Source organism: Cupriavidus gilardii, assembly GCF_017598945.1.
Lineage (GTDB): Bacteria > Pseudomonadota > Gammaproteobacteria > Burkholderiales > Burkholderiaceae > Cupriavidus > Cupriavidus gilardii_E.
In genome coordinates this window covers 57333-113856 of record NZ_JAGFTW010000045.1, presented here as the reverse complement: position 1 = coordinate 113856, position 56524 = coordinate 57333, and the positions used below count along the sequence as shown (strand labels likewise).

The window sequence follows — 56524 nt, the reverse complement described above, 5'->3', positions numbered from 1 at the left end:
CAGCTCGACTGATCCGCATCGACGACAACGCCGACGATGGCAACCAGCAAGGGAATCCGATGACGCAAGCAAGCAACGGCGCGCTCGCCGGCATCCGGGTGGTCGACCTGTCGCGCATCCTGGGCGGCCCCTACTGCGGGCAGATCCTTGGCGACCACGGCGCCGATGTGCTGAAGATCGAACCGCCGCAGGGCGACGACACCCGGACCTGGGGCCCGCCGTTCAAGGACGGCGTGGCGTCCTACTACTTTGGCCTGAACCGCAACAAGCGCGTGATGCGGCTCGATCTGACGGAGCCGGCCCAGCGCGACGTACTGCTCGCGCTGCTGGCCGATGCCGACGTGCTCGTCGAGAACTTCAAGACGGGCACCATGGAGAAATGGGGCCTGGGCTACGACGCGCTGTCGGAACGCTTTCCTCGCCTGGTGCATTGCCGCGTATCGGGCTTCGGCGCCGACGGTCCGCTGGGCGGCCTGCCCGGCTACGATGCCGCGATCCAGGCGATGGCGGGCATCATGAGCATCAACGGCGAAGCGGACGGCGAAGCGCTGCGCGTCGGCTTGCCGGTGGTGGACATGGTGACCGGCCTGAACGCCGCGCTCGGCGTGCTGCTCGCCTTGCAGGAGCGCGAGCGCAGCGGTCGCGGCCAGTTCGTCGAGGCGGCGCTGTACGACTCCGGCCTGTCGCTGCTGCATCCGCACGCCGCCAACTGGTTCCTAAGCGGAAAGGCGCCGCAGCGCACCGGCAACGCGCATCCGAACATCTATCCGTACGACACCGTGGCCACCGCCACCGATCCGATCTTTCTCGCGGTCGGCAACGACCGGCAGTTCCGCATCCTGTGCGAGCACCTTGGCGTGGCGGCATTGGCTGACGACGAGCGCTATGCGAGGGCCGGGGCACGCTCGGTCAATCGGTCCGCGCTGAAGGCCGAGCTGGAGGCGCAGATGAGCACGCGCGACGGCAAGGCGCTGGCCGACGCGCTGGTCCAGGCAGGCGTGCCGTGCGCTCCGGTGCTGTCCGTCCCCGATGCGTTGCAGCATCCGCACACCGCCCATCGCGAGATGGTCGTCGAAATGGAAGGCGGCTATCGCGGACTGGGCGCACCGGTGAAGCTGTCGCGCACGCCGGCGAGCTACCGCTTCGCACCATTGGCCGAGGGCGACGCCTTCCTACCCCGGGAGGGGGAGGGCTAGGCGCTGTCCACTTTGGACATCGAGGTTCTTGCACTATCGTATCGAGACGCATTCCGAGCGCGAGGCTGCCCGACCAGGCGCAGACATGACCGCCGGTGCCAATCGCGGCTGCCAATCGCCGCGGCCAATCGATTCCCAAGGAGACCACCATGTCCTATGTCGACGGATTCGTCATTGCCGTGCCCACCGCCAACCGCGAGGCCTACCGCGAAATGGCGCAGAAGGCCGCGCAGGTGTTCAAGGAATACGGCGCCCTGAGGGTGTTCGAATGCTGGGGCGACGATGTGCCCGAAGGCAAGGTCACGTCGTTCACGATGGCGGTTCAGCGCAAGGACGACGAGTCCGTGGTGTTCTCCTGGATCGAGTGGCCGTCGCGCGAGAAGCGGGACGAGGGCATGAAGGCGTCGATGGCCGATCCGCGGCTGGCGGAGGACATGAAGAACATGCCATTCGACGCGCAACGGATGATCTACGGCGGCTTCGAGACGATTGTCCAGGCCTGAAGCAGTTGGGGCGCGCGCTGGCACAGCATCTGAAGCACGGGCCATTCGCCATCATGCGAATGGCCCGTTCCCGATGCGCTCATCTGCCGAGCAGGCGGTTGAGCTTCGCGTCCATTTGGTCCAAACGCCTGTCCATCGCCCCAAGCCGGCCGTCGATCGCATCGAGTCTGGATTCGATGCGATCGAGCGACCGGTCAATGGCGTCGAGCCGATTGGTCAGGCGCTTGTCCATTTCAACCAATTCGGCACGCAGCGGCGCCATACCTTTGTCCACCTGGACCCGCATGGTTGAACTTTGGTAGCTGATCAGCGAAATGACCAGGGCGATCCCGCTGGCCACGGACGCGAACATGCCCCACGGTCGAACGCCTTCCATTGTCTGGCGGCGGATCAGCGGGATTGCCTCCTCCCGCGACAGCGGCTTTCCGCGACGAGGGAATGTTTTCGGGCGTTGAGAGGGGATAAGCATGATTCGGGTTCTGCGCCGTTCGGTTTGCGATGCGGCACTATCCCACCGCACGATTTGCCCGGCTTTCGCTTTTTCCCGATGTCCATCGAAGAGCGTGCACATGGCAACCGCCACGCGCACTTTGTTTCGTCGGTCTCTAACCTGCGATCACCCCGGAATCATCCCCGTCAACCAATACGCCTGCACCATCGTGATGATCCCGACGATCACCGCGAACAGCAAGCTGTGCTTGACGGTGAAGCGGAACAGCTCGGATTCGCGGCCGACCAGTCCGGTCGCCGCGCATGCCACCGCGATGGACTGCGGCGAGATCATCTTGCCGGTCACGCCGCCGGTGGTATTGGCGGCGACCAGCAGCGTGTCCGAGACGCCGATCTGATGCGCGGTCGTGCTCTGCAGCGAGCAGAACAGCGCGTTCGACGAAGTATCGGAGCCGGTCAGGAACACGCCCAGCCAGCCGAGGAACGGCGAGAAGAACGGGAAGGCCGCGCCGGTGCCGGCGAGCAGCAGGGCCAGCGTCGACGACATGCCCGAGTAGTTCGCGACGAAGGCGAAGGCCAGCACCAGTCCGATCGACAGGATCGGGCGGCGCAGTTCCAGCAGCGTCTCGCCGAAGGTGGCCAGCAGCGCGCGCGGGGACAGGCGCAGCAGCATCGCCGAGATCAGCGCGGTCAGCAGGATCGCGGTGCCGACCGCGGACAGCAGGTCGATCTTCAGCACGGCCTCGTAGGCCTTCGGCGCGGCGACGATCGGGGCGGTCTTGACGACCAGCTGGTCCAGCCACGGCACCGGGAACTTCAGGACCGTGCCGGCCAGTGCGCCGCCGGAGGCGAACATTGCCTTGAACGGTTGCAGGCTCCACACCGTGACGATCGCGGTCAGGATGCCGAACGGCGCCCACGCGCGCACGGTCTGCGCAAGCGTATACGGCGAGGGCTTGCGCGCGTTGCGCTGGCTGGCCGTGCCGATCGCAGGAAAACCGCCCATATCGCCGAAGCCGCCAAGCGCCGCGGCGCCGCCGTGGCCGGCGCGCAGCGATGCGCCGGCTGAGTGTGCGGCGCTGCGCGGTTCCCATACCTTCAGGAACGCCGACAGCGAGACCAGGCTGACCAGCGCCGACGTGATATCCGGCAGCTCCGGGCCGATATGGTTGGCGGTGAAGTACTGCGTCACGGCAAAGCTGCCGCCGGTGATCAGCGCGGCCGGCCAGGTTTCGCGTACGCCCTTGACGCCGTCCATCATGAACACCAGCCAGAACGGCACCGCCAGCGACAGCAGCGGCAATTGCCGGCCGGCCATCGCGCCGATATGGAACGGATCGATGCCGGTGACCTGCCCGGCCACGATGATCGGGATACCCATCGCGCCGAACGCGACCGGCGCGGTATTGGCGATCAGGCACAGGCCGGCCGCATAGAGCGGATTGAAGCCCAGTCCCACCAGCAGCGCCGCGGTGATCGCCACCGGCGCGCCGAAACCGGCCGCGCCCTCGAGGAAGGCGCCGAAGGCGAAGCCGATCAGCAGCACCTGCAGCCGCTGGTCGTCGGTGATCGCCAGCACCGAGGCGCGGATCACGTCGAACTGGCCGGTCTTGACGACGATCTTGTACAGGAACACCGCGGTGACGATGATCCAGGCGATCGGCCACAGGCCGTACAGAAAGCCGTAGCCCGCCGAGGCGAGCGCCTGCGGCACCGGCATGCCATAGCCGGCGATCGCCACGGCCAGCGCGAGCGCCAGCGTGATGGCCGCGGCCACATGGCCCTTCATGCGCAGCACTGCCAGCGCGACGAAAAAGAACAGGATAGGAATGGCGGCGGCCAGCGAGGACAGCCACAGGCTGCCCAGCGGCGTATAGACCTGTTGCCAGGTTTGCATATCGGTCTCCTCCGAGGGATGCGAGTCGAGAAAGGGAAAAGGGGGAAAAAGTCGTGGCCGGCGAAGCGGTGCGAGACCGCTTCGTCGACGGCAACCGGCACGGCAAGCGCCTGGCTTACTCGGGCTGTCCGCGCTCGCGCAGCAGGTCGGCCAGGCTGCGCGGGGCAGGCCGCAGCGGTTCGCGGTGGTCGGTCCACCCCATCTGCCGCGCCGGCGTGAAGGCGCGCAGCCGCGTCGCGGCCCAGCGGAACAGCCGGTAGAGGCGCGGATGCGCGAACGCGCCGCGCCAGAAGCGCCAGATCAGCTGTTCGCCGCGGCTGTAGCGCGCGCCCTGGCCGCGCAGCGGATGCGGTACCGCCTCGTCGGGATCGCGATTGGCCTCGGTGCGCAGCCGGATCAGCAACTGCGGAATCGGAATCCGCACGGGGCAGACCTCGCCGCAGGCCCCGCACAGGCTCGAGGCAGTCGGCAGATCGGCGGTAGCGTCCAGCCCCAGCAGATGCGGCGAGATGATCTTGCCGATCGGGCCCGGATAGGTGGTGCCGTAGGCGTGCCCGCCGATGCGGGTATAGACCGGGCAGTGATTCATGCAGGCGCCGCAGCGGATGCACTGCAGCGTCGCGCGCAGTTGCGTGTCGGCGTAGGCCTGGGTGCGGCCGTTGTCGAGCAGTACCACGTGCATCTCGCGCGGACCGTCGAGTTCGCCGGCGCGGCGGGGCCCGGTGATCAGGTTGAAGTAGGTCGTGATCGCCTGCCCGGTGGCCGAGCGGGTCAGCAGCGTGGCCAGCGGCACGATATGGTCCAGGCTCGCCACCACCTTCTCGATGCCCATGATGGCGATATGCACCCGCGGCACCGTGGTCGACAGCCGGCCATTGCCCTCGTTCTCCACCAGCCACAGCGTGCCGGTGTCCGCGGCGGCGAAGTTGACGCCGGACAGGCCGATATCGGCATCGACAAAGGCCTGCCGCAGCGCGCGGCGGCCCGCCTGGATCAGCGTGTCGACGTCCTCGGTGTAGGGCGTGTCGGGGATATGCTGCTCGAACAGCGCGCCGATATCGCCGCGCGTCTTGTGGATCGCGGGCATCACGATATGCGAAGGCCCCTCGCCGGCCAGCTGGACGATGTACTCGCCCATATCGGATTCGAGGCTGCGGATGCCGCGATCGGCCAGGTAATGGTTCAGCGCGATTTCCTCGCTGGCCATCGACTTGCCCTTGATCACGCTGCGCGCGCCGTGGCGCTCGGCAATGGCCGCGATGATCGCGTTGGCCTCGTCGGGCGTCTGCGCCCAATGGACCTGCACGCCGGCTTCGGTCAGCTTCGCTTCCAGCTGCTCCAGCAGCTCGGGCAGATGCGCCAGCGCGTGCTGGCGCACCGCCTCGCCCAGATCGCGCAGCGCCTGCAGTTCGTCGCCGTCGGGAAACTGGATCGCGCGCTTGTTCTGCAGGAAGTCCATCGCGCCGCGGAAGCTGCTGCGCAGCTTGGCGTCGTCGAGCGCGGCGCGTGCCCGCGCCTTGAAATCGGCCGCCGGCACGAAATGCATCGGGGTCGCGCTCATGCGGATTCTCCTGCTGCGCGAGGCGACGAGGCATTCGCATCGCCGCCTCGCTCGACGATCAACACCCACAGCCGGCGCGGTCCATGCGCGCCGTAGGCCAGCGTCTGCTGGATGTCGGAGGTCTTGGACGGACCGGAGACCAGCACCAGATTGGTGGGCATGCCGGCCTGCCAGCGCTCGGTGCGCATGGCGGCGTGCAGGTCGGCGTGCAGGGTGTCGGCGTAGACCAGCGCCACATGCAGCGGCGGGACCAGCGAGACGGTGCGCGGGGCGCGTGCATCGGGGACGATCACCAGCGTGCCGGTGCCGGCGATGCCGGAGCGCGCCACCGTGAAGCCGGCGTCGACGGTGTCGAACAGCTCTTGCTTCCAGTCCTCGATCGGACGCTGGTAGCCGAGGGCTTCGACGCTCGAAGGCAGGCAGCGGGCCAGCGCGGCGCCCTCGGCGCCTTCCGGATCGAACAGCAGACGGCGCACACCCTCGGCGGCCAGACGTTCGGCGAGCAGCGCGGGCCAGGCCGCCTCGTCGGTGCGCCGGACTTCGGCATGCGCGCCCTGCAAGGCGTTGTGCATCTGCTCGGCGAGGGCGATGGCGTTGGCTGCGGGCTGCATCGCCCGGCGACCGTCGAAATGCGCATCGATGCGACGGCTCAGTGTTGCCGCGGTAGCGCCGCCGCCGTCGGCGGGTACGGCGGCGCGCAGCCGTTCGAGAATGCGCGTGCGGGCGTTGTCGGCAATCATCGCTGCTTCTCCGTGGCGGCGAGACGGCGCCACAGGAATGTGGCCATGTGCTCGACCTTGAGCCCGAGCGCCTGCCGGCGCGCCGCGTGGCCGATATTGAGCAGGCAGCCGCAATCGGCCGATACCAGCGTGTCGCATCCGGTGGCACAGGCGGAGGCGACCTTGTCCTGCACCATCGCGCCGGAGATGTCCGGATGCTTCAGCGAGAAGGTGCCGCCGAACCCGCAGCACTCGGATTCGCGCTCGTGTTCCAGCCGTGTGACACCGGGCAACGCGTCGATCAGTTCGACGCCGTGAACGCGCGTGCCCATCTCGCGGCGGGCCGCGCACGAGGTATGCAGCACGACGGTTTCTGGCTTCGCCGACGTCGGCGTCGGGGCGTCGGGAAAACGAACCTTCAAGACGCGCAGCAGGAATTCGCTCAGTTCGAACACGCGCTCGGACAGGGCCTGCGCCTTGGCGGCAGCCTCGGCATCGTCCTCGAACAGCCTGGGCCAGTGATGGCGCATCATGCCGGCGCAGGAGCCGGAGGGCACCACGATCGGCCAGGGCTGCGCGAACAGATCGAGCTGCGCACGCGCGACGGCGCGGGCCTGCTCGGGGTTGCCGCTGCTGTAGGCCGGCTGGCCGCAGCAGCTCTGCCCGCGCGGGAAATGCACGGTGAGCCCTTCGCGTTCGAGCAGGCGGACGGCGTCCAGGCCGGCTTCCGGCACGAACAGGTCGACCAGGCAGGTGGCGAACAGGTACACCTCGGCGGGTGCCGTGGGGTATTGCCTCGGATTCATGTCTCGCTCCGGAGATGGCCCGCCTGCAATGGCGGACTCGGTGGCATGCGCGTGCTGTCGGCACTTGATTGGCGCTCGACGGGCCTCGACGGGCGCGCGGTTGGCGGCATAATTCCCGCTGCGGCGGCAAGGTTCAAATTGGTTGGACCAGTTGGCGGACGGCATGGCGAAGGGAGACGACGATGGCGGCAGGCATGCGCGAGCGCGGCCGGGTGGAAGAGGTGATGCGCAAAGTCGAGACCGCACTGCTCGACGGCACCTGGCCGGCCGGCACGCGCCTGCCGGCCGAACGTGTATTGGCCCAGACCTACGGCGTGGCACGCAACACGGTGCGCGAGGCGACCCAGCGGCTGGCGGCGCGGGGCCTACTGCAGAGCCGGCGCGGCGCGGGCGTGTTCGTCACCGAGCAGCTGCGCAGCGGCATCGCGTCGCCGTGGCGCCAGCTGGTGGCCGATCATCCGGCCTTGCGCGAGGACATTCTCGAATTCCGCCGTGTACTGGAGGGCGCCACCGCCTATTTCGCCGCCCTGCGTGCGGACACGCAGGACCTGCAGCGGATCCGCGCCTTGTTGGACCAGTTGGAGCGCGCCCGCAGCCGCGACGACAAGCTCGCGGAAGCCGACGCCGACGCTCAACTGCACGAGGCGATCGCGCTGGCCTCGCACAACACGATGTTCCTGCACCTGCATACCAGCGTGATCGGCATGCTGCGCGAACACATCACGACCAATGGCACCGGCCTGCGCGAACAGGACGTCGAGGCCTCCGAGCAATTGCTGCTGCAGCATCGGACGCTGTGCGCGGCGATCCTGGCGCGGCGTCCGGAAGAGGCCCGTACGGCGATGCAGGCGCATATCGACTACGTGCGCAGTCGGGCGGAGTAGGGGCTGCCCGGCCCGGATGATGAGCGGCTACGCTCCGGTGCCGGCTCGCAGAAACGGGTACGCCCCGCGATCTCGCTGCCGGGACGCGCGGCGAAAAGCGAGGACAAAAGCCCGTTCAGCCGGGCTATTCGCCGCCAACCCAGCCCCTCGTCGTCGTGCCAGCGGTGGTACGCAGAAACGGGTACGCCCCAACGTCCGGGCTGTCCTACAACGACCGCCTTCCCGCTTGTGCCACGTTTGCGCGCTATATTCCGCACCAGAGGTCTCGCTGCCGTGCCGTGCCGAGCCGCGCGGTAGCCAGGCCACCGCTCCATGCCGGAGGACCAGATGGCGTTCAACGAGACGATCGGCGCGCGGCGCTACACGTTCGCGGACCTGAAGACCCTGCTGGCCAAGGCCAGTCCGGCGCGCTCCGGCGACCAGCTGGCCGGTCTGGCCGCCGACACCGAGGAAGAACGGATGGCCGCGCGGATGGCGCTGGCCGACCTGCCGCTGTCGCGCTTCCTGAACGAGGCGCTGGTTCCGTACGAAGACGACGAAGTCACGCGCCTGATCGTCGATCGCCACGACGCCCGGGCCTTCGCCGAGATCGCCGCGCTGACGGTCGGCGAATTCCGCAACTGGCTGCTGCTGCATGAAACCGACGGCGCGGTGCTGGCGCGCGTGGCGCCGGGCATCACGCCCGAGATGGCAGCCGCGGTCAGCAAGCTGATGCGCAATCAGGACCTGATCGCGGTGGCGCGCAAATGCCGTGTGGTCACACGCTTTCGCGACACGATCGGGCTGCCGGGCCGGCTGTCGGTGCGGCTGCAGCCCAACCATCCCACCGACGACCCCAAGGGCATCGCCGCCTCGATCATCGATGGCCTGTTCTACGGCTGCGGCGACGCCACCATCGGCATCAATCCGGCCGGGGACAACCTTGCGTCGATCGTGGCGCTGCTGCGGCTGATCGACGAATTGCGCGAGCGCCACGACGTGCCGACGCAGTCGTGCGTGCTGACCCATGTCACCAACACGCTGCGCGCGATAGAGCAGGGCGCGCCGGTCGACCTGGTGTTCCAGTCGATCGCCGGCAGCGAGCGGGCCAATGCGAGCTTCGGCATCGATCTGGCGCTGCTGGCCGAAGCCCGCGCCGCGGCGCTGTCGCTGGGTCGCGGCACGGTCGGCGACAACCTGATGTATTTCGAGACCGGGCAGGGCAGCGCGCTGTCGGCCAACGCGCATCATGGCGTCGACCAGCAGACGATGGAGGCGCGGGCGTATGCGGTGGCCCGCGCGTTCTCGCCGCTGCTGGTCAATACCGTGGTCGGCTTTATCGGGCCGGAGTACCTGTACGACGGCAAGCAGATCGTGCGCGCCGGACTGGAAGACCATTTCTGCGGCAAGCTGCTCGGCGTGCCGATGGGCTGCGACATCTGCTACACCAACCATGCCGAGGCCGACCAGGACGATATGGACACGCTGCTGACGCTGTTCGGCGTGGCCGGCGTCAACTTCATCATGGGCGTGCCGGGCGCGGACGACATCATGCTGAACTACCAGAGCACCGCGTTCCACGATGCGCTGTACCTGCGCGAGACGCTGGGTCTGAAGCCGGCGCCCGAGTTCGAGGCGTGGCTGCGGCGCACCGGCATCTTCGGCGACGACGGCAGGCTGGTCGAGCCGGCCGAGCGCCAGCCGTTGCTGCAGCTGGCGCACGATCTGTAACCGACCAAGGAGCGTCCCCGATGCCTTCGACCCTCGCCCCACCGAATCCCTGGCAACGGCTGCGCCAGTTCACCTCCGCCCGCATCGCGCTCGGACGTGCCGGGCACAGCCAGCCCACCGATGCGGTGCTTGCCTTCGGCCTCGCCCATGCGCAGGCGCGCGACGCCGTGCACCAGCCGCTGTCGTGCGAGGCCGTCAAGGCGGCGCTGGACGAGGCCGGGTTTGCCAACCTGCTGGTCCATAGTGCCGCCGCGGATCGTGCGCAGTATCTGCGTCGTCCCGATCTCGGCCGTCGTCTCGACGAGGGCAGCCGCGAGCGACTGCGCCAGGCCGCGGCCGATCCATGCGACGTGGCCTTCGTGATCGCCGATGGGCTGTCGGCACAGGCGGCGCAGCGCCACGCGGTGCCGGTGCTGCGTGCGGTGCGGGAGCGTCTGCCGGACTGGCGGATCGGCCCGGTTGCAATCGCCGAGCAGTCCCGCGTGGCCCTCGGCGACGAGATCGGCGAGCTGCTGCGCGCCCGCCAGGTCGTGATGCTGATCGGCGAGCGCCCCGGCCTCAGCTCGCCCGACAGCCTCGGCATCTATCTGACCTACGACCCCCACCCGGGGCGCACCGACGCGCAGCGCAACTGCATTTCCAACGTGCGGCCCGAGGGGCTGTCGTACCAGCAGGCCGCCGACCGGCTCGCCTGGCTGCTGCGCGGCGCGGTCGCGCTGGGGTGCAGCGGCGTGCGGCTCAAGGAGGACAGCGGCGCACTGGGCCAGGACGCGGCCGCCGCGCTCAGGTCACCGGCGCCGGATTGAATAGCACCAGCGAATTCTGCAGCTTCCACTGCTCGGCATACGACTTCCGGCCGCTGGCGACGTCGAGCATCGTGTGGAACAGCTGCCAGCCCACCTCTTCGATGGTGGCCTCGCCAGTCGCGATCTTGCCGGCGTCGATGTCCATCAGGTCGTGCCAGCGGCGCGCCAGGTCGCTGCGCGTGGCGACCTTGATCACCGGGACTTCGGCCAGTCCGTACGGCGTGCCGCGGCCCGTGGTGAACACATGCAGGTTGATGCCGGCCGCCAGTTGCAGCGTGCCGCAGATAAAGTCGCTTGCCGGCGTCGCCGCGTAGAGCAGGCCCTTTTGCGTCGCCTTCTCGCCGGGGGCGACCACGCCGTGGATCGGGCCGGTGCCCGACTTGACGATCGAGCCCATCGCCTTCTCGACGATGTTCGACAGGCCGCCCATCTTGTTGCCGGGCGCGGTGTTGGCGCTGCGATCGACGCTGCCCTTGCGCAGGTAATTGTCGTACCACGCCATCTGCTCGATCATCGCCTGCGCGACCTCGGGCGTTGCCGCGCGCGCGGTCAGCTGGTCAATGCCGTCACGCACCTCGGTGACCTCGGAAAACATCACGGTGGCGCCGGCGCGGACCAGCAGATCGGTGGCAAAGCCCACGGCGGGGTTTGCCGTGACGCCAGAGAACGCATCGCTGCCGCCGCACTGCACGCCGACGACCAGTTCCGACGCCGGGCACGTCTCGCGCCGGCGCGCGTTCAGGCGTTGCAGATGACGCTCGGCCGTCTCCAGGATCGAATCGATCATCGAGCCGAAGCCGACATGGCGCTCGTCCTGCAGGCACACCACGTCGGGCGCGCCGCCCTCGACCTGAAGCGGGATCGTGCCCGACTCGATCAGCCGCGTCGGCTGCAGCTTCTCGCAGCCCAGGCTGACGATCATCACTTCGCCGCCGAAGTTCGGATTGAGCGCAAGGTTGCGAATCGTGCGGATCGGAATGACGGCATCGGGCGCGTCGATGGCGACGCCGCAGCCATAGCCGTGTTCGAGCGCCACCACATCGTCGACGTTCGGATAGCGCGGCAGCAGCTCGGCCTTGATCCGGCGCACGGCAAAGTCCACCACGCCGGCCACGCACTGCACGGTGGTCGTGATCGCCAGGATGTTGCGCGTGCCGACCGAGCCATCGGCGTTGCGATAGCCCTGAAAGGTGTAGCCCTCCAGCGGCGGCAGCGCGGGCGGCACGCGGTTGGCGATCGGCAACGCGTCGAGCTCCGGCGCCGAAGGCATCCGCAGCACGCGCTCGTGGATCCAGCTGCCGCGCGGCAGGGCCTTCAGCGTGTAGCCGATGACGACGTTGTAGCGCCGCACCGGCGCGCCCTCGTCGAGATCGACCAGCGCGACCTTGTGCCCCTGCGGCACCTTCTCGACCAGCTGCAGCCCGCACGGGAACACCGTGCCGGCCGGCAGGCCGCCGTCGTTGGCGACGATGGCGACGTTGTCCGCCTCGTGCATGCGGATATAGAGCGGTTGGCCGGCGCTGCGGCTCGCCGTTTGCATCATGAGCGTTTCTCCTGTGCCGCCGTCAGTCGGCGGTGATCTTTCCGGTTTCGATGACGCGCTTCCAGCGGGCCGACTCGGCCGCCTGGAAGCGGGTGAACTGTTCGGGCGTGTTGCCGACGATCTCGAAGCCCACCTCGAGCAGCTTGTTCTTGACCGCGGGGTCGTTCAGGCCGGCGACGATGCCCTTGTGCAGCCGCTCGCGAATGTCCGCAGGCAGGCCCTTGGGCGCCGCCACGGCCTGCCAGGAATAGACGACCAGGTTCTTGATACCGGCCTCCTCCATGGTCGGCACCGCCGGCAGCACCGGCGAGCGCTGCGTGCTGGTGATCGCCAGCGCGCGGATCTTGCCGGCCTTGACGTGCGGCATCGCGGTGTTGATGTTCATGAAGGTGGCATCGACCTGGCCGCCGATCAGGTCGTTCAGCGCCGGCGCGCCGCCCTTGTACGGGACATGCGTGCCGCTGGTGCCGGTCTGCTGCCAGAACAGCTCGGCGGTCAGATGATCGCTGGTGCCGTTGCCGGCCGAGGCGAACGTCAGCTTGCCGGGATTGGCCTTGAGGTAGCCCACGACTTCCTGCAGCGTCTGGAAGCGCGAGTTCGCCGGCACGGCCAGGATGTTCGGGGCTTGCACCGCCACCGAGATGTAGTCGAAGTCCCGGCCAGGGTCGTACGGCGTGTTCTTGATCAGATGCGGCGCGATCACCAGCGGGCCCAGCGACGAGACCAGCAGCGTATAGCCGTCCGCCGCCGCGCGCTTGACGAAGCTGGCGCCGATCGCGCCGGCCGCGCCGGGCTTGTTCTCGACGACGAAGCTGGCGCCGGTCTGCTCCTGCAGCTTGGCGCCGACGATCCGGGCGATCACGTCGGTCGAGCCGCCGGCGGGGAAGGGCACCACCATCGTGACCGGCTTGTCGGGCCAGGCGGCGTGGGCGGACAAGGTGGTGGCAAGGCCGAGGGCCAGCGTGGCGATCAGGCGTTTCATAAGGTCTCCTTGAGATTTGGTCTTGGCTTGTCGTGCATCGGCCGGTCTTCGCGCCGGCCTGTCTTGTCGTCGACGGCCGCCTACGGGCGCTCGCCGAATTGCGCTTGCGCGCGGGTCCAGGCCCGCGCCTGCTCGCTGATCGATACGCCCAGGCCCGGCCGCGTCGGCACGACGATGCGCCCATCGCGGATGTCCAGCCGCTCGTTGAACAGCGGCTCGAGCCAGTCGAAATGCTCGACCCAGGGCTCGCGCGGGTACGCCGCGGCCAGGTGGATATGCAACTCCATCGCGAAATGCGGGGCCAGCATCAGCCCGGCATGCTCGGCCAGCGCGGCGACCTTCAGGAAGGGCGTGATGCCGCCCACGCGCGGCGCATCGGGCATCAGGTAATCGGCGGCGCGATGGCGGATCAGGTCCCAGTGCTCGGCAGCGCTGGTCAGCATCTCGCCGGTGGCGATCGGCGTATCGAACTGCGCGGCCAGCGCGGCGTGGCCCTCGTGGTCGTAGGCGTCCAGCGGTTCCTCGATCCAGACCAGGTTGAACGGCTCCAGCGTCCGGCACATGCGCTGCGCGGTCGGGCGGTCCCACTGCTGGTTGGCATCGACCATCAGCGGCACGGCGTCGCCCAGGTGCTTGCGCACCGCGCCGACGCGTTCGAGGTCGCGCGCACCGTCCGGCTGCCCGACCTTGAGCTTGATGCCGCCGATGCCGCGTTCGACCGAGGCCGCGGCGTTGATCAGCAGCTGGTCCAGCGGCGTATGCAGGAAGCCGCCCGAGGTGTTGTAGCAGCGCACGGCATCGCGCTGCGCGCCGAGCAGCTTGGCCAGCGACAGGCCCGCGCGGCGCGCCTTCACGTCCCACAGCGCGACGTCGAAGGCGCCGATCGCCTGCGTCGCCATGCCGCTGCGGCCGACCGATGCGCCGGCCCAGCACAGCTTGTCCCACAGCCGCGCGATATCGCTGGGGTCTTCACCCAGCAGCGTCGGCGCGAGCTCGCACGCGTGGGCGTACTGCCCCGGACCGCCGGCGCGCTTCGAATAGCTGAAGCCCAGGCCCTCCCGCCCGTCCGCGGTGGCGATCTCGGCAAACAGGATCGCGACCTCGGTCATCGGCTTCTGCCGGCCGGTCAGCACCTTGGCGTCGCTGATCGGGGCGGCCAGCGGCAGATAGCAGCTGGACAGGCGGATCCAGGCGATGCGGTCGGCGGCGCGTGTCATTGGGGGGGTCTCCGTTTTATGTGGTTCAGGGCGCGCTCGGCGGCGCGGCTCCGCTTGCCGTTGCGCCGATATGACAACGTTGTCATTTCGGCGCCAAAGGAAGCCCGTTACAATGTCGGATGCCTTGCGTCTGGCACTTTCGACGCGGCGTGACACGAACGGGCACGTATTGGCGAAATGCTAACGTTGTCATATCGTCGCTGTCAACGCGGTTCGGCGCGCAGGCCGCTCATGATTTTCCCTGAGCCTCCCTTTGCCGAGCCCCGTGCCCGTCGACCATTACGCGACGCCAATCCGTCGTTCCCGCAACCGAACCTCCAAACGTGGCCACCACCAAAGCGCAGAACAAGTCCGTCACCCTCCATGACGTCGCCCGCGAGGCGGGGGTATCGCTGATCACTGCGTCCCGTGCGCTGAGCAATCCCGGCATGGTGTCGGCCAAGACCATCGAACGCGTGCAGCAGGCGGCCGAGGCGGTCGGCTATATCCCGAACCTGATCGCCGGCGGATTGAAGTCGCGGCGCAGCCTGATGGTGGCCGCGGTCGTGCCCGATATCGGCGTGACGCAGTTCCTGCCGACCATCAAGGCGTTGACCGAAACGCTCGAGGCGGCCGGTTACCACCTGATCCTGGGCCAGAGCAGTTACGACGATTCGCGGGAGGAAGCGCTGCTCAACGCGATGATTGGACGGCGACCGGACGGTATCGTCGTCACCGGGCTGATCCAGTCCGAGGCGGCGCGCGAGCGCCTGCGGCAGTCCGGCATTCCGGTGGTGGAGACGTGGGAACTCAGCGACCGGCCGGTCGACATGGCAGTCGGCTTCTCGCACGTCAAGGTCGGCAGCGCGGTCGCCGGCTATTTCCTTGCCAAAGGCTGGCAGCGCGTGGGCATCGCCACCGGCGACGACCGCCGGGCGCGGATCCGCTCGGAGGCCTTCGTGTCGACTTTCGGCCGGCCGGTGCCGACCGCTGTCGTGCCGGCGCCCAGCAATCTTCCGTTGGGACGGCGCGCATTGGCCGAGTTGCTGGAAAAGGAGCCGCGGCTGCAGGCGATCTGCTGCAGTTCGGATCAGCTGGCGCAAGGCGTGCTGGTCGAAGCGCAGGCGCGCGGGCTGCGGGTGCCCGAGGATCTGGCGGTCTGTGGCTTCGGCGATGCGGAGGCGTCCGCGCATATGGCGCCGTCGCTGACCACGGTCCAGGTCGATGCCGCCCATATCGGCGAGATCGCGGCGCGGCTGATCCTGGACAAGTGCAAGGGCTTGCCGGTGGAGCCGCGCATCGTCGATGTCGGCTTTCGCGTGATCGAGCGCGCGTCGACGGGCGGGCCCGACTGAGTTACGGCATCACGGCCAGACGCGGCCAGATCGCCTGCAATTCCCCCTTCAGGAACGTCAGCAGGCAGCGCGTGGCCATGGTCTGGTAGCGGTTCGGCAAGGTCAGCATAAACAGCCGGCTGCCGAACACGCTGATGCGGTAGTCGCGCAATACCGGGCGCAACAGGCCCGCGGCGAGCTCGCGTCCGATCGCATAGAGCGGAAAGATGCCGATGCCGACGTCGCCCAGCACGGCCTCCTTCAGGAACGCAAAGTTCTCGGAGCTCAGCGTCGGTTCCAGCGCAACCTGCTCGCGTTCGTCCTCGCCTCCGCGCGTGCCGAAGGCCTTCAGCTTCTGCCCCACCGGCGACGCGCAGACGATCGCATGGCGCTGCAGGTCGGCGAGCGATTGCGGCGCCCGATGCGCCGCCAGATAGGCCGGCGACGCGCACACCACCCAGTCGACCACGCCGATCTCGGTGGCGACCACCGAATCGGGCGGCGTCGAGATGATCCGCAGCGCGACCTCGACGTCCTCCGAGACCAGGTTGTGGATGCGGTTGTCGAACACCACATCGAGCGTGATGTCGGGATAGCGGTGCTTGAACTGCACCAGCAGCGGGGACAGCAGCGCGTGCCCCAGGCCGGTCGGCACGGACAGCCGCACATGGCCCTGCAGCGTCTTGCCCATATTGCTGATCAGCGCGTCCGCGGCGGCGACCTCGGCCAGGATGTTGCGGCCATGTTCGTAGAGGCCGGCGCCGACCGGGGTCGGCTCGACATGGCGCGTGGTCCGGCGCAGCAGCTGCACGCCGAGCTCCTCCTCCAGCGCCTTGAGCCGGTAGCTGACGTTGGCCCGCGTCATCTTCAGCTTGCGCGCGGCGGCGGACAGGTTGCCGGCGTCGACGATATCGACGAACAGGCGCAGGGCGTTCAGGTCCATCATGGGAAGACAGGCAAGACGGCGGGTTGGGGAGACAGCGCGCCGGGGGGCGGCGTTCGCCGGGGATTGTCAAATATGGCTGTCCATTCTGTCCAAGCTGGCGTGGATTGTCAAAATTCGGAGGCGGCGTACCATGACGGCCATCCGCCCGCATTGCCGAGCCGGCCGGTCCTGCCCGGACCGCCGGCCGGCCGGGGCTGCCACCCCTTCCTCCCCTGCATTCCCACGGAGATCGCCATGACCCTGGACACCGAATCGTTCTCGCTGCTGCGCGCCTCGGTGCAGCGCTTCATCGAAGAGCGCCTGAAGCCCGCCGAGGACATCCTCGAAGAAACCGACGACGTGCCGGCCGATATCGTGGCCGACATGAAGGAGATGGGCCTGTTCGGCATCTCGATCCCCGAAAACTACGGCGGCATCGGCCTGTCGATGTCGCAGGAATGCGATGTCGTCTATGACCTGGGCCACACCGCGCTGGCCTTCCGCTCGGTGTTCGGCACCAACGTCGGCATCGGCTCGCAGGGCATCCTGATGGATGGCACCGAGGAGCAGAAGCAGAACTATCTGCCGCGCATCGCCAGCGGCGAGCTGATCATCTCGTTTGCGCTGACCGAGCCGAACGCGGGTTCGGACGCCGCGTCGCTGCAGACCAGGGCCGAACTGGACGGCGATCATTATGTGATCAACGGCACCAAGCGCTTCATCACCAATGCCCCGCGCGCGGGTGCCTTTACGCTGATGGCGCGCACTGGCGGCCCGGGCGCGTCGGGTATCTCGGCCTTCATCGTGCCGGCCGACACGCCGGGCATCTCGCTGGGCAAGCCGGACAAGAAAATGGGCCAGCGCGGCACCAAGACCTGCGACGTGGTGCTCGAGAACGTGCGCGTGCCGGCCGCCAACATCATCGGCGGCGTGCCGGGCGTGGGTTTCAAGACCGCGATGAAGGTGCTGGACCGTGGCCGCCTGCATATCTCGGCGCTGGCCTGCGGCATGGCACACCGTCTGCTGACCGATGCGGTGGCCTACGCCAAGGACCGCAAGCAGTTCGGCCGTCCGATCGGCGAATTCCAGCTGATCCAGGGCATGCTGGCCGACAGCCAGGCCGAGCTCTACGCCGGCCTGTCGATGGTGCGCGATTGCGCCCAGCGCTACGACGCCAAGGAGCCGGGCAAGAGCGATCCCGAAGTCAGCATGCTGGCCTCGTGCGTCAAGATGTTCTGTACCGAGATGGTCGGCCGCGTCGCCGATCGCGCGGTGCAGATCCACGGCGGCGCCGGCTATATCGCCGAGTACAAGGCCGAACGCTTCTATCGCGACGTTCGCCTGCTGCGCCTGTACGAAGGCACCACGCAGATTCAGCAGATGATCATCGCCAAGCAGCTGCTGCGCGATTGAGGCGGTGTCGGACGCGGAGGGTTCGAGCATGAAACAGCTTCAACGCGTCCGCCTTGCCGGCACGGCAGCCGGGGTCGCACACCCGGGTGCCGGCGCGCACGGCTGGGCTCCGCATTTGGGATTGACGACGGACGAGCTGGCTCGGCCGCCATGTTTTCCGATCATCGCCGCATTGCGCGAGGCCTGCGCCGCGCCGCCGACCGCGCCGCTCGACGTGGGCGCGCTCGCCCTTGGCGCCGCGTCCATTCTGCGCCGGCGCGATCCGATCGTATCGGTCCAGTCGGCGGACCTCGGCGACATCGACGGCGTGTTGTACCGGACCGGCACCGGCGGCTGGTCGCTGCTGCACCAGGCGACGCTCGATCCGCGCGAAACCCGCTTTGTGCAGGCCTGGCTGCTCGCCTGCTACGCCATGGGGGAGCAGGCCGATACCGATGCCTTCGAATGCCGGGGGGACAGCTTGTATTGGCTGGCCGATGACGACAGCCCGTCGGCGCGGGCCTACAGCTTCGCGGCGCGCCTGACGATGCCGGCGGCCGCCTGCGGTCTCGGCCTGACCGGCCATGTCGATGGCGACGTGCTGATTGCCTTCGCCCAGCGGCTGCAGGTGCCGCTGCTGCATGCCGCGCGGCGCTGGCTCGCGCGTACCGCGCAGAAGGCCGTGCTGGTACTCGACGACGGCGGAACAGTGCGCGCCAGCTGGCTCAGCGAAACGGCGTGTTCGGCGGGCTGGCGGATCGATGCGGCAGCGGTTCCGGCCAGAGCGGGGCAGTATGCGGTCGGATCGTCGAGCGATGTCATGCAGGCTGCCGCGGTACACGAACGCCGCGTGGCGATGTCGGACTGGTTTGCGCGGGCGCCGGCCGGGGGCCAGCTGATCGAAGCGTCGTTGGGAACGGTCGGTGGCGGACGGTGGCGGTTCGGTCTGACCCTGCTGCAGCTGCCGCGCGATGCGGTCTGTCCGCAACCGCGGGCGATATGGCCGCAATATCGGGCCAGTGTCGGCGCGTAACGCGCGGGCGCCCGTAGCGCGGCAACGCAGCAGATCAGCGGATCAGCGGACCAGTACCCTGCGGTCCGAGGCGCCTCGCGTCACGCTGCTGCAGGCCGCCGAATTGCGCGGCGCCAGCCGCTCCAGCTGGCGTTGCATCCGGGTCAGATAGCTGATCATCATGCCGCGCTCTTCGAGGCTCAGCGGCGACACCCACACCGACTGCAGCGCCTTGATTGCCTGACCCAGCTTGTCCATGCGCTGGCTGGCGCTCGAGCGGATCACCGGAATCGGCGCGGCCGCATGGTGGCTCGGCTGCGCCTCGAGCCATCCCTGGTCCGCCAGACTGCGGACCATCGCCTCGAATTCTTCGGCCTGGAGCCACGGCAATGCACAAGCCGCCGTGATGCGATCGGGTTCGGCGTGCTGCCGGTGGGCCAGGTGTTGCAGCAGATGCCATTCCGTCGTCGAGATGCCGGACTGCGACAGAACGTGGTCAAGCGCCGAATGCCAACCGGCCAGATTCTCTTGCAGACAGCGCAGCAGCGGTTCCTTGGCGTCGTACAGGTTGGCTGACATGGTGTCGCGAGTCTCCTGTTGTGTTTTTGCCTGATGTCTTCCGCTCGCTGGACTGGCGTGGCGCGCGCGGCTAGCCCTGCCTTGCGATCGGGGGCACCATCGTGCGTTGCCCGGATACCGCTTTCTTTCGGAAATCTGACGAAAGTGTTTGGTGGATCTTCGGGTAAAGCGATGGTTTTGGCAGTTCCCCGCTACTGCGACACGGCGTCGCAGCGGCGCGCCTCATGGGCGCGCGCCTTGCTTGCCGGGCTCACTGCCAGAACGCATCGACCTCGCGCAGCAGATGGCCGGCCAGAATGTAGTCGCCCAGGCGGCTGGCGCGCGCTTCCAGCTCATGCAGTTCCTGGTCCGGAATGGCACCGAGATCGAACAGGCAATAAAGATTGCGCTGACGGAACGTGGTCTTGGCTTTGGCGAGCCCTTCGATCAGGGCCTCGTGCGAGCGCACGGCGATGCTTTCCTGGCCGCGATACTGGACGCGGATGCCGCGCTTTTCTCCCAGCCGGCCCAGTTCGACGGCGTCCTGCCAACCCGTTTCATAGTCCAGCTCCAGCGCCAGAACCTCACGGGCGGCCAGCAGACGCAGGGCCTCGTTTTTGCTGCCGGCTCGTGCGATTGACATGCTTACCTCTCGTGGCGATCAGAGACTGTACAAATATACAGTCCTTGGGGGCACCCGGCAAGCAGAAGGTGCCCCCAATCGGTGCCGCAACGCGACCGGCGTGCGGCCCGACCGATCGTCGCTCACGCCGCCTCGCGCCTGCTTCGGGCGATCTCCCGCACGAACGCCTGCATCGACCTCGGCGGACGTCCCAGGATCGTCTGCAGTACCAACGTATTGGCGCGCAGCCCGTGGGCGGCGTAGTGTTCGTGGATCTTGCGCAGCAGGTCCCATTGCGCCGCGGTGTAGTTCAGCGGCAGCCGCGCCTTCCATCGATCGAAGTCCAGTTCCCCGGCGTCGATCTTGCGCCCCAGCGCGTCGCTGATCATCGCCGCGATCTGTGTGCGCGTGAGCCCGGCCTCGCCGGCCAGTTCGAAGCAGCCATATGCCAGCCGATCGGTGGTCAACGCCATCGCGGCGACCTCCGCTACATCGCGATAGTCGACGCGGGCCACCGGCACGTCGACCGGGTAGGGCTCGGCGAGGACGCCGTCGACCAGCACGCGCACCCATCCCCCCAGCAGGTTCTGATAGAAGTTGGCCGGCTGCAGCACGGTGAACTGCAGGCCCGAATCGAACAGCGCCTGCTCGACCGGAATCTTGCTGGCGTGGTTGGCCAGCGATATGTCGGTCGGCTGGATCACCGAGGAAAAGACGAAGCGCCGCACGCCGGCCCGTCGGGCCGCATTGACCATGTTGACGCCCAGTTGCGGCTCGTCCGGGGCGAACGCGGGCCCGATGTAGAAGACGCCGTCGACGCCGTCCAGCGCGGCGGCCAGCGTCTCCGGGGAGCGCAGGTCGGCCACCGCGACCTCGTCGGCGCCATTGGCCAGCGCCAGCGCGGAGCGCTGCGCGTCGCGTACCAGTCCGCGTACGGTCACGCCCTTGTCTCGCAACGCCTGCGGCACCAGGCCGGCAAAGCGCCCGGCGGCGCCGACAACCAGCACGCGGTGCGCGGCCGCGCTTTCTGGCGATTGAGGGGAATGCGTAGTTGTGGCGATGGGTGTCACGATGCGGTTCCTCGTTCGTGGTGGATGATCCGGACACGATAGAGATTCCCGAATTAGGTGAGAATACGAGCGGCCGATGATTCTCCATTCCCCAAATCGAGAGAATGGAGCGCGCCGATCGACAGCGATGGACAACGATGGACAACCCATGGACCGCCTGCCCGACATCCTGACCTTCCTCGCCATCGCCGAGCAAGGCAGCCTGAGCAAGGCCGCCCGGCATCTGGGCCGCTCGCTGCAAGCGGTCAGCCGTTCGCTGGCGCTGCTCGAGCGCAGCCTCGGCGTGCAACTGGTGCAGAGGACCACCCGCACGTGCCAGCTGACCGAGGCCGGCGAGGCATTCCGGCAGCGCGTCGCGCCGGCGATGGCCGAGTTGAACGAGGCGTGGGATACCGCCTCGAGCCTCAGCGCGTCGGCATCCGGGACCTTGCGGATCAGCGCGCCGGTGCTGTTCGCGCCGGCGTATATCGTGCCGGTGGTCGCGCGCTACATGGAGCGGCACCCGAACGTGGAAGTGGAACTGGTGGTCAGCGACGCCTTCATGGATCTGCGCGCGCAAGGGCTGGATCTGGCGGTTCGGATCGGCGAGGTCACCGACGACAACCTGAAGGCGCGCCGCCTGGCGATGCTGCGGCGCGTGGCGTTCTGCTCGCGCAGCTATGTCGCGCGGCACGGCGTGCCGGCGCATCCGCGCGAACTGGCCGCGCATCGCTGCGTGGTGCGCAGCGGCGAGGGCAACGACGCACGCTGGCCCTTCCTGGTCGACGGCAAGCTGCGTCGTGTTCCGGTCGCTGGCAGATTGCGGGCGGGCAGCACGGCGGCGGTCAACGAGGCCGTCGCGCTGGGCCTGGGCATCGGCTTCGGGCCGCTATGGCAGGTACGGCCGCTGCTCGATCAGCGGCGCCTTGTCACCGTGCTCGACGACTTCGAGGCGGCGCCGATCCCGGTGCAGGCGGTATGGCCCGCGGCGCGGGCGATTCCGGCCAAGACGCGCGCCTTCATCGATCTGCTGGCGGAGCATCTGGGCGGCTTGTCCTTGTAATGACCCAGAACGCCGCGCGCCCAGGGTCCTACTTGGCGAACACCTGGCTCATGTCGCCGAAGGCCTTGAATTCGAGCGCATTGCCCGACGGGTCGAGGAAGAACATCGTCGCCTGTTCGCCGACCTGGCCCTTGAATCGCACGTGCGGCTCGATCACGAACCTGACGTTGGCCGCACGCAGCTTGTCGGCCAGCGCCTCCCATTGCTCCATCGACAGGATCGCGCCGAAATGGCGCACCGGGACATCGTCGCCATCGACCGCGCTGGTCGAACGATGGCCGGTCTCTTCGGGCGCCAGATGCGCCACCACCTGATGGCCGTAGAAATTGAAATCGACCCAGCTGTCGGAGCTGCGGCCCTCGGGGCAGCCGAGCAGCTCGCCGTAGAAGCGCCGTGCCTCGGCCAGATCGTGCACGGGGAACGCCAGGTGGAACAGGGGAATGGATTGCATGTGCGGGGCCTTTCTGCTCTGAAGAGGAAGCGCCGGGATCCGGCGTGGTATGGTCCGGGAAATTCTACTCAGCACAAGTCGCGATATGAAGCGAATCATCTTTGCGCTGAGTATCGAAAACTTCGATGACCGCTGCGCCATGATCCGCTACTTCCGCACCTTCCTCGTCGCCGCCGAGACCGCTTCGTTTTCCGCCGCCGCGGCGCGGCTGTCGCTGACCCAGTCGGCCGTCAGCACGCAGATACGGCGGCTGGAAGAGGATCTGGGCTGCGCGCTGTTCGATCGCACCGGCAAGTCGGTGACGCTCAGCGAGCAGGGGCGCAAGCTGCTGCCCGAGGCGGTTCGCTTCGTCGAGCTTTACGAGTCGATGAAAGGCCAGGCGCACGCCGCCCCGGCGCTGACGCCGATCGACCTGGGCGCGGTATCGACGGTGCAATCGACGCTGCTGCCCAAGGCGATGCAGCGTTTCCGCGCCGATTACCCGAAGACCCACGTCAATATCGTGCCCGGCATGTCGACGCAGTTGCTGACGCAGGTCGACGCGCGCGAGCTCGAGGTCGCGGTGATGATCAAGCCGCGCCTCGGCATTCCGGCCGAACTCAAATGGATGCCCCTGCTGAGCGAGCCCTTCGTCGCCATCGCGCCGCGCGGCGCGCCCCGCGAGCTCAAGGCAATGCTCGGCGCGCTGCCCTTTATCCGCTACAACCGGCATTCGGCCGGCGGGCATCTGGTCGACCGCTATCTGAAGCGCCATCGGCTGCGCGTCGACGAAGGCATGGAGCTCGACGAGCCCGCGGTGATTCTGCAGATGGTCGACCAGGGGCTGGGCTGCGCGATCGTGCCGGCCGATCTGCTGCCGCTGGCGCAATGCCCCAACGTGCAGGCGGAGCCGTTGCCGGGACGGCCGATTCATCGCGAGGTCGGCGTACTGGCGCGCCCTTCGGCGCTGTCGCGCGCGCCGACCGCGGCGCTGATCGAAGCCTTCGTCATCGCGGCGCGCCAGTGGCGCGGGCGGCGGACCAAGGTCCGCTGAACCGGCCGCGCCGGGACCGGAGCAGGCCCCGATCAGGCCCCGATCAGGCCCGGATCAGGCCGGACTCGCATGTCCGAATCCGGCTGGTCGTGCCGCCGGAAAGCGGTAGCATGCAGCCATGGAACTCGATCCCGACACCTGCTACCGCGCCGTGGTTTCGCACGACCGCCGCTTCGACGGGCGCTTTTTCGTCGCCGTGTCGTCGACCGGCATCTACTGCCGGCCGGTCTGCGCGGTGCGCACGCCCAAGCGCGAGAACTGCAGTTTCTTCGCCACGGCGGCGGCGGCCGAGAAGCACGGCTATCGTCCCTGCCTGCGCTGCCGGCCCGAGCTTGCGCCGGGCCACGGGCTCGCGGATCTGTCCGGCCGGCTGGCACAGGCGGCCGCGACGCTGATCGACGAGGGTTTTCTGGCCGATGCCGGCGTGCCGGAGCTGGCCGCGCGCATCGGCGTCACCGAGCGGCATCTGCGGCGGCTGTTTACCGCGCAGTTCGGCGTCTCGCTGGTCGAATACGCGCAGACGCAGCGTCTGCTGCTGGCCAAGCGGCTGCTGACCGATACCGCGCTGCCCGTCACCGAGGTCGCGCTGGCGGCCGGCTTCGGCAGCGTCCGCCGCTTCAACGACGTGCTCAAGACCCGCTACGGCCTGGCACCGACCGCGATGCGCAAGCGCGCCGCCGGCATGCCGGCCGACCGGCTGGTGTTCGAACTCGGCTACCGGCCGCCGCTGGCATGGTCCGCGCTGATGCAATTTCTCGGCGCCCGCGCGGTGCAAGGGGTCGAGCAGATTTGGCCCGATGCGCATGGCGGAGAGTATGGGCGGACCGTCGCCATCGAGGTGGGCGGACGGCTCCACAGCGGCTGGATCCGGCTGGCCCTGGCGCCGCAGCGCCACGTGTTGCGCGTGACGCTGTCCGGTTCGCTGGCGCACGCCATTCCGCAGGTGCTCGGCAAGGTCAGGCGTCTGTGCGACCTGGGTTGCCGGCCCGATGTGGTCGACCGCCATCTGGGCGCATTGGCGGCAGACATGCCCGGCATGCGTCTGCCAGGGACGGTCGACGGCTTCGAAATCGCGGTGCGCGCGGTGCTCGGCCAGGTGGTCTCGCTGGCCCAGGCGCGGGCCATGTTGCATCGGCTGGTGCAGGCATATGGCACGCCGCTGGCCGTGCCGATGGACGAGCTGGGCGCCTGTTTTCCGAGTGCCGCCACGCTCGCCGCCGTGCCGCCGGCCGAACTGCTTGCGCTCGGCGTGCCGCTGGCCAAGGCGCGCTCGATCCAGGCGATCGCCACGGCGGTGGTCGAGGGCCGGCTGTCGCTGGAGCCCGGGGTCGAGCCTGCCCAGACCGTGGCGGCGCTGTGCGTCATCGACGGCGTGGGCGACTGGACCGCGCAATACATCGCGATGCGCGCGCTGGGCTGGCCCGATGCCTTCCCGGCCAGCGACTACGCGCTGCGCAAGGTGCTCGGCATCGCGCGCAACGGCGAGATGCTGCGTCACGCGGCCCAATGGGCGCCGTGGCGCGCCTACGCGGCCATGCATCTGTGGCGCCAGTATCAGGACATGCAGGATCGCCGCGAGCGCGAGCGTGCGACGGAACGTGCCGCTACCGCAGGCGCGGGCGGAGCCGCCGGCAAGCAAGCCGCGCCGCGCCGGGCGCGCCGCCCTCAATTACAGGAGCAGCCAACATGATTCACTATCGTTCGATGTCCAGCCCGCTGGGCGACGTGCTGCTGCGCGCCGAAGATGGCCATCTGACCGGCGTATTCTTTTCCGGCCAGAAATACCATCCGGCCGGTCCGTTCGACGGCGCCGCCGCCGATGCCCGCCATGCCCGGCTGCTGGATCAGGCGGCGGCGCAGCTGGCGGAATATTTCGCCGGCACGCGTCAGCGCTTTACCCTGCCGCTGCGTCTGGCCGGCAGCGCGTTTCAGCAGCAGGTCTGGCAGGCGCTGTGCGACATCCCGTTCGGCCAGACCATCAGCTACGGCCAGCTCGCGCTTGGCCTTGGCCTGCCGCCCGGGCATGCGCGTGCGGTGGGCAGTGCAGTCGGCCGCAATCCGATCTCGGTGATCGTGCCGTGCCATCGCGTGTTGGGCGCCAAGGGCGCATTGACCGGCTATGCCGGCGGCACCGATCGGAAGCAGGCGCTACTGCGGCTGGAGGGCACGGCGGCGGCGCCCCATCTGCCGCTGTTGCGCGACGCGCTCGCGGCGGCCGCGTAAGGCCAGGCGCTTGGTCCAGACGCTTGGTCCAGACGCATAACGCTGCCGTCGACATGCCGCGGCTGTTCGTCGCACTGGAAACCCCCGCGCCGCTCGCCGCGTCGCTGCTGGCCACGCTGCCGCGAGAGCGCGGGGTTCGCCCCACGCCTGTCGCACAGGTCCATCTGACGCTGCGCTTCATCGGCGAGGTGGACGAGCAACACGCCTCGGCAATCGACGACGCGCTGGCCACGATTGCCGCCGCTGCGGTGCCCGTGCGCGTGGCAGGCGTCGGCCGCTTCGGCCGGCGCGGCGGGATACTGTGGGCCGGCGTTGCGCCCGTGGAACCGCTGCTGGCCCTGCATGGCGCGATCGATCTGGCGCTGCGCGATGCCGGCGTCGACGCCGAGGGGCGTCCCTTCCATCCGCACCTGACGCTGGCCCGCTGTGCACCGCAGGCGCCCGAGCCGCTGCTGCGCGAATGGGTCGCCGCCCAGCGCGAATTGGCCTGCCCGCCCTATCTGGCGCAGCGCTTCGTGCTGTTCGAGAGCCGCCTGCAGCGGCAGGGCGCCGAGCATCGCTGCCGCCGGGCCTTTGCCTTGCGCCCGGCGGACCCGGACAACCCCACCTAAGTCGGGCTCAAGTTTTGCGCCGAGGATGCCGATTCTGTACTAGAGTCCCATCGCCCGCATTGTTGGATCCCCGCACCCGCCCGCGTGATTTCATGAGTTCCCACCAGTCCATCGACCCGCCAGAGGCCGCTGCCGTCTCCGAAGCCGCGTCCGCCGCCGCATCCGACGCCGCATCGGACGAGCAGTACCGCCTGACCCATGCCTCGCAGATCGGCACGGTGCTGCGCGATCTGGCCTGGCAGAAATGCACGCTGAACGTGCGTTCCGGCCGTGGCCGCGAAACCGTTTCCTCGGTGCTGCACGTCGATCCGGGCAGCCGGACCTTCATCTTCGACTGGTGCCGGACCGACGAGGAAGCGCGCGCGGTGCTGGAAGCCGAGGAGAACGCGATCTCCGCTTCGCTGCGTGGCGTGCCGGTGAGCTTCACCATCGGCCGGCCAGAGCCCCTGCAATATCAGGGCGGTCCCGCGTTCAGAGCTCCATTCCCGGACAAGCTCTATCACTTCCAGCGGCGCCGGCATTTCCGCGCGCGCACGCTGGTCACCCGGGGCTATGGCTGCGAGGGACGGCTGGACGACGGTACCGTGGTCAAGCTTGATATTTCCGATCTGTCGCTATCGGGAGTGGGCCTGCGCTCGCGCACGGTCGGCGATACGCAACTGCCGGTGGGCACGCGCATCGCGCGCGCACGGCTCGATTTCCGCGAGCTCGGCAAGCTCGATCTGGATCTGCAGGTGGTGGGGCATTGGCTGGTGGGCCGCGACGACAGCGCGATTCACCATTTCGGCTGCGCCTTTGTCAATCCGGATGGGCGGCTGGAAAATACGCTGCAGCGGCTGGTATTCGCGCTGGAATTGGCCCATCGCGGCTAATCGGAAAAGAGGGCGCGGCGGCAACGTCGCGCTTTGCTTTATTGCGGCTTGCTCTGCGCCACCATCGTGAGTGCCAGCATCACATCGCCGGACAGACGGCCGCCGTTCGATGGCATGCCGGCGTCTTCCAGGATCGCCCACAAATTCTCGGAGCCGGCTGCAATTCGCTGACGCAGTTCGGCGAGATAGGCCTGTTCGGCGGGCATCAGAGGTCTCTCTGCCATGCGCATATCCGCCACGATTGCGCCAAGCGAGATGTCATCGAAAGTCATATTGGTGTTGCGGTAGTCTCTTTTTTGGCAAGAGTCTTTCAGGTTCGGACTTGTTGGACGGTGATTTTAGCAATGTATATCGCAACGCGATGCATTGAATACCGCGACTTTTTTCCCTCCAATTCCGAGGAGTGATGGCGGCGACGCGCCTTGCGCTTTAAAGGCTCACGATTGTGAGCATTGCGACATGATTGGCTTCAAACAAGCGGCCCAAATATTGGCGCTGCATGTCGATTGTCGTTGTGGCGAGGCGACAGCCGCACGCGGCTTGATTGACGCTGCACTTGATCGACGTCGCGCGCGATCGACGCCGAGCATCAAGCCGCAATCAGTTTGCTCATTTCCATGGCCGCCTCGCGCATGCGGGGCAGCATGCGCGCAAGCATCTCCGCTTCGCCGACTTGCGTGGGCCGCACGCTGACGCTGATGCCGGCCACGACCTCGCCCGATTCGGCGTGTACCGGCACCGCCAGCGCGCGCAGGTCGAGCTCCAGTTCTTCGTCCACCACGACATAGCCCAACGCGCGGGCCTGTTCGAAGCAGGCCTCAAGTTCGGTGCGCGAGACCTTGGTCTGCAGCGTGCGCGGGCGCAGTTCGGCCCGCTCAAAGTACGCATCGCGCGCCGGCTCGTCCAGATGCGCCAGCAGCATGCGGCCGATCGACGTGCAGAAGGCAGGCAGGCGGCTGCCCATGCCGAGCGCGTGCGACAGCATGCGGCGCACCTCGCAGCGAGCGAGATACAGGATGTCGGTGTCTTCGAGGATCGCCAGCGCCGAGGTCTCGCCCACCGCTGCGCTGAGCCGGTCCAGGATAGGCTGTGCCTGCGCGACCAGCGCGGTCGACGAGAAGTACGCGTGGCCGAGATGCAGCACGCGCGGACGCAGCGCGAAGCGGCCATCCTCCTGGCTGACGTACCCGAGCCGCTGCAAGGTATAGAGGCAGCGCCGTACCGAGGCGCGCGACAGCTGCGTGCGCTGAGCGATCTGCGAAATGGTCAGGGGCCGCTTGCGCTCGGAGAAGGCTTCCAGCACGTGCAGGCCCCTGGCCAGCGACAGCATGAAATTGGGGTCGCCCGCGTACTGGTCCAGCTGATCGGGACGCGCCGGCGCGGTTCGCAGCGGAGCGGCATCGGCGCGCGCGGCATCGGGCGCAGCAGGGGCAGCAGGGGCGGAAGTCGCGGAAGCGGCGGTGGAACGGGTGGCGTCCATACGGAAAGAGGCCCGGAACACGGGCGGCAGCGATCGTTCGATAATCGCGCATCATAACCGGCGGCGCGGCGCCGAGGGGAAATCCCCGCCGGTGCCGCCGTTCGACGCCCGCGCTATTCGGCCAGCGCTGCCAGGATCTGCGCGTGCAGGCGGCGATCGCCGCAGGCCACCACACGGCCGCCATGCTGGGGATCGTCGCCGGTCCAGCTGGTGACGATGCCGCCCGCGCCTTCGACGATGGGGATCAGCGCCTGCACATCGTAGGGCTGCAGGCCCGCCTCGACCACCGCATCGACATGGCCTGCTGCGACCATGCAATAGGCGTAGCAGTCGCCGCCATAGCGCAGCAGTCGCGCGCGGTCGGCCACGCAGCGGAACGCCTTCCATTCGGCCTCGTCGCCGAACATCTCGGGCGTGGTGCACATCAGCTTGGCTTCGGACAGGCTGGCGCACGGTCGCGTGCGCAGCGGCGTCTTGCCGAGCCACGCGGCGTCGCAGGTGCCGACGAAGCGCTCGCCGGTGAACGGCTGGTCCATCACGCCCAGCACGGGCCGATCGCCGTCGTTCAGCGCAATCAGCGTGCCCCACAGCGGCAGGCCGGTGATGAAGGCGCGCGTGCCGTCGATCGGATCCAGTACCCAGGTCAACGGCGAGCTGCCCTCGATGCGGTCATGCTCTTCGCCATGGATGCCATGGTCGGGATAGGTGGCCGCGATCAGCTCGCGCATCGCGGTCTCGGCGGCCTGATCGGCGGCGGTGACCGGGTCGAAGCGCCGGCCGCCCTTGTCCTGCACCTCGGCGTGGGTGCGGAACAGCGGCAGGCTTTTCGCCGCGGCCGCATCGGCCAGGCGGTGGGCGAAGTCGAGATATTCGTTCAGGCGTTCGGCGGGCAGGGGCATGGCGATGGCGTAAGGGTAGGGTGAGAGGGGGAGGGTGAGAGGGAGCGGCCGCTGCAGCGATGGTACGTCGGTCCCGCCCCGCAATGCCAGCCGGCCGGCGTGGATTGCCTGGCCCGCTGCCGCCTACCGCCGGTTCGGCGCGACGATACCGAAACGCTCCATCTGCCGATAGACCGTCGCGCGCGAGATGCCGCAGGCCGCGGCCACCTCGGTCACGTTCCAATGGTGCGTCTGCAGCGCGGCAAGCAACTGGCGCGCCTTCGGATCGTCGGGCATCGGCTGGCCGCCCGCGTCCGGCGCGGCCAGCGCACGTAGCGGGCTGGCAGCGCCGGCGTCCGTGACCTCGGGCGGCAGATCGCCCAGATCGATATGGCCGCCGTCGCTCATCGCCAGCGCGAAGCGCAGCACGTTGCGCAGCTGACGCACGTTGCCGGGCCAGTCGTAGGCCAGCATCGCGCGCCATGCCTCGCCCGACAGCGTCGCGTCGATCTGCAGCTGGGCCGCTTCCTCCTGGCAGATGCGTTCGATCAGATAGGCCTTGTCCTGGCGTTCGCGCAGGGTCGGCAGATACAGCGTCGCGCCGCACAGCCGGTAATACAGGTCCTCGCGAAAGCGCCCTTCGGCGATCAGCTGCCGCAGGTCGCGGTGCGAGGCCGCGACCACGCGCAGGTCGACCGCCACGGGGCGCTGCGCGCCGAGCGGCGTGACCTCGCGCTCGGACAGCACGCGCAGCAGCCGGCTCTGCAGATGCAGCGGCATGTCGCCGATCTCGTCCAGAAACAGCGTGCCGCCATCGCTCTGCGCGATCAGGCCACGCATGCCCTTGCCACGCGCGCCGGTGAAGGTGCCCGCGGTATAGCCGAACAGCTCGCTCTCGATCAGCGTTTCGGGAATCGCCGCGCAATTGACCGCGATGAACGCATGCTCGCGCCGGTTGCTGCTCTGATGCAGCGCCTTGGCCAGAACTTCCTTGCCGGTGCCGGTCTCGCCGTGGATCAGCACATTGAGCGGCTTGTTGGCGAGACGTTTGGCCTGCGTGATCAGCCGCTGCATCTGCGCATCGTCGGCGCCGAGCGCATCGAGCGCGGCGGTGTCGCCGGGCTCGGGCGCCGCCGGCGTGGGGAGGCGTTGCGGCATCACGCGCGGCGCGATCGCGCTGGCGTAGTAGACCTCGTCGCCATGCGTGCGTAGCGTGGCGCGATCGGACGACATGCCGGCCCGTGCGATGCGCCACAGATCGCCCATGTTTTCGCGGAACAGCATCGTCAGCGGGCGTCCGATCACCGGGCCATGGTCGGCCGCGCGCAGCGCGCGACGGGCGCCGCTGTTGATGCCGCAGACGATGCCGTCGGCATCGAAGGCCACCATGATCTCGCCGCTGACGTCGACCAGCGACCAGGTCGCGCCGAGCCGCAGGATCCAGCGGTCGCGGAAATAGCGCAGGAAGTTGGCGTCCTCGATCATCTGCGCATACATCGCCGTCATCTGCAGCGCCAGATGCTGGCTCTCGCGCGGACCCGGCGAGGTCAGCGCCGATACGTCGAGCACGCCCAGGAAGCCGCCGGTCGGGTCGAACAGCGGCGCGCTGTTGCAGGTCAGGCTGATGTGCGAGACATCGAAGTGGTCGGTCTGATGGCAGGTGACCGCGTGCTGCTCGACGATGCAGGTGCCCACCGCGCAGGTGCCGGCCTGGCGCTCGCTCCAGTCCGCGCCGAGATAGAGGCCGGAGCTCTTGAGCTCGCGATCCCACTGGTCGTTGCCGATGAAGTCGACCGCGATGCCGTGCGAATCGGTCAGCAGCAGCACGTAGCCGAGCGAGGACATACGCTTGTACAGCTGCTCCATGCCGGTGCGCGCCACGCCGAGGAAGTCCTCGATCTGGTCCTTGTGCTCGCGCAGCCGTCCGGCTTCCACGATATGCGCGGGCATGCGCCGGCCCGGGTCCATGCCGTATTCGTTCACGCAGCGGATCCACGAGCGCTCGATCTCGCTTTGCGGCGGCCGGTCGGGGTCGGCCTGGCTGGCGAGCATCAGCACCTGCTCGACATGCGCGTGCCGATGCGCGGCTTGCTTGGCACTGATCACAGGGTCTCCTTCGCTGCGCCTTGCCGTGGGGACGGGCGACGCTTTTGTGCTGTCGTGTTCGTGGTGTTATCCAATATAGACGGGGCGGCGGGCGGTGTCGGTACAGTGGGCGCCTTTGCCCTCTCCCGCGGCCCCTCTCCCCCGGCCCCTCTCCCGCGAGCGGGAGAGGGGAGTCCCGGCGCGGTGAAGAAAGCGGCAACGCCCTCCCCAGCGCGACGACCTTACACCAGCCCCGGGCCGCACTTCAATCCCGACAAGCCCGGGCTCAGACCTCGCCCTTGCGCAGCGCGCCGGCCAGATATTCGGCCTGGCGGATGGCGAGCGCCACGATGGTCAGCGTCGGGTTGGCCGCCGAGCTGGAGGTGAACTGGCTGCCGTCGGAGATGAACAGGTTCTTGACGTCGTGCGCCTGGCCCCAGCGATTGACCACGCCGTCGCGGGCGTTGGCGCTCATCCGGTTGGTGCCCATATTGTGACTGGCGGGATACGCCGGCATATCGATGACCCGCGTCGCGCCGACCGCCTCCGACAGCTTGCGGAACTGCTGCAGCCCGTGCGCGGCGATCGCCTCGTCGTTGCGGTGGTAGGTCTTGGTCACGATCGGGATCGGCAGGCCGTACTGGTCCTTCTCGGTCGGATGCAGCGTGATGGAGTTCTGCTCGCGCGCCATGTCCTCGCCGCAGACCCAGATCGCCGTCATATGGTCGTACTGCTCCAGCGCCGAGGTCACGTCGCGCCCCCAGCCGCCGGGCTTCATGAAGGCCGCCGTATAGGGCAGGCCCAGCGCCAGCCCTTCCAGATAGTAGCCGCCGTTGAAGCCGCGCCTGGTATTGAGCGCGACTTCGTCGGCCACCACCGCGCCGATATCGAAGCCTCGGTACATGTAGACCGGCTTGCGGTGGATCGCCACCGCCGCGGCGGTCGCGTGGTTCATGTAGTTGCGGCCGACCTGTCCCGACGAGTTGGCCAGCCCGTTGGGGAACAGGCTGGACGCCGAGTTCAGCAGCAGCCGCGGCGACTCGATCGAATTGCCCGCCACGCAGACGACGCGCGCCTTCTGCAGATGCTTGCGCCCCTTGCTGTCGGCATACAGCACGCCGTTGACCTTGCCGGACTTGTCGTGCTGGACCTGCAGCACCATGCTCTCTGGCCGCAGCTCGACGCGGCCGGTCGCCAGCGCCTTCGGGATCTCGGTATAGAGCGCCGACCATTTGGCGCCGATCTTGCAGCCCTGCATGCAGAAGCCGGCCTGCTGGCACGCGGGGCGGCCGTCGTACGGCGTGGAATTGGACGCCACCGGCCGCACGATCTTGCGATAGCCGATCTTGCGCGCGCCGGCCGCCACCACCTTGTACTGGTTGCTCTCGGGCATCGGCGGCTGGCCGCTCGCGGCGCTGCCGGTCACGCCCATCTTCTTCTCGGCCTTGTCGTAGTAGGGCGCCAGTTCCTCGTAGGTGATCGGCCAGTCCAGCACGTTGGCGCCCTCGACCTGGCCGTAGATCTGCCGCGTGCGGAAGTCGTGCGGCTGGAAGCGCAGCGCGACGCCGGACCAGTGGATGGTCGAGCCGCCGACCGCCTTGACGATCCAGGCCGGCAGGTTCGGATAGGTCTTGGTGTGGTGCCAGCCGCCGGCCGAGATCCGCTTGTCGAGCCACGAGATCTTGCGGAACATCGCCCATTCGTCGTTCTCGAAGTCGGCCTGCGTGTAGTGCTTGCCGGCCTCGAGAATCACGATCTTGCCGATGCCCTGCTGCGCCAGTTCGTTGGCCAGCGTGGCGCCGCCCGCGCCGGAGCCGATGATGACGACCGCGTCGCGGTCGTTCAGGTCGATCCGTGTTGCCATGTTTGTCTCCAGTGTTGTATTGGTGCCGTCCGCGGTGCTGTTCTGTGCAGCCCTGCGATCCGCGTGCGGATCAGATCCAGTCGAGGTCGTTGAAGCCGCGGTTGGCGTAGCCGCCCTTCTCCCAGGACGAGCCCTCGTAGCCGAGCAGCGGCCAGACCGCCTTGTTGTCGTAGAGGCTCGTTACCATCTCGCCGCGCACCTTCTCGAAGAAGGGCGTGGTCTCGATGGCCTTGAGCAGCGCCACGCGGTCGGCCTCGTCCTGCAGCTGGGCATAGGGTTTGCCGTGCTTGCGCTGCGCGGCCGCGTCGAGTTCGCGTATGCCTTGCTGCAGCAGCGTGCGGACCGCCTTGTCCCTGGCGGCGGCCTGATCGAGTGGGGCGATGGCCTGCACGTAGTAGCGGTCGGCGAAGCGGTCGTGCGGAAAGATGTCGCGCGCCATCACCAGCAGCGTGCGCGCGGTGGGCGTGCCGAGCGCCTTCAGATCGGTGACCAGCGCCTCGCGGGCCGGCTTGGCCAATGCGCCGGGCGAGACTACCGCGACGCCGATGGCGGCCAGTCCCGTGCCGCGCAGAAAGCCGCGCCGGGTCACCGGCTGGGTCTTGGCCACGATGCGCATGCCGGCCGCGGGCGCGGCGGCATCCGCTTGCTGGATGTCGTCTTGCATTTGTCGTCTCCTTCGGTGGGATATCGGTATCGTTGTTTGGCGTCGCGCTAGCCCGGCGGCGCTGCGGCACCGCGCGGCCGCATCGGCGCGCGGACGGAACCGCGCGGCATGACGTCGTGATCGTTGGCCGCCACGCTGCCGAGCACGTCGGTCAGCATGTGGTGCAGGCGATCGGCCAGCACCTCGGCGATCACCGGCGCGCCGAGCTCGGTCTCGCACGAGGTGGTGCGGTTGGCGAGCGCGTCGCCCAGCCCGGCCGGTTGCCCCAGCGCTTCGCACAGCAGGCGCCAGTCGGGCGGCGCGATCAGCGTGCCCGAGGTCAGCAGCACGCCGGTGCGCCGGCGCAGCTGCGCAAGGCCGACGATCTTGCGCGCGTCCACCACGACCTCCCACGGCGACAGGCCGCCATAGCAGGCCCAGGTCAGCGCCGCATCGGGCTGGTGGCAGCGCGCCTGCTCGGGCGGCAGCGCGAACGCCGCGATGCCCATGTCGCGCAGCAGGCCCGCATGCAGCACGCCGAGCCATCGATAGCTGCCTATCGGTCCGCTCGACAGCAACGCGTGGTCGGGCGGCAGCACGATCGAGGCGGACAGCATCCAGGGTCCGGTCAGCACCGCGCCGCCGCCGGAACCGCGCACCACCGCGCGGTCCGCCAACGCGGTGCGCTCGTGCAGCGCCCGCTGCGAGCAGCCGAACACCACACCGGGCGCGCGATAGGTCCACAGCCGCAGGCGCGGTTCGGTGACCGGCTCGGCCAGCTGCCGCGCGTTCCAGGCCTGCTCGGCGTGCGGCGTTGCGGTGACGAGGGTCGGGGCGGGCGCGGCCATCACAGCTCTTCCGCGGATTCGAGGCGCCGCTTCAGGTCGCCGAGAAACGCCGCGGCGGGGTAGCCGTCGACGGCGCGATGGTCGAACACCAGATGCAGGCCCATCATCGGCGCGATGCTGATCCAGTCGTCCTTGACCACCGCACGGCGGATCACGCGCGTGACGCCGAGAATCGCCGCCTGCGGCGCGTGCAGGATCGGCGTGAAGCGCTCGACCTCGGTCATGCCCAGATTGCTGATGGTGAAGGTGCCGCGCTGGTAGGCCCCCGCGCCGAGCGTGCCGCTGCGCGCACCCTCGGCCAGCGTGCGGGCCTCCCGGGCGATCTCCTCGACCGACTTGCGGTCGACCTCGCGCAGCACCGGCACCACCAGCCCGTCGTCGAGACTGACCGCGAGCCCGATATTGACGTCGGGCATCAGCTCGATCTCCTTGTCGGTGACGCGCGCGTTCAGCCGCGGATGGGCCCGCAGCGTCAGCGCGGCGGCACGCAGCAGATAGGCGGTCAGCGTGACCTTGACGCTGTCGCCCAGCTCGGCCTGCAGCTTCGCGCGCCGCCCTTCGACCGCACTGACATCGACTTCGAGCGAATGCGCGACGCGCGGGATCTGCCAGCCGGCCGTCATGCCGCGCGCGATCGCGCCGCGCATGCCGGTCAGGGGAATGGTCTGCCGCGCGGCAGTGGCCGCTGCGGCGCCGTTGTCCGCTGCCACCGTCAGTGAGGCTTCGGCCATGATCTACTCCTCGATGCGCGCCAGCACGGCACCGCGCGCGAAGGTGTCCTGCGACTGCACCAGGATCTCGGCGATGCGGCCGGCCACCGGCGCGACGATTTCGTGCGTGGTCTTTACCAGCTCGGCGACCACCAGCGTCTGCCCTTCGGCGACGCTGTCGCCGACATTGACCTGCCAGTCCTGCAACAGGGCCTCGGTGCCTTCCTCGACATCGGCCCACACGTCGTCTGCCATCGTTACGTCGGTCATGCTGCTTCTCTCTTTGCTTCTCGCTTCAGTTCGGGGGTGGATTGCATCAGCGTGCGGACGCTGGCGGCGATCGTGTCCACTTGCGGGATCACGAAGTTCTCGAGGGGACGGCTGAAGGGAATCGGCACGTCGGGCACGGCCAGGCGCCGCACCGGGGCCTTCATCGACAGCGTGTCCAGATGCTCGGCCACGATCGCGGCGATCTCGCCGGACAGGCCGTAGCTCAGATAGTCCTCGTCGGCGATCAGCAGGCGGCCGGTCTTCGCCACCGACTCCAGCACGGTCTGCTTGTCCAGCGGCACCAGCGTCCGCAGGTCGACCACTTCGACGTCGATGCCTTCCTGCGCCAGCCGCTCGGCGGCCAGCACGGACTTCTGCACCATCTGGCTCAACGTGACGATGGTCACGTCGCAGCCCTCGCGCACCACGCGGGCCTTGCCGAACGGGATCGTGTAGGCCTCGGTGGGGACTGCCGTGGTGCTGCCTTCGAAGTACGACATCCACGACAGGCCCATGATCCCCTTGTGGTAGCAGAACACCACCGGGTTGTCGTCGCGGATCGCCTCGATCATCAGGCCCTTGGCGTCGTAGGCGTTGGATGGCACCACCACTTTCATGCCGGGCATATGCGCGAAGGTGCTGTACAGGCATTGCGAGTGCTGGGCGGCGTCGTTGTAGCCGCCGCCGATGCCGGTCATCACCACGGCCGGCAGCTTGACGCGGCCGCCGGACATGTACGTATTCTTGGCCAGATGGTTGTAGATCTGGTCGAAGCAGACGCCGAAGAAGTCGACGAACATCAGCTCGGCGATCGGGCGCAGCCCTTCGGCGGCGGCGCCGATGGCCGCGCCCATGAAGGCGGTCTCGGAGATCGGCGTGTCCATGATCCGCTCGGGGCCGAAGCGGTCGAGCAGCCCGGTGGTGGCGCTGAAAATGCCGCCGTACTTGCCGATGTCCTCGCCCATCACGAAGACGCTCGGGTCGCGCTCCATCTCCTGGCCGATGGCCTCGGCGATGGCCTGCGCCATGGTCAGCTTGCGCGCGGACTGCGTCGCCACGGCGGCTGGGTTGGTGTCGTTGGGTTGCATCTGGTTGTCTCCTGGTCCTGTCATTGCGGGCAGCGTGCGATTCCGTGCGATTGGCGCGGTTGGCGCCGTCACGCGAACACGTGCTGCAGCGCTTCTTCCGGGGCGGGGTAGGGGCTTTCGCGGCCGAACGCATAGGCCGCATCGACGCGGGCGATGACCTGCTTGCGCAGCGCGGCATCGGCGTCGTCGTCGAGCAGGCCCTGTTCGCGCAACTGCTTGCCCAGCCGGTCGATCGGATCGTTCTGGCGCAGCGTCTGCGCCTCGTTCTTCGGCCGGTAGGTTTCGGGATCGCCCTGGAAGTGGCCCAGATAGCGGTCGGTCTTGACCTCGATCAGCGTGGGGCCTTCGCCGCGCCGCGCCCGCGCGACCGCGACGCCGGCCGCGCGGAACACGGCGACCGCATCGTTGGTATCCACCAGTACGCCGGGAATCCCGTAGCCGGCGGCGCGGACCGCATTGCTGTCGACCGACGTCGAAGCCGACTTCTCGACCGAGATGCCATATTTGTTGTCCTCGCAGACGAACAGCACCGGCAGCTTCCACAGCGCTGCCAGATTCAGCGCCTCATGGAAGGCGCCCTGGTTGGCCGCGCCTTCGCCGAAGAAGGCGATTGCGACCCAGTCCTTGCCGAGCTTGCGCGCGGCCAGCGCGGCGCCGCAGGCCTGCGGTGCGCCCGCGCCGACGATGCCGCTGCAAGAGAATTTGGTCTCGGGGTGGAACAGATGCATGTGGCCGCCCTTGCCGCGGCCCAGGCCCGTGACCTTGCCGAACATCTCGGCGGTCATCTCGTTCAGCGGCACGCCCTTGGCGATCGCGAAGTGGTGCGGGCGGTGGGCGCCGACCACGGTGTCCTCGGTGCGCAGATGCGCGCAGACGCCGACCGCCACCGGTTCCTGGCCGGCGGCCAGGTGCATTTCGCCGGGCACCGGGCCGGCACCGATATCGAAGGCCAGACCCTTCTGGATCTTGGGCGGCAGCTTGCCCTCGAGATACACCTTCGCCATCGTCTCCTCGTAATGGCGAATCTCGACCATCTTTTCGTACATCCACAGCAACTGGTCCGTGGTCGGTTCCATCGTCGTGTCTCCTGTTTCTTTCGCTTGGCGTGACGCCCGTGTCCGCGTTGGGGAGCGCGGGCGCGGCGGGCGCCGCGGCTGCGATGTCATTGCAAGCGCGATGCCAGTGCGGGAAACAGGGGGATGGCGGTGGGCCGTCCAGGCTCGGTCGGAGGCCGCAAAGCCTTGTGTGGCGCGGCTTTGCGGCGGATCGGGGAGGGTGGATCAGGGTCGGTGCGGGATGCTCGGAGCCTGCGCGATGGCCCCCGGCACGTCGCGCTGCCGTCGCGCCATGCGACAGGTGTCGCGTTCTCAATGCGACAGGTGTCGCAGCGAGAGGCGACGGCTGGAGAGCCACTGATGCGAGAGAAGAAGGGCGACTGAGGGGCGAGGGCAGCCGAGCGACTGCGGCATTCAGGCGAAGGGCTCCCCTCTCCCGCTCGCGGGAGAGGGGTGGGGGAGAGGGCAGAGGGCAGGACTACGCGATTGACGTAAGGACTGGCTTAATGGCGTAACGTCATGGCGAGCGCTTCAGAATGGCGTGCGCGGGTTCCCTCTCCCCCAGCCCCTCTCCCGCAGGCGGGAGAGGGGAGCAGCACCGCAGGCAGTCGCAGGCGCCACCATGCGACTCACGCTTGCAAGCTTCGTATCGCCGTGCGCAGCGGCATCGCGATCTCTGCCGCGCGCGATTCGACGCGGTGGATCGGCCCGGCGACCGACACGCCGTAGACCACGCCGCCCAGTGTGACCGGCACGGCGACGGCGCCCAGGTCGGACAACGACTCGCCGAAGTTCTGCGCCCAGCCGCGTTCACGCGAGATTTCGAGCTCGGCTTCCAGCGCCTGCCGCGAACCCAGCGTGCGCGGGGTCAGCGGCGCGAACGAGGCGCGCGCCAGCAGCGCGTCGCGGTCGGCGGCCGGCAGCGTCGACAGGATCGCGCGGCCGATCGAATTGGTATGCGCCTGGCGCAGCTCGCCTGCCGTGGCGATGTAGCGCACCGGGTTGCTCGACTCGACCACATCGAGGTAGACCACGCGGCCGTCTTCCTGCAGCTTGCCGAAGATCACGGTCTCGCCGGTCTCGTCGCGCAGCGATTCGAGCACCGGTTGCACCCGCTCGAGCAGCGGGTCGTTGGCGGCGATCCGTTGCGCGATCGCCAGCAGCCGGCCGGTCGGGTAGTAGCCCTGGCGCCGTCCGGTCTCGTACAGATAGCCCAGCGCCGCCAGCGTGCGGATCAACCCCAGGCAACTCGACATCGGCGCGCCCAGCAGTTTGGCCAGCTCGGTCAGCGTCAGCGAGCGGCCTTCCCGCGCGTAGATTTCCATGATCTCGACCACGCGCAGCGCGGTCTTGACGTTGGCGCTCGCGGCTTTTTCGGCGGCCTTCTCGGCGGCCCTCTCTGCGGGTTCCGGGGCGGGCTCCACGGCGGTCATCTGCTTGTTCCTGTCGGCCTGTTGATCGGAGGCTTGCTGCGCAAGGCCGACAGTGTAAGGCCTTGCCTGGCCGGGCCGCGCTCTGTGTCGATGCTAGGCCGGATCGTTTGCCGCGTCCGCTGCGGCCTCCATGCCGCGCTTCGGCAGCGGCGCCGGCCAGTGCCGGATATTGCCCGGCGTGCGCGAAAAGCGCGTCGGAATGCCGACCGCGCGCAGCTCGCCCTCGGTCGGGTGCGCGTACTCGAACACCATGCCGGTCGCGCGCAGGTGCGGGTCGTCGAGCACGCTGTCGAACCGGGGCACCTCGCTGTGCGGAATGTCGGCATCGCGGAGCAGGTCCAGCCATTGCGCGGTGGTCCTGGTCAGCACGATGTCGGCCAGCGTTTCGTACAACGCGTCGATATGGGCGCTGCGGCCCGCGGGCGTGGCATAGCGCGGATCGGCCGCCAACTCGGGGCGCCCTGCCACCGCGAAGAAGCGGGCCCACTGCGCGCTGGTGTACGGCAACAGCGCCAGATAGCCGTCGGCGGTCCGGTAGGGCTTGCGGTGAGGGGACATCACGCGCCCATAGCCCGCGTCGCCCAGCGGCGGCACGAAGGTGCGGCCGGCCAGCTGCTCGACCGCCAGAAACGACACCAGCGTCTCGAACATCGGCACCTCGATCGCCTGGCCCTGTCCGGAACGCTCGCGTTCGTAGAGTGCCATCGGAATCGCGTAGGCGACCGTCAGGCCAGCCACCTTGTCGGCCAGGATCGTGTTGACGTAGCGCGGGCCCTGGTCGCCGTTCGCGCCCTGGAACTGCGCCAGGCCGCTGCGTGCCTGGATGATGTCGTCGAATGCCGGCTGCCCGGCATAGGGACCGTCCTCGGCATAGCCGTAGGCGCCGCAGTAGATCAGCCGCGGATGGTCGGCGCGCAGCGACGCGTAGTCCAGGCCCAGCTTGCGCAGCGACGCCGGGCGGACGTTGGAGACGAACACATCCGCCTCGGCGATCAGGCGCTTCAGCGCCGCCAGGTCGTCCGGGCGCTTCAGGTCCAGCACCACAAAGCGCTTGTTGCGGTTCAGGTTCAGGAAGGCCGCGCCCATGGTCGGATGCCGCGCCGGCTCGGCATGGCGGAAGACGTCCCCGTCCGGCGATTCGACCTTGATCACCTGCGCGCCCATGTCGCCCAGGATCTGCGTGGCGTACGGGCCCATGCCGACCGAGGTCATGTCGACCACGCGCACGCCGGCCAGCGGGCCGGTGGCGGCCGCTTCCGGCGCGTCCCATGGCGAATTTGTCATGCCGCGATCCATTGCGTGAAGTCCTCCGCCGTTCAGTACGATTTCGGCAGACCGAGCACGCGCTCGGCGATGAAGCACTGGATCAGCTGCGGACTGACCGGCGCAATGCGCGGGATATAGGACTCGCGCAGCAGCCGCTCGACGCGGTATTCGCGCGAATAGCCCATGCCGCCGAGCGTCAGGATCGCGGTCTGGCAGGCGTTGTGTCCCGCTTCGGCGGCCAGGTATTTCGCCGTGTTGGCTTCGGCGCCGCAGGGCAGGCCCGCGTCGTAGCGCGCCGCCGCCTTCATCACCATCAGGTTGGCCGCTTCCAGCTGCATCCATGCCTGCGCCAGCGGGTGCTGCACGCCCTGGTTCGCGCCGATGGGCCGGCCGAACACCACGCGATCCTTCGCGTATTGCGTGGCGATCGCCAGCGCCGCGCGGCCGAGGCCGACTGCCTCGGCGGCGATCAGGATGCGCTCGGGATTGAGCCCATGCAGGATGTACTCGAAGCCTCGTCCTTCCTCGCCGATCAGGTCTTCCTGCGGCACGAACAGCTCGTCGATGAACAGCATGTTCGAGTCGACCGCGGCGCGGCCCATCTTGTCGATCTCACGGACCTCGATGCGGTTGCGATCCAGCGCGGTGTAGAACAGCGACAGGCCCTCGGTCGGCTTGCCGACCGATTCCAGCGTCTGCGTGCGCGCCAGCAGCAGCATGCGGTCGGCGACCTGCGCGGTCGAGATCCAGATCTTGCGGCCGCTGATCAGATAGCCGCCGTCGACCTTGCGCGCGAATGTCTTCAGCCGTGTGGTGTCGAGCCCCGCATCGGGCTCGGTCACGGCAAAGCACGCCTTCTCGCGGCCGGCGATCAGGGGCGGCAGAAAACGCGCCTGCTGCTCCGGCGAGCCGAACACGACGACCGGGTTCAGGCCGAACACGTTCATATGGACCGCCGACGCACCGCTCATGCCGGCACCCGACTCGGAGATCGCCTGCATCACCAGCGCCGCTTCGAGGATGCCGAGGCCGGCGCCGCCGAGCGCTTCCGGCATCGCCACGCCGAGCCATCCGCCCTCGCACATCGCCTGGTGGAAATCGTGCGGGAAGGTGTGATCGCGGTCGAGCCGGTCCCAATATTCCATGTCGAAGCGGGAGCAGACCGTACGTACCGCTTCGACAATGGCGGTCTGCTGGTCCGAGAGTTCGAAATTCACGTCGCTGTCCTCGTGTTGCGGGGGTGGTGCGGAGATGCGGGGGCGTTCGGCCGAGCCTGCGTGCCGGTCATTCGGGCTGGATGCCCGCGTCCTTGACCAGCTTCGACCATTTGCGCAGCTCCGCCGTGACGAAGGCGCCGAGCTCGGCCGGCGTGCTGCCGAATGGCTCGAAGCCGAAGGCGTAGTACTGCGCGGCGTGCTGCTTGTTGGAGACGATGGCCACCAGTTCGCGATTGAGCCGCTCGACCACCGGCGGCGGCGTGCCGGCCGGCGCGAACACACCGTTCCACGACGTGATATCGAAGCCCTTGAGCTCGGGGACGCTGGCCAGCGGCGGCACGTCGGGCAGCAATTCGCTGCGCTGTGCGGTGGTCACGCCGAGCGCGCGCAGCTTGCCAGCCTTGACGTTGGCGATGCCGGCGGCGAAGTCGACGAACATCAGCTGGATCTGGCCGCCGATCACGTCGGTCATGGCCGGCGGCGTGCTCTTGTAGGGGACGTGCAGCATATTGAGGCCTGCCATGCGCGCCAGCGTCGCGCCCGCGACGATGCCGGTGCTGTTGCCGCTGCCATAGGACAGACCCGGATGCGACTTCGCGTAGGCGATGAACTCCGGCAACGTCTTGACCGGCAGCGATGGGCTGACGACCAGCATGAACGGCAGGTTGCCCATGCGCGCGACCGGCGTGAAGTCCTTGACCGGGTCGTAGCGCAGCTGCTTCATCAGCGACGGGTTGGCCGAGTGCGTGGTGTTGGTCGTCATGAACAGCGTGTAGCCGTCCGGCGCGGCCTTGGCCACGTATTCGGCCGCGATGGTGCCGTTCGCCCCCGGCTTGTTTTCGACCAGCACCGACTGGCCCAGCGATTCGCCGAGGGGTTTCGCCGTCAAGCGCGCGACGGCATCGGTGCCGCTGCCGGCTGCGAACGGCACCACCAGCCTGATGGGCTTGGAGGGGTACGTGTCGGCCAGCGCTGCGGGCGCGGCCAACGTCAGCGTCAACGTCAACGTCAGCCCCAGGGCCGCCGCAGTGCCGCCCAATAGTCGGCCCAAGCCCTGCCTGGTCAGCATGTTCATCGTCTGTCTCCTCGTTTTGGTGGGATGGCCCGACTGGCGCGGGCTCAAGGGTTGGCGCGGCTCAGTCGGGCCGCACCACGCGTTCGGGCGATTCCTCGTACGGCGGCGAATAGATGACCAATACCTTGACCGGCTCGTCGCTGATCACCGTGAACACATGCATCTCGTCGGCGGGAAAGAAGCAGCAATCGCCCGGACCGAGTTCGCGGCGCTGCCCGCCGACTTCCGCCAGGGCGCGGCCTTCGAGGAGGTAGCAGACCTGCTCGATGCCGGGATGCGCGTGCGGCAGCGCGCCCTTGCCCTTTTCGATGGTGCCGTGCACCACCTCCAGATGACGGGCGCCGACCGTTTCCGGCCCGATCAGGCGGCGGTTCAGGGTGCCGACGTGGTTGGCCGGGTGATAACCCGGGACGTCGTCGAGCGATACGAAATAGGTCGGGCGGTCTGACACGGTAGCCTCGGGGTGACGGTGAAATTCAGAATGATGAAGTGCAGTTTATATTCGTGAATTACGCGGTCAAGCGATTTGTGCCCGGTTTCGGGTTTACGCCAAGACACCGAGGGGCGAGCGCCAGCGCTTGACGCGTCGGCCAGCCGGAAGGCAGGCGGCGTCCAGCCGACACTTCGGGAAACGGGGGAAGGGGAGAAGGGGGCGGGCAGCGGCGGGGGGCTTCTCTGGGGCCGCCCGCCGCACCCTGGACGGCGTTATGCCGAGGCGGAGGGATTGGCGCCGGAGACGGCGCCTTGCTCGACCATGGCCAGCAGCATCTGCAGCTTCGGCAGTTCCACCGGCTTGACGATATGGAAGTGGAAGCCCGCGGCCTTGGTCTCGGCCCGGTCGCTCGGCTGACCGAAACCCGTCATCGCGGCGAACACGGTGCCGGTCCAGCCGGACATGCTCTTCAATCCGCGCAGCAGCGCGAAGCCGTCCACCACCGGCATCGCGATATCGATCAGCGCCAGCTGCGGCACGAAGCTGTCGGCGATCTCGATGGCACCCTCGGCGTCGTAGGCGATATGCACCTCATGTCCCATCGCCTGCAGCAGCATGCCGAGGCTGTCCGCCGAATCGCGATTGTCGTCCACCACCATCACGCGCAGCGCGCCTGCCGGCGCGGGCACCGCAGCGTCGCGCTTCTCTTCCGCGGCGTCCAGGCCAAGCGGGAGCCGGATCGTAAACGTCGCGCCCATGCCCTCGCCAGGGCTGCTGGCGCGGATGGAGCCGCCATGCAGTTCGATCAGCGACCGGCACAGCGACAGGCCAATGCCCAGGCCGCCATCGTCGGACACCTTGCCGTGCTTGTGCTGGACGAACAGGTCGAAGATGGTTTCGATCTCGCTGGCCGGAATGCCGATGCCCTCGTCGATGACGCGCAGCTCCACCGCCTGATACTGCCGGTCGCACTCGATCGCGATGCGGCCGCCCGGCGGGGAAAACTTCGAGGCGTTCAGCAACAGGTTCTGCAGCACCTGGATCAGACGGGTCGGATCCGCGCGCATCGCGATCGGGCTGGGCACCTGCAGATCGAGCTGCTGCCGCCGACGCTCCAGCGCTGGCTTGGCAGCTTCCGCCGCGCGCGAGACGATGTCCCCGAGCTCGACCCGGCTGTATTGCAGCTCGACCTTGCCCGAGGTGATGCGGCCCATGTCGAGCAGATCGTCGACCAGGCGCGTCATATGGGACAGCTGCCGGTCCAGCACGCTCTGGCAGTGGCGCAGCGTCGCGCTGTCGCGCGGCGCCCGCTGGTCGCCCGAGCCCAGCGTCTCCAGCCGCATCAGATTGACCGCATTGCGCATCGGCGCGAGCGGATTGCGCAGTTCGTGCGACAGCGTGGCCAGGAACTCGCTCATGCGGCGGCTGGACTGCTCCAGCTCTTCGAGCCGCTTGCGTTCGGTCATGTCGCGCGTGACCTTGGCAAAGCCCTGCAGCACGTTCTGTTCGTCGAACATCGCCGTGATGACGACGTTGGCCCAGAACAGCGTGCCGTCCTTGCGCACGCGCCAGCCTTCGTCCTCGAAACGGCCATCCTGCGCGGCGCGGCCGAGCTCGTAAGTCGGCCATCCGCGGGCGACGGCCTCTGGCGTATAGAAGACCGAGAAATGCTTGCCGATGATCTCGTGGGCGGCGTAGCCCTTGATCTTCGCCACGCCGCGATTCCAGCTGGTGATATTGCCGGACACGTCGAGCGTGAAGATCGCGTAGTCCTGAATGGCTTCGACCAGGGCCCGATATTTGGCTTCCAGCTGCTTGGGCGTATTGTCCACGTCGGCTGAAGATTCCGTACCGGGCGCCGGTTCGCTGGGGTAATTCATGTTGCGCTCCGGGGCTGGGATGACGCAAAGGATACCGCCAGCGGGAATATGGGGCGAGAAAAACCGCAGGCGGCACGAGACCGCCTGCGGTGGTTGGCCGGCGCATCGACCGCGCCGGCAAGGCAGCGATGGCGCTTTTCGGTGGTCAGGCCGCCCGTGCGGCGGGCCTGCCGGCGTCCGCCTCGGCACTCTCCCGATAGAGGCTGGAGGCCCGCTGCACCAGGGCGCTCAGGCTCGGCGTCATCGGCTTGAGTTCCATCCGCTCGGCGGCCAGCGCGCACGCCAGGTTGGCCCTGCCACCGCGCAATGCCGCCTCGATCAGCGTCAGGTTCAGGATGTCGCGCTGCGCATGGCTGCCGCCGAAGCGATGCGCGATCAGCCGGACCGGCATCAGCAGCTCGATCGCATGGTCGTAGTCGCAGGCCTCGAAGGCATACAGCGCCTCGATCACCGGCAGGCCGACCTCGCGCGTCATCGCCGCGTTGGTGCCCGATCCCGCCGCCGCCCGTCGCATGTTCGCCATCAGCCGGCTGAAAGACGCCGGGCGGTCGTCGCCGAGATAGGCGATGCCCGCGTGCACGTCGTTGAAGGCGTACGTCCCCTCCGCGCCGCGCGCCTCGCAGGTATCGGCCAGTTCGGCCCAGCGCGCGCCCACGTCGATGCCGCGCAGCTGCAGCCGCCACAGCATCGCGGTGGCGTCGACCAGCTCGAGCGCGACCGCCGACCGTGCGGCGCGGATGCGCTCGTCGTACAGCGCCAGCACCTGGTCGGCATGGCCGAGCTCGAGATGGAATAGCGCCAGATGCCACCAGTTATGGACGGCCATCATGTTGTCGGTCGCCCAGTCGTCGGTGCGCGACTGCAGCCAGCCGATGCCCTGATCCGGCCGGCCCTGCATCTCCATCACGTGCGCAACCGCATGAATCGCCCACGGATCGCGCGGGTCGAGCTCCAGCGCGAAGCGCCCGCGTTCCTCGGCCTGTTCGTACAGATGGGTCTCCTCGAGGCCGAAGGCATGCATGCCCAGCACATGACTGAAGCCCGGCACACGCGCATTCCAGTTCGGCAGCACCTGGGCAATGCGATCGCGCAGCATGCTCGACTGGCCGAGCAGGAAGTCGGTGATATGGGCGACCTGCAGCGCCAGCGCATCGCGCGGGTAATCGATCACGATGTCGCCGTACAGCTGATTGGCGCGCGCGAATTCGCCTTCGAGCCAGGCGCGCGCGGCGGCGATGTGCCGGCGTTCGCGCTCGTTGGCGATGCCGTGCAGCGCCTCGGCGGCCTCGACGGTCTGCCGGAGCATCGGCGCGACCGTGCCATCGCCGGCGGTGATCAGCAGTCCCGCGCGTAGTGCGTGCCCCATCACGAATTCGGGGTCCTCAGCGAGGGTCTCGTCGATCATCGTCAGCGGATCGCCGTAGTAGCCCTGCAACAGTTCGAGAGCGGCTTCGAAGCGCTCCATCGAACGGCTGTTGCCCGTCGAAACCTGCAGGTGGCGGGAATCGGTGTGTGCCATGGAAGTCATCCTTGTTTCTAATGCGCAAATCCAGCAGCCCGGTGGTCTTGTCGCTGTCTGCGCCGCATCGTGCGGCCGGCGGGCGTCGCGGCTGGCCTCGCCATTGGAAGAGTCTTGGAAGCGGGGCAGTAGCGAGATTAGGGGGCCCGCGTGATATGGCCGTGCACGCAGGCGTGAAAGAAGCGTGAAAGTTCTCCGGCAGCAGTACCGCGCTGCGTCAATCCGTGGCCTATAAAAGAGCTTTCAGGGCAGCTTCGCAAGCCGATGCCGCCGCGCGTGCCTCAGACATCGGCAACCGCAAGGACACCAAGCGATGGCGGCGGTCCGTCTCGAGCTGTTCGGCGGCTTCACGCTGAGTTCGCCGGACGGCACTCCCATCCCCCTCTCCGCGCGCAAGGCACGCGCGGTGCTGGCCTATCTTGCCTTGGCCGACGGCCGGCCCCAGCCGCGCGACAAGCTGGCGGCGCTGCTCTGGCCCGACAGCCATGCCGAACAGGCGCGCACCAGCCTGCGCCAGGCGCTCAGCGCGGTACGCCGCGCGGTGGAGGGCTATCCGGTGGTGTTGGCCGATGCGGACAGGGTGGCACTGTGCGGTGTGGCGGTCGACGTGGTGGCCTTCGAAGACCATCTGCGCGCCGCCACCCCGGACGCGCTGGAGGCCGCGGTCGCGCTGTATCGCGGCGATCTGCTCGAAGGGTTCGATGCCGCCGCGCCCACCTTCGACCAATGGCTGGCGGTCGAGCGCGAGCGGTTGCGCGGCCTGGCGCTGCACGCGCTGGCCCGGCTGCTCGATCGGCACGAGCAGGCCGGCGAGCTGGACCGTGCGGTCGCCTGCGCCACGCGGCTGCTGACGCTCGATGCCCTGCAGGAGTCGGTGCACAGGGCGCTGATGCGGCTGTACGACAGACAGGGCCGGCAGGCGCTGGCGCTGAAACAATACCGCTTGTGCAGGCTGGCGCTGCAACGCGAACTGGGCGTGTCGCCCGAAGCGGAAACCGAGGCGCTGCATCAGGCGATTCTGCGCGCCCGGCGGCAGACGTCCGCGCCCGTACCGTCGGCGCCTGCGCCTGCCTCTACGTCTTCGTCTACGTCTACGCCTTCGGTGCGCGACGCGCCGGCCGAAGCAATGTTGACGGCCGCTTCGGAGGGCGTGAACAGCCCGACCGCGGCGCCTGCGGGCAGCACGCCGGAACCGCGCCATGCCGTGGTCGTGGTCGCCAGCGTCGACGATATCGGGGCCCATGCCGCCGGGCTCGACGCCGAGCAGATCCACGGCCTGCTGATGCGCTGGCGCCAACGTGCGCGAGCGCTGGCGGCGGCCTGCGGCGGCGCTGTGACGGACGAGATCGGCGCGCGTCTGACGGTAGTGTTCGGCGTGCCGGTGGCGCACGGCAACGACGCCGAGCGCGCCATGCACGTCGCGGTCGGCCTGCACGACAGCGTGCGCGGCCTGTGCCAGCAGTGTGCGCCGCCACCCGAGGTGCGCGTCGGCGTCGCCAGCGGGCAGGTGCTGTTTGCCGCCTCGCCGGGGACGACGACCGCGACAACGGCGGCAGCGGCCGCAACGGCGGGCAGCGGCATGACGCTGACCGGTCCGCCCGTCAACGTCGCCGCCCGCGTGATGGAACACGCCGAGGCCGGTGAAACCGTGGTGTCGAACCGCGTCTTCCTCGCTTTGCCGGGGCGGCTGGAGGTCGAGCATCTGACCGATATGTCGATGCCCGGCATTGCCGAGCCGATACCGCTATGGCGCGTCCGCCGGTTCCTGGATGCTGCCGAGACGGCGCCGCAGCATGCTTTCGTCGGGCGGCAGGCCGAACTGGTGCAACTGGCCGGCGTCGCCGGCGATTGCCTGCGCTCCGGACAGGGCCGCGTCGTGGTGATCCGCGGCGAGGCCGGCATCGGCAAGAGCCGGCTCGCCGAACGCTTTGTCGCGCTGGCGCGCGAGCACGGCATGGATGCACTGCGCGCGCTCGTGCTCGACTTCGGCGTCAGCACCTCGGGCGATCCGCTGCGCGTGCTGGTGCGCGGACTGTTCGGCGTCGAAGCCGGCGCCGGCGTCGATGCGCGTGCGGCCGTGATTGCCGAAGCGGTGGCCAGCGGCCGCGTCGACGATGACGACGTGCCGTTCGCCTTCGACCTGCTCGACGTGCCGCAGCCGGAGGCGCAGGCCGCGGCGCTGGCGGCGATGGATGCCGGCGCGCGCCAGCGCGGCGTGCAGCGCTTCCTGCTGGCGCAGGTGGCCCGCCGCAGCACCGTGAAACCGCTGCTGATCGTCGTCGAGGACGTGCACTGGGCCGAGCGCGCGCTGCTCGATTGCCTCGCCCGGCTCGCGGCCGCTACGCGGACCTGCCGGCTGGTGCTCGCGATGACCGTGCGGCCCGAGCAGGATACGCTCGACAGCGCATGGCGCGCGGCCGCGGGCAGCGCGTCGCTGACGACGATCGACCTGGGGCCGCTGAACGATGCCGAGGCGCGCGAGCTGGCCACGCGGTATCGCCATGTCGACGCGCAGCTGGCCGATTCGTGCATCCGTCGCGCCGACGGCAATCCGCTCTTTCTCGACCAGCTGCTGCGCAATGCGGACCCGGGCACCGACGCCGACGCGCTGCCCGGCACGCTGCAGAGCATCGTGCTGGCGCGCATGGACCGATTGCCGGAGCCGCATCGGCAGGCGCTGCAGGCCGCCGCCGTGCTCGGACAGCGCTTTTCGCCCGCGGCGCTGCGCCAGCTGCTTGGCACGGCCGACGATCCGTGCGACGCGCTGGTGCGTCAGGCGATGCTGCGGCCAGAGGGCGAGGACTACCTGTTCATGCATGCGCTGATTCATCAGGCGGTCTACGCGTCGCTGCTCAAATCGCGCCGGCTCGCGCTGCATCGGCGTGCCGCCGACTGGTACCGCAGCCGCGATCTGACGCTGCATGCGGAGCATCTTGACGCCGCCTCCGATGCCGATGCCCCGGCCGCCTACGAAGCCGCGGCGCGGCACGAGGCCAGCCACTTCCGCAACGAGCGCGCGCTGCGTCTGGTCGAGCGGGCGCTGCAGATCGTCGGCGATGGTGCGAGAAAGCAGTCGCTGGCCTGCCTGCGCGGCGAGCTGACGCTGAACCTGGGGCAGCCGGCCGAAGCGTTGAAGGCCTTCGAACACGCGGTCGCGCTGGCCGACGACCACAGCCAGCGCGCCCACGCCTGGTTCGGCGTAGCCTCGGCCCTGCGGCTGCTGGACCGCTACGAGCGCGCGCTGATCGCCTTGCAACATGCCGAGCGGGGCGCGGCGGCGGTCGGCGACGCCGACATGCTGGCGCAGATCGAATCGCTGCGCGGCAATATCCATTTCCCGATGGGCGACCTCGACGCCTGCCTGGCCGCCCATCAGCGCGCGCTGCAGCATGCCGGCACGGCGGGCTCGGCGCTGGGCGAGGCGCGCGCGCTCGGCGGGCTGGGGGACGCCTATTACCAGCAGGGGCGGATGGTGACCGCTCGCGTCCACTTCGTTCGCTGCGTCGAACTGGCCCGCGCGCGCGGGTTTGTGCGGATCGAAGGCGCCAATCTGCCGATGGTCGGGGCGGTCGACATCTTCTGCCTGGCGCTGTCGTCCGCCGTGGCGCGGTGCGAGGAGGCACTGCGCATCGCGCGCCGCATCGGCGATGCGCGCATCGAACTGCTGGCCTACGACGTGATGGCGTCCACCGAGCAGCTGACCGGCGAATGGCCCAAGTCCCAGGCCCATGCCGAGCGCGCGCTGGCGCTGTCCCGGCGGCTGGGTGCGCGCCGCTTCGAAGCCGAACTGGCGGGTCGGCGCGCGCTGGCCATCGGCCATCAAGGCCATCCGGAAGCCGCGGAGCAATTGCTGGACGAAGCGCTGGCCCTGAGCCGCGACACCGGCATGCGTTACTCCGGCCCGATGATCCTCGGCTTTCTTGCCCGCACCACGCGGGATCCGGACAGGCAGCGGCGCGCGCTGGTCCAGGGCGAGGCGATCCTTGCGCAGAGCTGCGTCAGCCATTGCCATCTCGACCTCTACGAGGCGGCGATCGAGGTCTCGCTGCGCAATGGCCGCTGGGACGAAGCCGATCGCTATGCCGACGCGCTGCAGGCTTATACACGGCAGGAGCCGTTTCCCTGGGCCCAGTTCCAGATCCGCCGCGCGCGGGCCCTGGCGGCGCTGGGCCGCAGCCGGCGCCGGGTCGCCGAGACCCGGCTGCAGGCGGAGCTGATGGCGCTGCGCAAGGAGGCGGCCGGCGCCGGCATGCTCGCGGCCCTCGCGGGCATCGAAGCCGCGCTGCGGCAGGTTGGCGCGCTGCACTAGCACCCTGGCGCGGCCACGTTGTCGCTTGCGCCATGCGCAGCGACCGAAACAGAAACCTGCCAGCGATTTCCAATAGCGCAACTGTTTTGCCGCCCGGCACTATCCGACCAGCACCAACGCTACACCCCCCGGTGCACCCCCGCCACGGTCTGGCGGACTCCCATCCCACTTCGTCAGGAGCAATCATGGCTGGCAATCAGACTGTCGCTTCGTCTGCCATCGTCGATTCGCGGCCGCCGCCCCAACCTGTCGGCGATGCGCCGAGAGATCATGGGACGATGGCCATGCAGGCGGGCGGATGCTCGGCTCGCGTGCAATATGTTCGCGCCACGGACCTCCCTTCGACCCATTCGGCAGGCGACGGACATATCGGTCCTTGGGAAAAGATCCTGTCGTTCTTCGGTATCCGAAAGCCCGCACCGCTTCCCGATCGGCCGCCCATCGCGGATCTGCCGCCCATCGCGGATCGGCAGCCCGGTCCAGACAAGGCGCTGGCCGAGCATCGAGTCGAGGCGGCACCGGTCAAGGACAACTCCCCACCTGCGGCCGAAACGAAACCGGCGACACCCTTTCCGATTCTGAAGCTTCCGTTCGAGTTGCTGTGCGAGGTGATGGCACGAGTGCCTGCGGGCGATCGCCATTTCTTCCGCGGTAATACCACCCTCGGAACGACGTGCAAAGCTTTCCATGCCGCCATCAACGCTGTGTCCAACATGGAACCGCATCGTGCGGACGACGCAATAGCGCGGCGCATATCCGGAATGTTGTGGGGCAGTCAGATTCCACCGATGATCGAGGAACTTGCCAAGGCGAGGCCATCAGTCCGCGAGTGGGCGCTGCAAGCCGTGATGATCATGGCCACCGGAATGTCGGTAACGGGCAGGCGAGACACGATGATGCTGGTGCTTCAGCGTGCGAAGAAGCAGTCTGCGTTGTGGGAGTTGGAGTTGATGCGCCACCTCGCACGCTGGGTGCCAGATACGGACAGCGAACTCTTGACCCTGCTGACTGATCGGGTGCTACGGCACGATGCGAAGAACGATGACGAATATCTGGCCAAGGCGCGGGTTCTCGCACAACTTGCGCAACGGATCAGTCCCAACGATCTTCCCGGGACGGTGCGCCGATGGGAGTCGATATACAAGGCGGTCTCGGCCCATCCTCGTCATGAAGACGTCCTGACTGTGCGCGCGTTGAGAGCCGCATTCGATCATCTCAGCAGCGACACGTTCAACTGCAAGTTCAGTGTCGAGACCGAGGGGATGCTGCTGTGCAGATTGATTTGGCTTTACCGCGCTGTGGACAGTCTGCGATCGAAGGAATACATGGCGGCCTGTACAGAGGACGAACTCGCCTTGCGGCTGCCCCCGGAGCCGTTACCCGGCACGGTGAAGAAGCCGGATCCGTTGCGGGCTTATAGCAGCATCATGACTCGCCCCATACCAAAAATCGATCGCCTGCCATCCCACATTATGTAGCAGCGCAACGTCGCAACAATCGAAGAATTGCTGCATCCGGAGGAGACAATGCGAATTGGTGCCGCCCGTCAAGACACTCAATTGATTGAGAATATGGTGCCCGACTCGGAAGTCGGGCCGGCGAACAAAAATACCGAAGACGAAGCGCATTTTGGCAGTATGGCTCCATCCGGAGAGGCTATCGCGCCAATGTCCCAGCCCGAGGCAGAGAGCCAGCGCGATTCGGGTACATTGAAGCGGTCGGAAAGCGACCCCCTGATTCGTCCTCTCCTCATTGGCGTGCGGAACAAGATTCCGGCTGCTCACTCGGACCACAACGCGCATCCCGCTGCTCCGCCGAATCCCCGTTCGTCCCAGGTCGCCACGTGGCCTCCCCCATATCTATCTCACGCAAAGCTGTCCGAAACAAAGGGTTGGCATTTGCTCAATGAAGTGACATATGGGCTATGGAGCGCTGCAACGGTGAGCCGGGAGGCCATGCACATTGCCGCGGCTTCAAAGGAAGAGTGGAAAACGTTCTCCATCAGTTCGCATCTCCCTGTGGCCAATGAAGGCGCCTTGGTGGGCGGTGCGTTCTCACTGATCGAGGCCATAGGGACGGCTCACCTCGTGTGCAAGGCGGGGCGAAAGAAGTCGGAACTGGACCAGGCACTGAGCAAACATGCTGCTGGACGACGCCGCTTTGTCGACGGCGCTCCAGAAATCGCAAATCTGCTTGGTGAGAGACACGCGCTTTCAACGTTGCTGCAGACGTGGCCTCGCGATGAGGAAACGAAGTTGCTCCCGGAATGGCAACGCGATGCCGCGGAACCACCGTTGAACCTTCAGAGAACCCAGGAAGACCAGAAGGGTGTCGAAGAAAAGTTGGTGAGATTGGCGCTGGACCTTGCAGCAGACTTCGAGCACTACGTTCGCTACGAGCAGGCCGCCAATCAGCTCGCGGAGGCAACCGACAATCTTCACGCCATGGGCGTCGCCGCTGCACGTGACAGCGTCGTGCAGTTGGGTGGAGCCGCGTGCAACGCGACGGAGGCCGCGGTAAAGCTTGGCGCGCAAGGCGTCGATGTCGCGGCAACCGGTGTCGCCAGCGGTGCGTTCGGCATGGCAATGGGCGCATTGCACATGGGTGCGGCCGCGGTCGGATGGTACCAATCGGAGCGGACGCTGGCAGATCTGGCAGCGGTCCGCAGTCGAAGAGCGGATTTGCGGACCGTCGATGGACGAGAGCAGCAAGTCCTCGGCGCAGCGGAGCGCCACCGGCAATGGTTGAAGAATCAGGCGGCCAGGACTGAATCGGCTGCGGTCCGGCAATCGCACGCCGCAAGCGCGGCCGCGCCGGTAACGGAGTCCGTGGACGATGTCGCGAGCGCAAACCGCCTGATCGAGATCGTGCTGCATCACCAGGACAAGTCCTTTGAGGCCATCGAGGCGACTGAACTCAAGAAGAAATCCCGCGCGAAATTCCGCATGGGATACGGCGCAGCATCGATGGCGGTAGGCGCTGGCTTCGTTGCGCTGGCGACGATCGGCACTGGAGGCCTCTTCGTAACGGTATTGGCGGCCGCGGCGCTTGCGCTGGGCACTTTCTGGCTCGTCTCCGGCGTCGCACGGTTTGTCAGGGATCGCATCGAGGCATATCGGGAAGCGAAACGCGACCAGCAATTGAAGGACGCGGCGCAGCGCATTCTGCAGGAGCAACGGGAACCCACCCTTGAGGAGATGCGAAGCAACCGGTTTGTTGCCATCGATGCCATGCTCAGGTCGTTGCTCAACGGCGACCGGCCGATCACCCGATGCGCATTGACCGAAGTTCTCGTTTCACTGGGAATGGATGCGAACCTGCTCGAAGCCATCAGGTTGCGTTCAACGGTTCGGTTGGATCCAACCTATGCGAAGGACAAGGAAGACATCGCGCAAAAGCTTCGTTGTTTCGCCTCGGAGGCGAAAACGGAGGCGCTGAAGACCGCCATGGAAGGCATGGCGTTGCGCAGCGATGAAGCCATGCTCAAGCCGTTGCGGCAATTGTTCCAGGAGTTCATCGAAGGAAAGACGGCGATGCGTCAGCAGTACGAGCGCCGGACCGGAGTGCTGACTTTCCTGCGCGAGAAATTGCGCGATGTTCTCGGGAAGATTGGCTTCGGCCCGGGCGCTGAACCGAAAGCAGCAGAGTCAGCAGCAGAGTCGGTCTTCGCCGATGTGAGCGCCGATGTGAATGCGCCGATGTTGGACGGGCCGGACGTCGCCGCGATTCCGATACGAGGTTTGGCTCCATGACGATACGAAGGCGTCCGAACCGGGCGCCCCGAGTCTTCAGCCCTGACAGGACTTCAGCATGCGTGCCGCGTGCGCGTGTCCGGCTGACGTAGCGTAAGTCAGCGCGGTCCGCCCGGAGTGGTCGCGCAGCTCCCAGTTGGCGCCGGCGCCCAGCAGCACGGCAAGTATTTCGATATGGCCGTTTGCTGCGGCATGCATCAAGGCGGTGGCGCCGCGAATATCGCGGGCATCGACAGAAGCGCCGCGTTGCAGCAGCGCCTGGGCGGTGTCGCGGTGCCTGCTGCGACCCCTCTGCAGGTCCTGGCACCGCTCGTTGACGGTCGAAGGCGCGACGAATTCGGCAATCGGGCCGATACGATCGATCCGCATCCTGCCAACCCGTTCCTGCGGCGACAATCCCGCGGACAGCGCTGCCGCGTGCAAAGCGACGAAGGCCAGGGCGGATCGCCCTTCGCCGTCCTTGGCGTCGACCGCGGCGCCATGGCGTAGCAACACCTCGACCGTGGCACGGTGGCCTGCCACGGCGGCGAACATCAGCGCCGTCCGGCCCAGGGCATTGCGGGTATCGACGACTGCACCGGCATTGAGCAGCCTGTCCACGATGCCGTCGTGCCCGGCCACCGCCGCGGCCATCAGGGCGGTGTCGCCGCACTGGCTCGGCACCTCGGTGGCCGCCGAAGCGGCGAGTAGCCGCTCGACCACGGCGACGTGACCGTGGAAGGCGGCGAGCATCAAGGCGGTGTCGCCGCTCTCCGCCGCGCCCAGATTCAGCTGCCGCATGCCGTGCTCGTCGGCGTGCGCCAGCAGCATGTCCACGACGCTCTCGTGGCCCAGTTCGGCGGCGACCATCAGGGCCGTCTTGCCGCCCTGCACGGCAAGATCCAGCGGCATCTCACAGGCCAGCAGCGCTTTGACTTGTGCGCGGTCTCCGTGCGTCACCGCCTTGGCCATGTTGGCGAGATAGGCGCGATACCAGCCGTCATGCCGTTGCAAGTGGGCGATGACCGGTTCCATGCCGGGTTTGGGCTGCCGCTGCGCGCCCAGCCCACGCTCGTAGGCATAGCCGCCATCGGCATCGGGGACGAAGGCGGCGAGCCAGCTGCCGCCGTCTCCGTTCCGGTCGGCATGCGCCAGCAGCCAGTTCAGGCGGGCGGGCTCGACGTCCCGCTGGCCGAAGGCGATATGCAAGGCGGTTTCGCCCCGCAGATTGCGCGCGTCGAGGCGGGCGCCCTGTTCGAGCAGGCAGGCGAGGACGGTGACCGGCGCCCCACAGCGGACGGCGAAATGCAGCGGCGGATCACCATGGGAATCGCACAGGCGC

Annotated in this window: 50 protein-coding genes (2 of these 50 only partly in view); 18 read left to right on the top strand and 32 right to left on the bottom strand. The window is 68.1% G+C overall.

From position 1 onward, the window contains the following. From J5T34_RS16560 to J5T34_RS16550, 3 genes are all read left to right on the top strand, one after another. Positions 1-12: the final stretch of a Bug family tripartite tricarboxylate transporter substrate binding protein gene (locus J5T34_RS16560; RefSeq protein ID WP_208580847.1), read on the top strand. The gene continues 978 nt to the left of window position 1, outside the view; 12 of the gene's 990 nt are visible here — the last part of the coding sequence; its start codon lies off the left edge, out of view; its stop codon occupies positions 10-12. Positions 13-59: 47 nt separating this feature from the next. Next, positions 60-1196: a CaiB/BaiF CoA transferase family protein gene (locus tag J5T34_RS16555; RefSeq protein WP_208580845.1), complete on the top strand. Its 1137-nt coding sequence runs from the start codon at positions 60-62 to the stop codon at positions 1194-1196. Positions 1197-1345: 149 nt separating this feature from the next. Further along, positions 1346-1699 carry a DUF1428 domain-containing protein gene (locus J5T34_RS16550; RefSeq protein ID WP_208580843.1) on the top strand — a complete coding sequence of 118 codons (354 nt, stop codon included), beginning with the start codon at positions 1346-1348 and terminating at the stop codon, positions 1697-1699. A gap of 79 nt (positions 1700-1778) precedes the next feature. On the opposite strand, the gene J5T34_RS16545 is transcribed toward J5T34_RS16550, so the two are convergent. The 5 genes from J5T34_RS16545 to J5T34_RS16525 form a co-directional block, all read right to left on the bottom strand. Next, positions 1779-2270, bottom strand: coding sequence for a hypothetical protein (locus J5T34_RS16545; protein WP_208580841.1), 492 nt, complete (start codon positions 2268-2270; stop codon positions 1779-1781). 45 nt (positions 2271-2315) lie between these two features. Continuing rightward, on the bottom strand, positions 2316-4046 hold the full coding sequence (locus J5T34_RS16540) for a lactate permease LctP family transporter (protein ID WP_208580839.1): 1731 nt from the start codon (positions 4044-4046) through the stop codon (positions 2316-2318). A gap of 115 nt (positions 4047-4161) precedes the next feature. Continuing rightward, positions 4162-5607 (bottom strand): LutB/LldF family L-lactate oxidation iron-sulfur protein, encoded by a 1446-nt coding sequence (locus J5T34_RS16535; protein ID WP_208580837.1) that lies wholly within the window; start codon positions 5605-5607, stop codon positions 4162-4164. Further along, entirely contained in the window at positions 5604-6347 is a 744-nt protein-coding gene (locus J5T34_RS16530) for a LutC/YkgG family protein (RefSeq protein ID WP_208580835.1), read from the bottom strand. The genes J5T34_RS16535 and J5T34_RS16530 overlap by 4 nt, the downstream gene beginning before the upstream one ends. Next, the gene (locus J5T34_RS16525; protein ID WP_208580833.1) at positions 6344-7132 is read right to left on the bottom strand and encodes a (Fe-S)-binding protein; all 789 of its coding nucleotides are present in this window, start codon (positions 7130-7132) and stop codon (positions 6344-6346) included. The genes J5T34_RS16530 and J5T34_RS16525 overlap by 4 nt, the downstream gene beginning before the upstream one ends. A 182-nt stretch (positions 7133-7314) precedes the next feature. Between J5T34_RS16525 and J5T34_RS16520 the strand changes: the two genes are divergently transcribed. The 3 genes from J5T34_RS16520 (at position 7315) to eutC (ending at position 10532) form a co-directional block, all read left to right on the top strand. Further along, a complete protein-coding gene (locus J5T34_RS16520; RefSeq protein WP_208580831.1) occupies positions 7315-8016 on the top strand; it encodes a FadR/GntR family transcriptional regulator in 702 nt (233 codons plus the stop codon). A 327-nt stretch (positions 8017-8343) separates the two neighbouring features. After that, the gene (locus J5T34_RS16515) at positions 8344-9726 is read left to right on the top strand and encodes an ethanolamine ammonia-lyase subunit EutB (protein ID WP_208581045.1); all 1383 of its coding nucleotides are present in this window, start codon (positions 8344-8346) and stop codon (positions 9724-9726) included. 20 nt (positions 9727-9746) lie between these two features. Continuing rightward, positions 9747-10532 carry an ethanolamine ammonia-lyase subunit EutC gene (gene eutC / locus J5T34_RS16510; protein ID WP_208580829.1) on the top strand — a complete coding sequence of 262 codons (786 nt, stop codon included), beginning with the start codon at positions 9747-9749 and terminating at the stop codon, positions 10530-10532. Here eutC and garD read toward each other — a convergent pair. From garD to J5T34_RS16495, 3 genes are all read right to left on the bottom strand, one after another. Continuing rightward, positions 10510-12072, bottom strand: a complete 1563-nt coding sequence (garD, locus tag J5T34_RS16505; RefSeq protein ID WP_208581047.1) for a galactarate dehydratase — start codon at positions 12070-12072, stop codon at positions 10510-10512. The genes eutC and garD overlap by 23 nt on opposite strands. Before the next feature lie 25 nt (positions 12073-12097). Further along, positions 12098-13057 carry a Bug family tripartite tricarboxylate transporter substrate binding protein gene (locus tag J5T34_RS16500; RefSeq protein WP_208580827.1) on the bottom strand — a complete coding sequence of 320 codons (960 nt, stop codon included), beginning with the start codon at positions 13055-13057 and terminating at the stop codon, positions 12098-12100. An 80-nt stretch (positions 13058-13137) separates the two neighbouring features. Further along, on the bottom strand, positions 13138-14274 hold the full coding sequence (locus J5T34_RS16495) for an L-talarate/galactarate dehydratase (RefSeq protein WP_208580825.1): 1137 nt from the start codon (positions 14272-14274) through the stop codon (positions 13138-13140). Between the two features lie 323 nt (positions 14275-14597). Here J5T34_RS16495 and J5T34_RS16490 point away from each other — a divergent pair, with 323 nt between their 5' ends. After that, positions 14598-15608 carry a LacI family DNA-binding transcriptional regulator gene (locus J5T34_RS16490; protein ID WP_208580823.1) on the top strand — a complete coding sequence of 337 codons (1011 nt, stop codon included), beginning with the start codon at positions 14598-14600 and terminating at the stop codon, positions 15606-15608. A 1-nt stretch (position 15609) separates the two neighbouring features. Here the strand turns inward: J5T34_RS16490 and J5T34_RS16485 are convergent, their stop codons facing one another. After that, complete coding sequence (locus tag J5T34_RS16485) at positions 15610-16530, bottom strand: LysR family transcriptional regulator (protein WP_208581043.1); 921 nt, start codon at positions 16528-16530, stop codon at positions 15610-15612. A gap of 237 nt (positions 16531-16767) precedes the next feature. Here J5T34_RS16485 and J5T34_RS16480 point away from each other — a divergent pair, with 237 nt between their 5' ends. Beyond that, on the top strand, positions 16768-17925 hold the full coding sequence (locus J5T34_RS16480) for an acyl-CoA dehydrogenase family protein (RefSeq protein ID WP_208580821.1): 1158 nt from the start codon (positions 16768-16770) through the stop codon (positions 17923-17925). Positions 17926-17953: 28 nt separating this feature from the next. Beyond that, the gene (locus J5T34_RS16475) at positions 17954-18937 is read left to right on the top strand and encodes a hypothetical protein (RefSeq protein ID WP_208580819.1); all 984 of its coding nucleotides are present in this window, start codon (positions 17954-17956) and stop codon (positions 18935-18937) included. Between the two features lie 42 nt (positions 18938-18979). Here J5T34_RS16475 and J5T34_RS16470 read toward each other — a convergent pair whose 3' ends face one another. The 3 genes from J5T34_RS16470 to J5T34_RS16460 all read right to left on the bottom strand — a co-directional run bounded on the left by J5T34_RS16470 (position 18980) and on the right by J5T34_RS16460 (position 21166). Continuing rightward, positions 18980-19495, bottom strand: coding sequence for a hypothetical protein (locus J5T34_RS16470; RefSeq protein WP_208580817.1), 516 nt, complete (start codon positions 19493-19495; stop codon positions 18980-18982). 250 nt (positions 19496-19745) lie between these two features. Further along, on the bottom strand, positions 19746-20117 hold the full coding sequence (locus J5T34_RS16465; protein ID WP_208580815.1) for a PHA-granule associated protein 4: 372 nt from the start codon (positions 20115-20117) through the stop codon (positions 19746-19748). Between the two features lie 122 nt (positions 20118-20239). After that, a complete protein-coding gene (locus J5T34_RS16460) occupies positions 20240-21166 on the bottom strand; it encodes an NmrA/HSCARG family protein (RefSeq protein ID WP_208580813.1) in 927 nt (308 codons plus the stop codon). Between the two features lie 148 nt (positions 21167-21314). Between J5T34_RS16460 and J5T34_RS16455 the strand changes: the two genes are divergently transcribed. Continuing rightward, on the top strand, positions 21315-22208 hold the full coding sequence (locus J5T34_RS16455; protein ID WP_208580811.1) for a LysR family transcriptional regulator: 894 nt from the start codon (positions 21315-21317) through the stop codon (positions 22206-22208). 28 nt (positions 22209-22236) lie between these two features. On the opposite strand, the gene J5T34_RS16450 is transcribed toward J5T34_RS16455, so the two are convergent. Next, positions 22237-22659: a VOC family protein gene (locus tag J5T34_RS16450; protein ID WP_208580810.1), complete on the bottom strand. Its 423-nt coding sequence runs from the start codon at positions 22657-22659 to the stop codon at positions 22237-22239. Between the two features lie 139 nt (positions 22660-22798). Between J5T34_RS16450 and J5T34_RS16445 the strand changes: the two genes are divergently transcribed. From J5T34_RS16445 to J5T34_RS16425, 5 genes are all read left to right on the top strand, one after another. Beyond that, positions 22799-23692, top strand: a complete 894-nt coding sequence (locus J5T34_RS16445) for a LysR family transcriptional regulator (RefSeq protein WP_208581042.1) — start codon at positions 22799-22801, stop codon at positions 23690-23692. A gap of 118 nt (positions 23693-23810) precedes the next feature. Continuing rightward, positions 23811-25382 carry a DNA-3-methyladenine glycosylase 2 family protein gene (locus J5T34_RS16440; protein WP_208580808.1) on the top strand — a complete coding sequence of 524 codons (1572 nt, stop codon included), beginning with the start codon at positions 23811-23813 and terminating at the stop codon, positions 25380-25382. Next, positions 25379-25915, top strand: coding sequence for a methylated-DNA--[protein]-cysteine S-methyltransferase (locus J5T34_RS16435; RefSeq protein ID WP_208580806.1), 537 nt, complete (start codon positions 25379-25381; stop codon positions 25913-25915). Before J5T34_RS16440 ends, J5T34_RS16435 begins: the two co-directional genes overlap by 4 nt. A 23-nt stretch (positions 25916-25938) precedes the next feature. Further along, on the top strand, positions 25939-26526 hold the full coding sequence (thpR, locus tag J5T34_RS16430; protein WP_347880662.1) for an RNA 2',3'-cyclic phosphodiesterase: 588 nt from the start codon (positions 25939-25941) through the stop codon (positions 26524-26526). 92 nt (positions 26527-26618) lie between these two features. Next, the gene (locus J5T34_RS16425) at positions 26619-27398 is read left to right on the top strand and encodes a flagellar brake protein (RefSeq protein ID WP_208580804.1); all 780 of its coding nucleotides are present in this window, start codon (positions 26619-26621) and stop codon (positions 27396-27398) included. Positions 27399-27436: 38 nt separating this feature from the next. On the opposite strand, the gene J5T34_RS16420 is transcribed toward J5T34_RS16425, so the two are convergent. The 18 genes from J5T34_RS16420 to J5T34_RS16335 form a co-directional block, all read right to left on the bottom strand. Further along, positions 27437-27670, bottom strand: a complete 234-nt coding sequence (locus J5T34_RS16420) for a hypothetical protein (protein WP_006576881.1) — start codon at positions 27668-27670, stop codon at positions 27437-27439. A gap of 317 nt (positions 27671-27987) precedes the next feature. Then, on the bottom strand, positions 27988-28878 hold the full coding sequence (locus tag J5T34_RS16415; RefSeq protein ID WP_208580802.1) for an IclR family transcriptional regulator domain-containing protein: 891 nt from the start codon (positions 28876-28878) through the stop codon (positions 27988-27990). 113 nt (positions 28879-28991) lie between these two features. After that, positions 28992-29777, bottom strand: a complete 786-nt coding sequence (gene hisN / locus J5T34_RS16410) for a histidinol-phosphatase (protein ID WP_208580800.1) — start codon at positions 29775-29777, stop codon at positions 28992-28994. Between the two features lie 123 nt (positions 29778-29900). Further along, the gene (locus J5T34_RS16405) at positions 29901-31862 is read right to left on the bottom strand and encodes a sigma-54-dependent Fis family transcriptional regulator (RefSeq protein ID WP_208580798.1); all 1962 of its coding nucleotides are present in this window, start codon (positions 31860-31862) and stop codon (positions 29901-29903) included. Positions 31863-32127: 265 nt separating this feature from the next. After that, the gene (locus J5T34_RS16400) at positions 32128-33705 is read right to left on the bottom strand and encodes a GMC family oxidoreductase (protein WP_208580796.1); all 1578 of its coding nucleotides are present in this window, start codon (positions 33703-33705) and stop codon (positions 32128-32130) included. A 70-nt stretch (positions 33706-33775) separates the two neighbouring features. After that, a complete protein-coding gene (locus J5T34_RS16395) occupies positions 33776-34369 on the bottom strand; it encodes a gluconate 2-dehydrogenase subunit 3 family protein (protein WP_208580794.1) in 594 nt (197 codons plus the stop codon). 47 nt (positions 34370-34416) lie between these two features. Beyond that, positions 34417-35196 carry a lipoate--protein ligase family protein gene (locus J5T34_RS16390; protein ID WP_208580792.1) on the bottom strand — a complete coding sequence of 260 codons (780 nt, stop codon included), beginning with the start codon at positions 35194-35196 and terminating at the stop codon, positions 34417-34419. Further along, positions 35196-35927, bottom strand: coding sequence for a dihydrolipoamide acetyltransferase family protein (locus tag J5T34_RS16385; protein ID WP_208580790.1), 732 nt, complete (start codon positions 35925-35927; stop codon positions 35196-35198). Before J5T34_RS16385 ends, J5T34_RS16390 begins: the two co-directional genes overlap by 1 nt. A 3-nt stretch (positions 35928-35930) precedes the next feature. Beyond that, the gene (locus J5T34_RS16380; protein ID WP_006578478.1) at positions 35931-36176 is read right to left on the bottom strand and encodes a lipoyl domain-containing protein; all 246 of its coding nucleotides are present in this window, start codon (positions 36174-36176) and stop codon (positions 35931-35933) included. Next, positions 36173-37264 (bottom strand): alpha-ketoacid dehydrogenase subunit beta, encoded by a 1092-nt coding sequence (locus J5T34_RS16375; protein WP_208580788.1) that lies wholly within the window; start codon positions 37262-37264, stop codon positions 36173-36175. Before J5T34_RS16375 ends, J5T34_RS16380 begins: the two co-directional genes overlap by 4 nt. 68 nt (positions 37265-37332) lie before the next feature. Then, positions 37333-38340: a thiamine pyrophosphate-dependent dehydrogenase E1 component subunit alpha gene (locus J5T34_RS16370; RefSeq protein WP_208580787.1), complete on the bottom strand. Its 1008-nt coding sequence runs from the start codon at positions 38338-38340 to the stop codon at positions 37333-37335. 608 nt (positions 38341-38948) lie between these two features. Continuing rightward, on the bottom strand, positions 38949-39752 hold the full coding sequence (locus J5T34_RS16365) for an IclR family transcriptional regulator (RefSeq protein WP_208580785.1): 804 nt from the start codon (positions 39750-39752) through the stop codon (positions 38949-38951). A gap of 93 nt (positions 39753-39845) precedes the next feature. After that, complete coding sequence (locus tag J5T34_RS16360) at positions 39846-41036, bottom strand: CaiB/BaiF CoA transferase family protein (RefSeq protein WP_208580783.1); 1191 nt, start codon at positions 41034-41036, stop codon at positions 39846-39848. 32 nt (positions 41037-41068) lie between these two features. Continuing rightward, on the bottom strand, positions 41069-42235 hold the full coding sequence (locus J5T34_RS16355) for an acyl-CoA dehydrogenase family protein (RefSeq protein WP_208580781.1): 1167 nt from the start codon (positions 42233-42235) through the stop codon (positions 41069-41071). A gap of 67 nt (positions 42236-42302) precedes the next feature. Continuing rightward, positions 42303-43310, bottom strand: a complete 1008-nt coding sequence (locus J5T34_RS16350; RefSeq protein WP_432207675.1) for a Bug family tripartite tricarboxylate transporter substrate binding protein — start codon at positions 43308-43310, stop codon at positions 42303-42305. A 61-nt stretch (positions 43311-43371) separates the two neighbouring features. After that, positions 43372-43761 (bottom strand): cupin domain-containing protein, encoded by a 390-nt coding sequence (locus tag J5T34_RS16345; RefSeq protein ID WP_208580779.1) that lies wholly within the window; start codon positions 43759-43761, stop codon positions 43372-43374. 254 nt (positions 43762-44015) lie between these two features. After that, positions 44016-45623, bottom strand: coding sequence for a hybrid sensor histidine kinase/response regulator (locus J5T34_RS16340; protein WP_208580777.1), 1608 nt, complete (start codon positions 45621-45623; stop codon positions 44016-44018). Between the two features lie 145 nt (positions 45624-45768). Further along, positions 45769-47142 (bottom strand): tetratricopeptide repeat protein, encoded by a 1374-nt coding sequence (locus J5T34_RS16335; protein WP_208580775.1) that lies wholly within the window; start codon positions 47140-47142, stop codon positions 45769-45771. Between the two features lie 313 nt (positions 47143-47455). On the opposite strand from J5T34_RS16335, the gene J5T34_RS16330 reads away from it, so the two are divergent. The 3 genes from J5T34_RS16330 to J5T34_RS16320 all read left to right on the top strand — a co-directional run bounded on the left by J5T34_RS16330 (position 47456) and on the right by J5T34_RS16320 (position 55203). Next, complete coding sequence (locus tag J5T34_RS16330; protein ID WP_208580773.1) at positions 47456-51451, top strand: BTAD domain-containing putative transcriptional regulator; 3996 nt, start codon at positions 47456-47458, stop codon at positions 51449-51451. 185 nt (positions 51452-51636) lie between these two features. Beyond that, positions 51637-52929 carry an F-box protein gene (locus tag J5T34_RS16325; RefSeq protein ID WP_208580771.1) on the top strand — a complete coding sequence of 431 codons (1293 nt, stop codon included), beginning with the start codon at positions 51637-51639 and terminating at the stop codon, positions 52927-52929. 48 nt (positions 52930-52977) lie between these two features. Next, positions 52978-55203: a hypothetical protein gene (locus J5T34_RS16320; protein WP_208580769.1), complete on the top strand. Its 2226-nt coding sequence runs from the start codon at positions 52978-52980 to the stop codon at positions 55201-55203. 36 nt (positions 55204-55239) lie between these two features. On the opposite strand, the gene J5T34_RS16315 is transcribed toward J5T34_RS16320, so the two are convergent. Beyond that, a protein-coding gene (locus J5T34_RS16315; protein WP_208580767.1) for an ankyrin repeat domain-containing protein crosses the window boundary here: on the bottom strand, positions 55240-56524 show its 3' portion. 125 nt of this gene lie beyond the right edge of the window; only the last 1285 of its 1410 coding nucleotides appear in the window; the start codon falls outside the window, past its right edge; the stop codon is at positions 55240-55242.

Bases quoted from the DNA above. Each gene is read 5' to 3' on its own strand.
- J5T34_RS16515 (WP_208581045.1), top strand. From the start codon at position 8,344: ATGGCGTTCAACGAGACGATCGGCGCGCGGCGCTACACGTTCGCGGAC.
- J5T34_RS16320 (WP_208580769.1), top strand. From the start codon at position 52,978: ATGCGAATTGGTGCCGCCCGTCAAGACACTCAATTGATTGAGAATATG.
- J5T34_RS16335 (WP_208580775.1), bottom strand. From the start codon at position 47,142: ATGGCACACACCGATTCCCGCCACCTGCAGGTTTCGACGGGCAACAGC.
- J5T34_RS16500 (WP_208580827.1), bottom strand. From the start codon at position 13,057: ATGAAACGCCTGATCGCCACGCTGGCCCTCGGCCTTGCCACCACCTTG.
- J5T34_RS16525 (WP_208580833.1), bottom strand. From the start codon at position 7,132: ATGAATCCGAGGCAATACCCCACGGCACCCGCCGAGGTGTACCTGTTC.
- J5T34_RS16380 (WP_006578478.1), bottom strand. From the start codon at position 36,176: ATGACCGACGTAACGATGGCAGACGACGTGTGGGCCGATGTCGAGGAA.
- J5T34_RS16435 (WP_208580806.1), top strand. From the start codon at position 25,379: ATGATTCACTATCGTTCGATGTCCAGCCCGCTGGGCGACGTGCTGCTG.
- J5T34_RS16550 (WP_208580843.1), top strand. From the start codon at position 1,346: ATGTCCTATGTCGACGGATTCGTCATTGCCGTGCCCACCGCCAACCGC.
- hisN (WP_208580800.1), bottom strand. From the start codon at position 29,777: ATGCCCCTGCCCGCCGAACGCCTGAACGAATATCTCGACTTCGCCCAC.
- J5T34_RS16390 (WP_208580792.1), bottom strand. From the start codon at position 35,196: ATGGCCGCGCCCGCCCCGACCCTCGTCACCGCAACGCCGCACGCCGAG.
- J5T34_RS16475 (WP_208580819.1), top strand. From the start codon at position 17,954: ATGAAACAGCTTCAACGCGTCCGCCTTGCCGGCACGGCAGCCGGGGTC.
- J5T34_RS16330 (WP_208580773.1), top strand. From the start codon at position 47,456: ATGGCGGCGGTCCGTCTCGAGCTGTTCGGCGGCTTCACGCTGAGTTCG.
- J5T34_RS16530 (WP_208580835.1), bottom strand. From the start codon at position 6,347: ATGATTGCCGACAACGCCCGCACGCGCATTCTCGAACGGCTGCGCGCC.
- J5T34_RS16375 (WP_208580788.1), bottom strand. From the start codon at position 37,264: ATGCAACCCAACGACACCAACCCAGCCGCCGTGGCGACGCAGTCCGCG.
- J5T34_RS16495 (WP_208580825.1), bottom strand. From the start codon at position 14,274: ATGACACGCGCCGCCGACCGCATCGCCTGGATCCGCCTGTCCAGCTGC.
- J5T34_RS16445 (WP_208581042.1), top strand. From the start codon at position 22,799: ATGATCCGCTACTTCCGCACCTTCCTCGTCGCCGCCGAGACCGCTTCG.
- J5T34_RS16455 (WP_208580811.1), top strand. From the start codon at position 21,315: ATGGACCGCCTGCCCGACATCCTGACCTTCCTCGCCATCGCCGAGCAA.
- J5T34_RS16425 (WP_208580804.1), top strand. From the start codon at position 26,619: ATGAGTTCCCACCAGTCCATCGACCCGCCAGAGGCCGCTGCCGTCTCC.
- J5T34_RS16470 (WP_208580817.1), bottom strand. From the start codon at position 19,495: ATGTCAGCCAACCTGTACGACGCCAAGGAACCGCTGCTGCGCTGTCTG.
- J5T34_RS16440 (WP_208580808.1), top strand. From the start codon at position 23,811: ATGGAACTCGATCCCGACACCTGCTACCGCGCCGTGGTTTCGCACGAC.
- J5T34_RS16365 (WP_208580785.1), bottom strand. From the start codon at position 39,752: ATGACCGCCGTGGAGCCCGCCCCGGAACCCGCAGAGAGGGCCGCCGAG.
- J5T34_RS16450 (WP_208580810.1), bottom strand. From the start codon at position 22,659: ATGCAATCCATTCCCCTGTTCCACCTGGCGTTCCCCGTGCACGATCTG.
- J5T34_RS16535 (WP_208580837.1), bottom strand. From the start codon at position 5,607: ATGAGCGCGACCCCGATGCATTTCGTGCCGGCGGCCGATTTCAAGGCG.
- J5T34_RS16350 (WP_432207675.1), bottom strand. From the start codon at position 43,310: ATGAACATGCTGACCAGGCAGGGCTTGGGCCGACTATTGGGCGGCACT.
- eutC (WP_208580829.1), top strand. From the start codon at position 9,747: ATGCCTTCGACCCTCGCCCCACCGAATCCCTGGCAACGGCTGCGCCAG.
- J5T34_RS16465 (WP_208580815.1), bottom strand. From the start codon at position 20,117: ATGTCAATCGCACGAGCCGGCAGCAAAAACGAGGCCCTGCGTCTGCTG.
- J5T34_RS16340 (WP_208580777.1), bottom strand. From the start codon at position 45,623: ATGAATTACCCCAGCGAACCGGCGCCCGGTACGGAATCTTCAGCCGAC.
- J5T34_RS16480 (WP_208580821.1), top strand. From the start codon at position 16,768: ATGACCCTGGACACCGAATCGTTCTCGCTGCTGCGCGCCTCGGTGCAG.
- J5T34_RS16395 (WP_208580794.1), bottom strand. From the start codon at position 34,369: ATGCAAGACGACATCCAGCAAGCGGATGCCGCCGCGCCCGCGGCCGGC.
- J5T34_RS16370 (WP_208580787.1), bottom strand. From the start codon at position 38,340: ATGGAACCGACCACGGACCAGTTGCTGTGGATGTACGAAAAGATGGTC.
- J5T34_RS16555 (WP_208580845.1), top strand. From the start codon at position 60: ATGACGCAAGCAAGCAACGGCGCGCTCGCCGGCATCCGGGTGGTCGAC.
- J5T34_RS16545 (WP_208580841.1), bottom strand. From the start codon at position 2,270: ATGTGCACGCTCTTCGATGGACATCGGGAAAAAGCGAAAGCCGGGCAA.
- J5T34_RS16415 (WP_208580802.1), bottom strand. From the start codon at position 28,878: ATGGACGCCACCCGTTCCACCGCCGCTTCCGCGACTTCCGCCCCTGCT.
- garD (WP_208581047.1), bottom strand. From the start codon at position 12,072: ATGCAAACGGCGAGCCGCAGCGCCGGCCAACCGCTCTATATCCGCATG.
- J5T34_RS16360 (WP_208580783.1), bottom strand. From the start codon at position 41,036: ATGACAAATTCGCCATGGGACGCGCCGGAAGCGGCCGCCACCGGCCCG.
- J5T34_RS16420 (WP_006576881.1), bottom strand. From the start codon at position 27,670: ATGACTTTCGATGACATCTCGCTTGGCGCAATCGTGGCGGATATGCGC.
- J5T34_RS16325 (WP_208580771.1), top strand. From the start codon at position 51,637: ATGGCTGGCAATCAGACTGTCGCTTCGTCTGCCATCGTCGATTCGCGG.
- J5T34_RS16520 (WP_208580831.1), top strand. From the start codon at position 7,315: ATGGCGGCAGGCATGCGCGAGCGCGGCCGGGTGGAAGAGGTGATGCGC.
- J5T34_RS16485 (WP_208581043.1), bottom strand. From the start codon at position 16,530: ATGGACCTGAACGCCCTGCGCCTGTTCGTCGATATCGTCGACGCCGGC.
- J5T34_RS16385 (WP_208580790.1), bottom strand. From the start codon at position 35,927: ATGGCCGAAGCCTCACTGACGGTGGCAGCGGACAACGGCGCCGCAGCG.
- J5T34_RS16400 (WP_208580796.1), bottom strand. From the start codon at position 33,705: ATGGCAACACGGATCGACCTGAACGACCGCGACGCGGTCGTCATCATC.
- J5T34_RS16540 (WP_208580839.1), bottom strand. From the start codon at position 4,046: ATGCAAACCTGGCAACAGGTCTATACGCCGCTGGGCAGCCTGTGGCTG.